Below are 55,502 nucleotides of genomic sequence, written 5' to 3'. Positions count from 1 at the left end.
CGCCGGGACGGTGAACATGCGCCATATCAAGGAGCACTATTACCGCTCCCACACGACGATCAACCCGACGGGCATCGTGCCGGTCGGCCAGGAGATCGACCTCGACGCGCCACATGGGCGGGAGCAACTCAAGGCCGCCTGACGCTACCAGAAATCCGCAAACGGCGCCCGGCCGGCGAGTTCCTCCAGCCGCCGGCTCGTGGCGAGCGTGGTGGCGACCGGCAGCGCATCGAGCGCAAAGAAGCCCGCCTCGACGATCTCGCGGTCCTTGAGGCGCGCCGCCGTCTGCGTGACGCCGTCGCAGCGGTAGAGCAGCACATGGTCGCGCCGGCTGGTCTGCCGGTTGAAATAGACGTGCACGAGCGCCGGCGGCGCGCCGAGGGCGAGGTTGCCCTCCTCGCGCATTTCCTTCTCCAGCGCCTCCAGCGCCGTCTCGCCGCGCTCGATGCCGCCACCCGGCAGGTGCCAGCCCGGCACGTAGCTGTGGCGCACCAGGAAGACGCGGCCGGCCTCGTCGAAACAGGCGGCGCGCACGCCCATCGTCATGCCGCGGGCAAGCGCGAAGTAACCATGCGCCATGCGCGTCACCAGCCGCGCCAGCAGGCGGCGGGTCGGCGGCGTGGTGCTCGTCGGCGTGTCGTGTTCCATTCTGGCACTTCGCCGGAACCTTTGGGCCAAATCAAGTCTTGCAGCGTCAAAGCGTCGCGAATATCCACGCCTTGCGTTTCCCTTAACGGCCTTATGCTCTAAGGAAAGGTATGTTCAGACTTGCCCATATATCGGACGTCCATCTTGGGCCTCTGCCCGCCCTGACGTTCCTGGAGCTGTTTTCCAAGCGCATCACCGGCTTCGTCAACTGGCACCGCAACCGCCGCCGGCACCTGTTCACCAACACGCTCGACCTGGTGCTTGACGATATCGAGCGGCGCGATCCGGACCATCTGGCAATCACCGGCGACCTGGTGAACCTTGCCTCTTCGCTGGAAATCGCGGCCGTGAAGAAATGGCTGCCGGAAGCGGGCACGCCGGAGCACGTCTCGGTCGTGCCGGGCAACCACGACGCCTATGTGCGCGGCGCCTACGAGAAATCGACGCGCGCCTGGTATCCCTACATGCGCGGCGACGCGGCCCCGGCCGAATGGGAAGAGGACGTGCACGTCTTCCCCTATCTGCGCGTGCGCGGCCAGGTGGCGATCATCGGCTGCTCGACGGCGGTGGCGACGCCGCCCTTTTCCGCATCGGGCTATTTCGGCAGCCGGCAGGCGCGCGAGGCGGTCAACATGCTGCGCGCGGCGGGTGAAGCGGGCCTCTTCCGCGTCGTGATGATCCACCATCCGCCGATCCGCGGCGCCACCTCCTTCCACAAGCGCATGATCGGCATCCGCCGCTTCGCCGCCACCATCTCCACCGGCGGCGCGGAGCTCGTGCTGCACGGCCATACCCATCTCAACACCGTGCACTGGCTGCCCGGCCAGACGAAGCAGGTGCCGGTCGTTGGCATCGCATCCGCCTCGCAGGGACCGGGCGGCCACAAGCCGCCGGCCGGCTACAATCTCTTCTCGATTTCCGGCGCACCGGGGAACTGGAACGTCATGCGCGAGCGCTACGCGCTGACCCAGGACGGCCTTGCGCTGACGCTCGCCGAGACGACGCGTTTCTAAAGCGAGGCCGAATAAATCCCTCCCGCCATCCGTAACAACTCCTCAGAGAGACCTGCCTGCGATATGCTGCAAGGCAGGTCAAAACGAGACGGCCAGCGCCCGGCAGACGATCCGATAGAGAGGGGAACCCATGACAATGCTTCGCCACACCATGCTGCTTTCATTCTGCGCCGCCGTCTCGCTGACGGCGCTTGCCGCCGCCCGCGCGGCGGATTCCGACACCACGACGCCGCCGGTCGCCACCGAAACGACGACCACCTGCACGGACGGCAAGATCTGGAACGAGGAAAAGAAGGAATGCGTCGCGCCCGAGGACCTGAAGCCGGCGGAAGTGACGCCGACCGAAGGCACGCCGGCCGAGGAAAAGCCGCCGGAAGGCGAAGAGAAGAAGAGCCAGATCGATATCGACAACAAGCTCTATGAGGCGGCCCGCGAATTCGCCTATGCCGGCCAGTACGAGAACGCGCTTCGCGCGCTGCGCGCCGCTTCCAACCAGGAAGACCCGCGCATTCTCAACTACATGGGCTACAACACCCGCAAGCTCGGCGACATGCAGCTCGGCATGACCTATTACAAGCGGGCGCTGCAGAAGGACGAGAACTACATTCTCGCCCGCTCCTATATGGGCCAGGCCCTGATCGAGCAGGGTGATATCGAGGGTGCCCGCGTCCAGCTCGTCGAAATCCGCGATCGCGGCGGCGAGAACACCTGGGCTTACCGCGCCCTGCTCCAGTCGCTCGGTGGCGAGCGCACCACTTACTGACATCGCTGGCCGCGCCGTCCGAAAACGGGACGGCGCCGGCCAACAAAAGATCAATCGTTGAGGGAACGCAGGAAACTGCGCTCCGGGTTGCCGTTCATGCTTGCAGAGCTTAGGAAGAATGTTTCATATCAGACACTCGCTGCCCACCCGGGGGCGAATAGAGTTTTGATCCCGAACGTTTCCTTGGAAAAGCAATGCGTCCGACGGCAGAATCGAATGAGTTCCGACGAGAATTGGTCAATTTGCTGCCGAAGCTGCGTCGTTTCGCCATGACACTGACGCGAAACGGCAGCGATGCCGACGACCTCGTACAGGAGGCATGCGAGCGAGCCATCACGCGAAGCCATCTCTGGAACGGGGAAGGCCGGCTGGAAAGCTGGGTTTATGCCATGACGCGCAATCTCTGGGTGGACGAAATCCGCAAGCGAAAGGTCCGCACAGGGTCCGGCACGGTAGATGTTGCCGAGCAGGATAACCTGCATGTCGAGGCATCAGCGGACAAGGCGGTCTATGCCAAGCAGTTGCACAAGTTGATCATGACCATGCCGGAAGGCCTTTCGAGCGTCTTCCTCCTGGTGAATGTGGAAGGCCATAGCTACCGGGAGGCGGCGGATATCCTGGGGATACCGATCGGCACCGTGATGAGCCGGCTTTCGGCGGCCCGCATCAGGCTTGCGGCCATGATCTCCGAACAGATGGAAAGGAGGGCCTGATCGTGGAAAGCACACAGGGTCTCCCGCTCGAAGTACGCTTGTCGGCCTATCTCGATGGCCAGCTTCCGGATTCGGAAGTGGACGAAATCAACGCCATCCTCGCCGAGGACGACGACGCGCGCGGCGTCTACGAGAAATTGAAGCTCGGCAGCGAATTCGGTGCGCGCGCCTTCGACAGGCTGTTGCAGGAACCGATCCCGCTCGATCTGGTGCGCAACATCAAGGACGCCGGCAAGACCGAGGACGAACCGCCGAAATCGGGTTTCGCCGCCATTCCGGTCGCCACCGCCGCCCCGCGCAGAAAATCGCCGTTCTGGCCGAAGGCGCTTGCCGCCTCGATGGCGCTGTTCATTGCAGGCGGTGCCGCCGGCTACCTCGTCTCCGAGCAGCGGGATGCCGCGCAGGAACTCGCCTCCACCCAGTTCGCCCCTGCCCGCACCTGGCTCGACGACATCGCCGACTATCACCGCATCTATTCGCGCCAGACGCGCCATCTCGTGGAAGTGCCGGCGAGCGAGCAGGACCATATCGTCGAATGGCTTTCGGCCAGCACCGGCGTGAATTTTGCCCTGCCCGACCTGTCCGGCCAGAACCTCACGTTCGAAGGCGCACGCCTGCTGGTCGCCGGCGGCAAGCCGACAGCGCAGCTTCTCTACCGCAACGCCGAAAACGAAATCTTCGCCATCTGCTTCCTGCAGAGCGACCCGGTCGGAAGCGCAACTGCTCTCTCAGAGAGCATGCGCAACGATATCGGCCTCGTCTCCTGGCAGAAGGGCAACGCCTCCTATGTGGTGGTCGGCCCCTCGGCAGATCCGGGGCTGGAGCGGCTCGCGGAAACCGTGTCCGCGTCTATCTGACGGCAAAACGAAACCGGCCGGATTCGTTGGAATCTGGCCGGCTTGATCAGATTGCTGCAACGATCAGAAGTCTTCCCATTCGCTCGTCTTGAGGGCCGCATTGCCATGCGACGCCGGTGCGGGACGTCGTGCCGGGGCGGACCGCGCCTGCGACGACGCGACCGCCGCCGGGCGGCGCTGCCCGCCGTCGCGGAACTGCGCAAGCAAGCCCGAAAGCGAGACCGATTCGCTTGCAAGCGTCTGGCTGGCGGCGGACGTCTCTTCCACCATCGCCGCGTTCTGCTGGATCGACTGGTCCATGCTGTTGACGGCGGCGTTGATCTCCTTCAGCGCGGTCGCCTGCTCACGGGCGGCCTCCACGATCGAGACGACGTGACGGTTGATCTCCTGCACGCCGGAGACGATGCCCGTCAGCGCCGTGCCGGTCTGCCCGACGAGGGACACGCCGGCGCGCACCTGCTCGCCGGAACTGTTGATCAATTGCTTGATCTCCTTTGCCGCCGTGGCGGAGCGCTGGGCCAGTTCGCGGACCTCCTGTGCGACGACGGCAAAACCCTTGCCCGCCTCGCCGGCGCGCGCCGCCTCGACACCTGCATTGAGCGCCAGCAGGTTGGTCTGGAAGGCGATGTCGTCGATCACGCTGATGATGTTGTTGATCTCGGTGGACGAGCGCTCGATCTCGCCCATTGCGGCAACGGCCTGGGCGACGACGTCGCCGGATTTTTCCGCGTTGCGGCGGGTTTCGGCAACGAGCGAGCCCGCCTCTTCCGCCCGCTTGGTCGAGTCGGCGACCGTCGTCGAGATTTCGTCCAGCGCCGCCGCCGTCTCCTCGACGGACGCCGCCTGCTGCTCCGTGCGGCGGGCGAGGTCGTTGGTGGCGCCGCTGATCTCGCGGGCGCCGGCATCGATGGAGCCGGCAATGCGGCCGATCGCCTCGACGGTCTCCTGCAACTTGCCGATCGAGGCGTTGAAGTTGACGCGCAGCGTATCGAGTTCGGCGTCGAAGCCCTGCGTGATGCGGTAGTCGAGGCGGCCGTTTGCCATCTCTTCGAGGGCGAGCCCGATCTCGCCGACGGCGGTCGCCGTGCGCGAGGCCTGGATAGAGCGGGCATCCGCGTCGGCGCTCATGCGGGCATGTTCGGCGGCGGCGCGATCCGCATCGACACGCGAGCGTTCGTCAGCCCGGGCGCGGGTCGCATCGCGAACCTCGGCAACGGCGCGCGCCAGGTCGCCGATCTCGTCCTTGCGGCCGTCGGTCACCGACTGGCTGTCGAGTTCGCCGCGGGCCATGGCGCCAAGCGTGGTACGCAGCTGGCCGACCGGGCGCGTGATCGAGCGGCTCGCGAGGAAGGCGGCGGCGAGCGCCAGCACGACGGCGACCGAAAGCTCGATCATCGCCAGGTTCCCGAAGCCGCTCGCCGACATGCGAACGTCGCCGCCGATCGTCTTGTTCAGGTTCTCCTGGTAGTCGATGAACTTGTTGATGGCGCCGAGCCACGAAACGAAGAGCGGACGGGCCTTTTCAAGCAGCACAGTGTGGGCGTTTGCCGCGTCGCCCTTTGCGGTCAGATCGATGATCTCGGCCACGAGCGGATTGGTCTTCGCCTGGATGTCGGCGATTTCCGCGAGGATCGTGCGTTCCTCGGCGGTCGCGCCATCGGGCGGCGTCACCATGTCCGCCATCTTCTTCTCGTTTTCGGCATAGGTGGCGGCGAGCTTGTCGATCAGCGCGATCGCCTCCTTGCGCTCGTCGTCCGAACTGACGAGAACCACGTCACGAATGGCGATGGCGCGGTCGTGCACGCTGCCGCGATAGTTGATCGCGAAGCGCTGCTTGACGCTGTTAACATCGTTGATGCGGCCAAGGTCGTGGTTGATGCTGTTGACCTGCGAAACCGATGTCCACGTCAATACCATCATCAAAACGACGAGAAAGCCGAAGCCTAGCCCGAGACGGGCGGATATTCCGAAGCGCATGCCCATAGTCACATCTCCCCCGATGAGTAGCCACGCGACAATGGCCAGCCATAAGCCGGGTCGCGACTGGCATTCCGTAATGTCATGAAAAGCAGAAATTTGCGGCTTTTCGCGCCGCGTACGCAATGGGTATCGGCCGCCAAAGGCGGCTGCACGATCAAGCAATCATTGCCGCCACCTCATCGATCGAGGCAGCCTTTCGCTATGAACTATAATATTTCACAGGATAGTTAAGAATGTACTGATACAAAAACCCCGGCCGCGAGGCGACCGGGGCGCATTCGATTGTGGCGCGCAAACGGCTCAGCCGCGGATCGCGAGCACGCGGTTGGCGGCCGAAACGATGGCTTCGAGCGAGGCCGTCACGATGTTGGTGTTGATTCCGACGCCGAACAGTTTTCCGCCCGGATGCTCGACTTCCACATAGGCGATGGCGGCTGCGTTCGAGCCGTGCTGGAGCGAGTGCTCGGAATAATCCGCCACCGACATCGGGATGCCGAGATAGATCGACAGCGCGTTGATGAAGCCGTCGATCGGGCCGGTGCCCTTGCCTTCAATGCGCTTCGTCTCGCCGCCGTCGGTGACCTCGGCCGCAACGATGCGCGTGCCCTTCTGGCCGGCATCGTCCGGATAGGTGTGGTGATCGACGAAGCGCAGGCGCGTGCCGGGCTGCGTGACGTAACGGTCCATGAAGCTCTGGTGGATGCGCTTCGAGGGGAGCTCGACGCCCTCCTCGTCGGTGATGCGCTGGATCTCCTCGCGGAACTCCACCTGCAGGTTGCGCGGCAGGTTGATGCCGTAGTCTTCCTGCAGGATATAGGCGATGCCGCCCTTGCCGGACTGCGAGTTGATGCGGATGATCGCCTCGTAGGAGCGGCCGACATCCTGCGGGTCGATCGGCAGATACGGCACTTCCCACAAGGGCTTGTTGGCCTTCTTGATGGCCTTCATGCCCTTGTTGATGGCGTCCTGGTGCGAGCCGGAGAAAGCGGTATAGACCAGTTCGCCGACATAGGGGTGGCGCTCCGGAATGGCCATTTCGTTGGAATATTCGTAGACGGCCTTGATGCGCTCGATGTCGGAGCAATCCAGCTTGGGATCGACGCCCTGCGTGTACATGTTGAGCGCCAGCGTGACGACGTCGACATTGCCGGTGCGCTCGCCATTGCCGAACAGGGTGCCCTCGACGCGGTCCGCGCCGGCCATCAAGGCGAGTTCGGTGGCGGCGATGCCGGTGCCGCGGTCGTTGTGCGGGTGCAGCGAGATGATGACGTTCTCGCGGTTGTCTATGTTGCGGCACATCCATTCGATCTGGTCGGCATAGATGTTCGGCGTCGCCATCTCGACGGTGGAGGGCAGGTTGAGGATCAGCTTGTTGTCGGCCGTCGGCTTGACGATCTCGACGACCGCGTTGCAGATCTCCAGCGCCACTTCCAGCTCGGTGCCGGTGAAGCTTTCCGGGGAATATTCGAAGCGGTAGCCGCCGCCGGCCTTGGCGGCCATGTCGGTGATCATCTTGGCCGCATCGGTGGCGATCTGCTTGATGCCGGAAACATCCTTGGCGAACACCACGCGGCGCTGCAATTCGCTGGTGGAGTTGTAGAAATGGATGATCGGGTTATGCGCGCCTTCCAGCGCCTCGAAGGTGCGAGTGATCAGCTCCGGCCGGCACTGCACCAGCACCTGCAAGGAAACATCTTTCGGCACATTGCCCTGCTCGACGCACCAGCGGGCGAAGTCGAAATCGGTCTGCGAGGCGGAGGGGAAACCGATCTCGATTTCCTTGAAACCCATGTCGAGCAGGAGCTGGAACATGCGGGCCTTGCGGTCGTGGCCCATCGGGTTGATCAGCGACTGGTTGCCGTCGCGCAGGTCCACCGAACACCAGATCGGCGCCTCGGTGATCACCTTGCCGGGCCAGGTGCGGTCCGGGATGTTGATGGTCGGGTAGGCCTGGTACTTGGCGGCGGCCTCGGGCATGCCCTGCTTGGGCGTATGGGTCTTCAAAATCATCGTCTTCGTCTCTTCGTCGTCCCGGCATTCGCGAAAGCGTCTTAGCGCAAGCGTGCGCATTTTGCGACGGCGAATGCTGGCCGTGGGCGGCCAAACCGGAATTAATACGTAGGGTGAAACGAGGAGCTATGGCCTGGGCGGGCTTTTCGGCCGCCGGGCGCTCCTCAACGAACCCGGCAACCGCGCGTAAGGCCGAGAAGAAGAAGCGAGGAGAAGCCGCGCGAACGCTCACGAACAGCTGCGCTGCCGCGGGAAACTCGTTCGATGATCTGTGCGCTGGTCTTCAACATGAGGCCGTCTATACCGGCGGGAGGCGCAAAGCGCAAGCGCCCAAAAGAAAAAGCCCTCCACGACGGGAGGGCTTCGTCAATTCGGAAAGGCAAAAAAGCCTCAGATGTCGCCCTGCGAGGTGACGATGCGCGAGACCAGGCCGTAGCCCTTGGCCTCTTCAGCCGAAAGCCAATAGTCGCGGTCCGTGTCCTTGGCGATCTTCTCGATCGGCTGGCCGGTGGCCTCGGCGAAGATCCGGTTCAGGCGCTCGTTCATCTTGATGATCTCGCGGGCCTGGATCTCGATGTCAGACGCCATGCCGCGGGTGCCGCCCGACGGTTGATGAAGCAGGAAGCGGGTATTCGGCAGGCAAAGCCGGCGTTCCTTCGGCGTCGCGACATAGATCAGCGCACCGGCGGAGGCGACCCAGCCCGTGCCGATCATCCAGACCTTCGGCTTGATGAACTTGATCATGTCGTGGATCGAATCGCCCGATTCGACATGGCCGCCCGGCGAATTCACGTAAATGCGGATGTCCTCGTCGCTGGCTGCGGCGAGCGCCACGAGCTGCGAGCAGACCTTCTGCGCCAGTTCCTGGTTGATCGGCCCATAGATGAAGATCGAACGCGACTTGAAAAGGTTCGCCTCCGTTTCCTTGCCCAGGGGCAGTTCCGTCTTCTTGTCGTCCTCGTCGCTCATGCAAAATCTCCGATTGCTCGTCAGAATAGTCCTGTCGCTGTCAGATAATGCGACTCACCGGCCAAGACAATGCAACAAAACCGATAGCGCGCGATAGAGCACGTCCGCGCCACTCGAAAAGACGGTAAATGCCGCGGCCACTTGTCGTACAACCTGGGGAATTGCGCATTTTGCGTATGGACGGGCCCAAACGCCCTTCATAGGATACAAAAATTCGTGACGAAACGCCGGGGCTCCCACCGGCGCAACAGGGGACATCATGATCAGACGCATTACGCTGGCGCTTGCAGCGCTCGCCGCCACGACGGCACCGGCCTTTGCCCATCTCAACCCGCAAGAGCACGGCTCCTTCATGGCCGGCTTCTCGCATCCGCTGTTCGGCCTCGACCATATCCTCGTCATGGTCGCCGTCGGCCTGTGGGCGGCGCAGATCGGCGGCAAGGCGCTGTGGGCCGTGCCGGCCGCCTTCGTTGCGACCATGGCGCTTGGCTTCGGCCTCGCGCTCGCCGGCATCGCCCTGCCCTTCGTCGAACCCGCGATCCTCGCCTCGGTCGTGGCACTCGGCCTGCTGGTCGCCATGGCGGTGAAGCTCGACACGGTCGTGTCGGCCGCCATCGTCGCCGTCTTCGCGCTCTTCCATGGCCATGCCCATGGCGGCGAACTCGGCTCGGCCGGCGCGCTGCCCTTCGGCATCGGCTTCGTCATCGCGACCGCGCTGCTGCATGGCGCCGGCATCGGGCTTGGTCTCGGCATCGCGCGGCTTTCCGGCGGCGCGATCGCGGCCCGCATCATCGGCGGCGCAACGGCGCTTGCCGGCCTCGCCCTCGCCTTCGGCTGATCTTTAAGGGGCGGCGGGCGACCGCCGCCGCCTTATCCGCGTCCGCGATAGGGCTGCACGCCCTGGTCGGGCAGCCAGACGCCCTTCGGCGCCTCCCCCGTCTGCCAGAACACATCGATCGGAATGCCGCCGCGCGGATACCAGTAGGCGCCGATCCTCAGCCATTTCGGCTGCAAGAGATCGACGAGCCGCTTGGCGATGTCGATCGTGCAATCCTCGTGGAAGGCGCCGTGGTTGCGGAAGGAATGAAGGTAGAGCTTCAGCGACTTCGATTCGACCAGCCAGCCATCCGGAATGTAGTCGATGACGATATGCGCGAAATCCGGCTGGCCGGTCATCGGGCAGAGCGAGGTGAATTCCGGCGCCGTGAAGCGCACGACGAAATCCGTGCCGGCGTGGTTGCTCGGCACCTTTTCCAGCACCGCGGTTTCCGGATTGATGGGAAGCTCCACGGCCTGCCCCAGCTGCGACAGTCCCGATACGTCCGTCTTGCTCATCGTCATGCCTCCTCGATCTTGACCCTGATACCATGCGCCTTTTCCGTCTCGGGCTCGACATGGATGGCGATCTGCGCGCCGGGCTGCACGGTGCGGATGGCATCCTCCATCCGGTCGCAGATGTCATGCGCCTGCCCGACCGGCATGGATGCCGGCACGACCAGGTGGAAGTCGACGAAGGTCGCCGAGCCGGCCCGCCGCGTCTTCAGATCATGCACGCCGAGCGAGCCCGCGCCATGGGCGGCGATGGCCGCCTGGATGGCATCGGCCTCCTCCGGCTCCACCGCATGGTCCATCAGCCCGTCGACCGAATGCGCGATGACCTTCCAGCCCTGATACAGAATGTTGAGCGCGACCAGCACCGCCAGCAGCGGATCGAGGACCGCGTATCCCGTCGCGATCGCCAGCACGAGGCCGACGAGCACGCCGATCGAGGTGACGACGTCGGACAGGATATGCTGGCCATCCGCCGAGAGCGCCGGCGAGCGATAGCGCCGGCCGGCGCGGATGAGCACGAAGGCCCAGATCGCATTGATGACGCCGGCCAGGAAGTTGATGGCGAGGCCGAGCGCCGGTGCTTCGATGGGCGTCGGCGCCATGACCGCGGGCAGTGCTTCCGCCACGATGAGCAGCGCCGCGACGACGATCAGCACGCCCTCCAGAACCGCCGAAAGATATTCCGCCTTGTGGTGGCCGAAGGGATGCGTCTTGTCGGCGGGCTTTGCCGCATAGGTGATGGCCGCGAAGGCGACGATGGCGGCGACCACGTTGACGCTCGATTCCATGCCATCCGACAGCAGCGCCACCGAACCCGTCACCCACCAGGCGACGAGCTTCAGCCCCATCACGCCGAGCGACAGCGGAATGCCCCAGAGCGCCAGCCGCTTGACCGTCTTGCTATCCGTGTTTTCCATGGCCGTTCTTTCCATGCAGATGCAACCGAGTTGCAAAAGCCGTGCCCATCAACGCAAAACCGCGCGCACGGGGACGTGCACGCGGTTTTCTCTTGGGCCTGCTATCGGCCAGTTCGGCCGTTTTGTCAAAGCCTCAGGCGGCTTTTACCTTGGCTTTTTTGGAGAGGTGCGCCACCACGTTCTCGATCATGCGCATGCCGGCATCCTGGCCGAGCGTCATGATCGATTCCGGATGGAACTGCACCGCGGCGACGGGTTCGCTGGCATGTTCGATGCCCATGATCGTGCCGTCCTCGCTCTCCGCCGTGATGATGAAATCACGCGGCAGGGTCGAGGGATCGGCGAAGATCGAGTGGTAGCGGCCGACCGTCACCTCGCGGCCAAGGCCGGAGAAAACGATGCCGGGCTCCAGCACGCGGATGCGCGAGGGCTTGCCGTGCATGGGAATGGCGAGCTGGCGCAGATCCCCGCCATAGGCTTCGGCGAGCGCCTGGAGGCCGAGGCAGACGCCGAAGATCGGCAGGTTGCGGGCGCGCGCCTTCTTGATCGTCGCCTTGCAGTCGAAATCCTTCGGCGAGCCCGGACCCGGCGACAAAACGACGAGATCGGGCTTCAGTCGGTCGAACACCTCTTCCGGCACCGGGGTGCGCACTGTCGTCACGTTCGCGCCGGTCTGGCGGAAGTAGTTGGCGAGCGTGTGCACGAAACTGTCCTCGTGGTCGACGAGCAGGATATTCACCCCTGCCCCGACGGAGGCAACGTCGCGCTGGACCTTTGCGGCATTGCCGGCCTTGGCGTCACGAATGGCTGCAATCATGGCGGATGCCTTCAGTTCGGTTTCGGCTTCTTCTTCTTCCGGGTTCGAATCGTAGAGCAGCGTCGCGCCGGCGCGCACTTCCGCAATGCCGTCCTTGATGCGGATGGTGCGCAGCGTCAGCCCCGTGTTCATGTCGCCGTTGAAGCCGACCATGCCGATCGCCCCACCATACCACGCGCGCGGGCTCTTCTCATGCGCCTCGATGAAGCGCATTGCCCAGAGCTTCGGCGCGCCGGTGACGGTGACCGCCCAGGCATGGGACAGGAAGCCGTCGAAGGCGTCCATGTCGTCGCGAAGCCGCCCCTCGATATGGTCCACCGTGTGGATGAGGCGCGAATACATCTCGATCTGCCGGCGGCCGATGACCTTGACCGAACCCGGCTCGCAGACGCGGCTCTTGTCGTTGCGGTCGACGTCCGAGCACATGGTGAGTTCGGACTCGTCCTTCTTCGAATTGAGCAGCTTCAGGATCTGTTCCGAATCGGCGATCGGGTCTTCACCGCGCTTGATCGTGCCGGAAATCGGGCAGGTCTCGATGCGCCGGCCGGACACGCGCACGAACATTTCCGGCGAGGCGCCGACGAGATATTCCTGGTTGCCGAGATTGATGAAGAACGAATAGGGCGACGGATTGATCGCCTTGAGCCGCTTGGAGATTTCCGAAGGCTTGCTCTCGCAGCGCTCGAAGAATTTCTGGCCGGGCACCACCTCGAACAGGTCGCCGCGGCGAAAACTCTCCTTCGCCTTGACGACGAGCTCGGCATATTCGCCGGGGCGATGGTCGCCGTGCGGCGGGATGACGTCGACCGTCTGGAACGGCTCGGGCTCGATCGCCTCCCCCTTGCCTTCCGTGGAAAGCCCGTCCTTGGCGAAATCATAGCGGTCGATCCAGGCCTTGGCGGCATAGTGGTCGACGACGAGGATCTCGTCCGGCAGGAAAAGCACCATGTCGCGCTGGTCGTCCGGGCGCTTCAGCTTCAGCTCGATCGCATCGAACTGGAAGGCGAGGTCGTAGCCGAAGGCGCCGTAGAGGCCGAGGCTCGCGTCCTGGTCCGAATGGAAGAGGTCGGTGACGGCGCGCAGCACCGTGAACACCGTCGGCATCTTGGAGCGCTCTTCCTCGGTGAAGACCCGGTCGGGCAGCTTCACGTCGAGATCGAGACGGGTCGCCGTACGGGCGCCGAGAGCGAGTTCCGGCACCGCAGCCAGGCGATCGGCGATCAGAGAGAGCAGCACCTCGCCGCGCGCATTGTAGGCCTCGATCCAGACGGCACGGCCGAAGGAGGAGATGCCGAGCGGCGGATCGACGACGGCGGTGTCCCAGCGGGTGTAGCGACCCGGATATTCGTAGTTCGACGAGAAGACCGCACCGCGCCGCTCATCGAGCTTGCCGACATAGGCGGAAATCGAGTTCGCATAATCTGTCGCGCGCCGGCGACGCGTGACGGTCACGCCGCCCTTCGTCTCGTAGGCTTCCGCGCCGTCTTCCAGAATTTTCGTGGCCATTCCCCAACTCCGTTTCAGGCCCGCTCCCTTGAAGGCGGCTTAAAAAAGCAAAAGCCGCCTCGAAGGTTTCGGGCGGCTTGTCGTCTCAATCACGCATGACTGGTCAAGGCCGCCTCAGCGAGCCCACCACCAACCAGCAATGATGATCATCTTTTCCATGGCGACGAGTGTTAGCCTGAAGTTTTGCGGCGCGCAAGACCGATTGCGGCCGTTTACCGCTGGCTTTCCGGATGTTGCGCCGGCGCACCACCGGCCGTTACACACCGTGCGCGGCGGCTTAGTGCGGCGAAACAATCTGTCAATATGGCGAATTTTCACCATGCCGCGGCATTTGCTCCTTTCTTGAGCATGTGCTAATGGCGGCCATAGAAGAGTATTGATATCAAGGCAAATACCCATGGTTTCCGTCATGGTGGAACAGTTCCGCGAAATGCAGCTCCTGCTGGCGGATACGATCGAGCAATACGAGTCCCCCGAATTCAAGGCGCTGGACGGCCGCATCGCCAGCGTCTTCGATGCGATCTATCGCCATGAGCCGCGCACGGTCGACGAGGCGCACGCCATGGTGCGCCTGTTCCTCGAACTGATCGAGAGCAACGACGCCGGCGACAGCATCCACCTCATCGAGCGCGTGCGCACGATCATCGACGACTGTGCCGGCTCCTGCCCGCCCTCCATGGAAATCGTGTACGGCGCCGGCATCTAACGAAAATCCGGCAACCAAATCCATTCCCCGGCGTTTCCCCGCTGATACGATCAGCCTGTCGGCTGATATAATCAGCCGGGGGACGGACCCATCGCAACGCTCCATCGCATAGTTCTGCTTGCCGCCACGCTGGTGCTCACTGGCGCCGCCGACCTGCCGAAGGAAGGCCCGCTTCCCGCTGCCCGGCCGGAACAGCAGGCCAAGGAGGACGCCAAGGAGACGCCCGATCAGGCCGTACCCGATCCGGCCGTGAAGGACGACGCCGCGAAGACCGAGGCCGCGCGCAAGGCGAAGGAAGAGGAAGACAAGGCCAAGGAGCGCCCGCAGGAAGACGGCCAGGAACAGGCGGCCTGCCGGGCGGAGCTCAAAAGCATCGGCGCGACCTTCGAGGAGGCGCCCGCCGTCGAGGACGGCAAGGCCTGCGGCATCGACAAGCCGGTGCTGCTCAAGGGCCTGCCGGGCGGCATCAAGGTCGAGCCCGAGGCAACGGTGCGCTGCGACACCGCGCTCCAGCTTTCGCGCTGGATGGAGGGATCGGTCAAACCCTCGCTCGAAGCCGCCATGCCGGGCGAGACGATCACGGTCCTCGCCCAGGCCTCCGCCTATGTCTGCAAGAACCGCAACGGCGCCGAAGAAGGCAGGATTTCCGAGCACGCCTTCGGCAATGCGGTGGATGTCGCGGGCTTCACGCTGAAGAGCGGCAAGACCCTCACCATCCGCCCGGCCGACAAGGATTCCACCATGGAAGGCGCCTTCCAGCGCGCGATCACCGAGGCCGCCTGCCTCTATTTCACGACCGTGCTCGACCCCGGCAGCGACGCCGCCCACCAGAACCACCTGCATCTCGACGTAAAGGAACGGCGCGGCGGCTACCGCTATTGCTGGTAGGCACCGTTTATTTCCTGGTAATTCCAGCAAAAGTGCGCAGCGGTTTTGCGTCCGGAATTGCGTTAAAACAAAGAGATAGAGCGTTTTCGCGATTCGAAGAAAAGCGGAAATGTTCTAGCACTCCTCAAAAGGCGGCACGGCGGCACCTATCTGTAGGGCGGCCGGCTCCGGCCCAATCATTCCACCTCAAAGGTCCCCCACCATGTCGATCTCCCCTTACGAAATCTCGATCCCCACCTTCCAGCGCGGCTTCACCGTGCTGACGAAACTGCTGGACAAGGCCGAGGCCTTTGCGGAAGAAAAGAAGATCAAGACGGACGTGCTGGTGAATGCCCGCCTCTCGCCCGACATGCTCTCGCTCGCCGGCCAGATCCAGCGCCTGAGCGACACGGCAAAGGGCGCCGCCTCGCGCCTCACCGGCACGGACGCCCCGAGCTTCCCCGATGACGAGACGACGCTGGCCGACCTGCGCACCCGCATCGCAAAGACCGTCTCCTACCTCGCCACCGTGCCGGAATCGGGCTTCGAGGGTGCCGCGGAACGCACCGTGGTCATAAAGTCGCGCGGCCAGGATGTGACCTACACCGGCAAGGATTACCTGCTGACCTTCGCGCTGCCGAACTTCTACTTCCACCTCACGACCGCCTACGCGATCCTGCGCCACAACGGCGTACCCGTCGGCAAGCTCGACTTCCTCGGCCGCACGTAAGCCGAAAGCGGGAGGGGCGCCGAAGCGCCCCTCTTTTGTCAGAACAGGCCCTCGATAAAGCCTTCTTCATTCAAGAAGATCTTCTCCGAGGACGGCACCTTGGGCAGGCCGGGCATGGTCATGATCTCGCCGGTGATGACGACGACGAAGCCCGCGCCGGCCGATAGCCGCACCTCGCGCACCGGCACCGTATGGCCGGAGGGCGCGCCGCGCAGGTTCGGGTCGGTCGAGAAGGAATATTGCGTCTTGGCCATGCAGACCGGCAGGTGGCCGTAGCCCTGGTCCTCCCAGACGCGCAGCTGGTCGCGCACCGATTTGTCGGCGATCACCTCGCCGGCATGATAGATGTCCTTGGCGATCGTCTCGATCTTCTGGAACAGCGGCATCTCATCCGGATAGAGCGGCGAGAACTGCGACAGGCCGGATTCCGCAAGCTCAACGATCCGGTGCGCCAGCGCCTCTATGCCGGCGGAGCCCTGCGCCCAGTGCTTGCAGAGGATGGCCTCCGCGCCGAGCGTCGCCACATAATCCTTCACGGCCTGGATTTCGGCATCCGTATCGGAAATGAAGTGGTTGATCGCAACGACGACGGGCACGCCGAACTTCTTGACGTTCTGCACATGCCGGCCAAGGTTCGCGCAGCCCTTCTTGACGGCCTCGATATTCTCCTTGCCGAGCTCGTCCTTCTTGATGCCGCCGTTCATCTTCATGGCGCGCACGGTCGCCACGATAACCGCCGCATCCGGCTTCAGCCCGGCCTTGCGGCACTTGATGTCGAAAAACTTTTCCGCCCCGAGATCGGCCCCGAAACCGGCTTCCGTCACCACATAATCGGCAAGCTTCAGTGCCGTCGTCGTCGCGATCACCGAGTTGCAGCCATGCGCAATATTGGCGAAGGGGCCGCCATGCACGAAGGCCGGGTTGTTCTCCAGCGTCTGCACCAGGTTCGGCTGCATGGCGTCCTTGAGCAGCACCGTCATCGCCCCATCCGCCTTGATATCGCGGGCGAAGACCGGCGACTTGTCGCGGCGATAGCCGATGATGATGTTGCCGAGGCGCTTTTCGAGATCCTTGAGGTCCATGGAAAGACACAGGATCGCCATGACTTCGGAGGCCACCGTGATGTCGAAACCCGTCTCGCGCGGATAGCCGTTGGCAACGCCGCCGAGCGAGCCAACGATGTGGCGCAGCGCCCGGTCGTTCATGTCCATCACGCGCCGCCAGGCGATGCGGCGGATGTCGATGTTCTGCTCGTTGCCCCAGTAGATGTGGTTGTCGATCAGCGCGGAAAGCAGGTTGTGCGCCGAGGTGATGGCGTGGAAATCACCGGTGAAGTGGAGGTTCATGTCTTCCATGGGCACGACCTGCGCATAGCCGCCGCCGGCAGCCCCGCCCTTCACGCCGAAGCACGGGCCGAGCGAGGCCTCGCGGATGCAGGTGATGGCCTTCTTGCCGATGCGGTTGAGGCCGTCGCCAAGCCCGACCGTCGTCGTCGTCTTGCCCTCGCCCGCCGGCGTCGGGTTGATGGCGGTGACGAGGATCAGCTTGCCGTTCTTCTTGCCCTTCTGCGCGGCGATGAACTCGGCGCTGATCTTCGCCTTGTCATGGCCATAGGGCAGCAGGTGCTCGGGCGGAATGCCGAGCTTGCCGCCGATCTCGATGATCGGTTTCTTGCTTGCGGCGCGGGCAATTTCGATGTCGGATTTCACGTCGGCCATGCAGTGTCGCTCCCTCTTGGCAAAACGTCCGCCGCCGGGTCTCCTCTCCCGAAGGCGGCGTTTTCCCTTGTTATTTGCCCCGCCATTTCAGCGTGAAGCCGCCCGCCGCGCCACGCCGGAATTTGCCGCTTGCTGGGTTAAAAACGACACGGAGCGATAAATTTGCGGCGGAAGCGAATAGCGAATAGCGAATAGCGAATAGAATTTAGCCCTGCTCGCTATTCGCAACTCCCTATTCGATCACCGTGCCAGCACGTCGCGCATTTCGACGAGGTTGGAGCGCACGCGCAGGATATAGAAGCCCATCGTCGCCAGATGGGTCGGCATGATCCAGCCGTCCTCGCGGCCGTTCGAGATGATGGCCGGCTGGATGCTGAGTGCGGAGCGCAGCTGCTTGATGCTTTCCGCCCAGATCGGCTCGATGCCGCGCGCCTTGATGACCGCGTCGAAATCCGCGCCGGCCGCAGACAGGATGCCGTAATAGCCATAGAGCTGGCCATAGGCGAACCAGAAGCGGTCGTCGGCGCGCGTATCGAACCAGCCGCCATTGTGGAATTCCGAGCGCTCGCGGATGATCGCGGAGGTCGAGCCGATATCGTTGGCGATGCGGTCGAGGAACTCGATCAGGTTGTCCGATCGGCCATCGAAGATCGCCTCGCAGGATTCGAGCGAGGTGTTGAACTTGCGCAGGTCCGCCATCGCCGTGCGGTAATAGTTCGGCGTCGGCGTCTTCGGCAGCAGCGAATCCGAGCCGAAATACCAGGTCTCCTCATCGAACTGGATATTGCCGCGGGCGCGCTGGAGATCGGCATTGATGCCCGACGTGCCGCGCACGCGGCCGAGCGAATCGACCAGCTCGACGGAGGTGCGGCGCACCGCCTGGTTGATGCCGCGCTGGAACGATGCCTTGTTGTCGAACCACGGCGTCTTGTCCCAGTCGAGCCCGAACAGCCCGAGCTTGTAGAGCAGCATCGAGGAGATCCAGGCATTCTGGTTGACATTGTAGTCGATCAGGTCCGCCGTGACGTCGACGATCGCCGAACGCACGCAGGTTTTCGGTTCTGGCTCCGCCACCTCGCCCGCTGCCGGCGTGGTTGCGGCCGCGCCCGTCGAGGCGACACCGGCATCCTGCTTGCGCTGGGCGAGATTGTAATTGTTCACATAATCCGGGTTGAAGCCGCTCCACACCTGGGCCTGCCAGACGAAATAGGCATAGAGCCCGAACAGGACCAGAAGGCCGATGCCGATCGGCCCCTTGATGATCCAGCCGCGCGCCCGATACCAGTTCGCCGCCGCCATGAACGGCCAGAGGATCCAGGCGATCACCAGGCCGATGCCCCGGCCGATGGCCGCGAAGATGCGCTGGAAAAACGCCACGATCGGGTCAAGCATTGGTATCGTCCTCTCTGATGCCGTACAGCTTTCGGCGGAAGCCAGCCTTGTCTTGCAGATAGGTCCGCGTCAACGTCGCAACAACGTACTCGCGGAACTTTTCGCTATATTGCTCGTAGGCCGCGTAGAAACCCTGCTTGTCGAAGACGAAGCGAGACACAAAGTCATAGGGAACCATCTGTGAAATCAGGCGGTTGACCAGCCATTGGTCGGGATGTTCGGGGGCTGCGCGCACCACGAGGAAACGCCGTTCCGGCGGCACCTCGTTGATCTTGATCTCGCCCGTCGCCGCCACGGTGCGGATCGCCTCCTGCAGGAACGGATAGGTGCCGTCACGCGCCACAAGCTCGGAATTGCGGTGCATCCAGGTCTGCAGCCAGATCCTGTCGGCCTTTTCAAGATCGCTCGTCGGATCGCCCTGGTTGACGAGATTGACGACCGTCATATCCGCCCGGTGCTGGAAGAGGCCGGATTGCTCGACCCAGGAGGCGCGCGGCAGCTCCAGCCGCTTGGTCGAGGAGAGGAACTCGAAGATGCGCTTGTGGTCGTTCAGCGCGATGTAGCTCACCTGCCAGGGCCGCGAACGGCGGAAACCCGGCACGGTCGGATCGCAGATCACCGTCGTCGTCTTGTCGTCGAGGAAGACATAAACGCCGCCGAAATGGTTCGCCCAATAGGCCTCGTGGCGGAAGACGAGCTGGTCGGGCACCAGCGCGTTCTGGCGGATGTCACCGGTCTGCTTGGCAAGCTCCACCATGCGGTTGAGCATGGCATCGTCCGACCAGGCATTCGGCACCGTCTTCAGCCGGTCGACCAGCCCACGCAATTCCCCCGCCTTGCCGAGCATGTCCTCGGCCGAAAGCACCTTGAAGCGCACCTCGTTGATCGACAGCAGGTCGTCGATGTCGTTGACGACGGACACGGAGTCCTCGATCTCGCCATAGAGCGCATCGCGGATGGTGATCGCGTTGATCGCCCGCGCATTGGCCGAAAAGAATTCGTGCATCAGGGCTGCGGTGTTCGAAAAACTCGTATGCACCACCGGCAGGTTCACCTGCTCCGGCGTCATGATGACGAAGCGCCGGTTGACCCGGTTCGGATCGAGATAGTCCCGGTCGCCGAGTTCATCGGCGATCTCCGGCGAAAACCCCGTCATGTCGATGCGGAAACTGGTAAGCGCCGTGCGCCGCATGCCAAACCCGTCCAGCGCCTTGTTATAGCGCTCGACCAGATGCGGCTCATCGACTGGCAAAAGCCGCCCATAGATCAATTCGGCTTCGAGGAGGCGTTTCATGCGTCTTGGATCACTCGCTTACCGGCCGTTTGCTGTCCTCGCCCCAGAAGAGGTCGTCGAGGTCGACGCGAAGCGCCTTGGCGATGCTCCTGAAAACCGAAAGGCTGCCTTCCTTCTTGCCGGTCTCGATCTCGGAAAGATAGCCCGCACTTATTCCGATCGCCTTTGCCAGGTCCTTGCTCGTCATGCCACGGAAATCGCGCCAGACACGGATCGGGTTTTCTCCATCGATCAGCCGGTCGACGAATTCGGAGGGGACCCGTAGATCGTCGCCTTCCGCGATGCGCCGTTTCGCTTCGTCGTATGCGGCAACGTCCTCAAGCATTTCCGCCATTTCGACGAGCGCATCATATTCGGCGCGCGCAAGCACGACCATCTCATCACCGCTCGGCGTGGTAAACTTGGTTACCTTGTTCATCACACGCTCCCTTCAGTAAATGCTTCCGCGACTATCAACTTCAAGTACGTCAAGAACGTCGCCATTCTCGTCGAAAATCACACGCCAGTTTCCAACCCGCAATCTGAAGCCCGTCCGTCCCTGGAGCTTCTTCACATTCGCCTTCAGCGCGTCCGGATCAGCAGCATACTGATAAATCTTCGCTCTGATCCTGTCGGCCTCGTTTCGCGGTATCCGCGCGAGCGTCCGCAAGGCAGGGGCATGGAAAACAACCTGTTTCATAGACACTAAGCCCCGCCATCGGAACAGGCAATAGAATTCGCTGTCAGCTAATCCCCACCTCTACCACCGCCCCTCCGCCTTCATCGTCTCCATCTCGCGGATCGCCTTTTCGCGCTGGCGCTCGCGGCGGATGATGTCGGTGACGGCGGCGTCGTCGGATTTGTCGGTGTAGCGGAATTCGGAATCGGCGTAGCGGTTGATCTCCTGGAGCACCATCTCCATCGAGATGGGGCCGCGCAGCTCCTCGATCATCGCCTTCTTCTCGTCGTAGCCCTTGTGCATGAAGGCATCCGCCGTTGTGAACCAGTCGTCCGGCAGTTCTACGTCCATGGCGCGCATCTTGATCGCGTCGGTGATGTTCTTAATGGCACGGCCGGTGAAGCGCGGTTCGGCGATCTTGATGCGGTGCAGGTAGGCGCCGACATCGGCGAGCGACTTGACCGCGCCGTGCTCCTTCTCATGCGCCTCCCAGACGGCGAGCAGGCCGTCTTCCTGGGGCTTGGCATGCTGCTCGTAGGAGGTCGAGACGGCGCGCTTGATCTCCTGGCCTTCGAAGAGCTTGTGCTCGCCGAGCGGGATCGAATGGTTCTTGCCGACTAGCATGGCGAAGATATCGATATAGTCGTCCTCTGTCTGCGGCCCGTCGACCAGCCAGCGGGCGCCAGCGCGCTGGCGCAGAGCGTCGTCGACGTTTTCGGGATAGTTGGAGAACATGCCGAAGGTGCAGTTGCCGCGAATGACCGTCGAGGCGCCGGCGAAACTTTCCATCAGCACCGCCGTCACCTCGTGCTGGCCGGCCGACGCCCGGTCGTCGGAGCGCTTGGCCGCGACCTGGTCGACGTCGTCGATCGTGCCGAAGCCGATCGCCTTGGGGTTAATGACGTTGTTGACGAATTCCTTGCAGTTCTGGCCGGATTTGCCCTGGTAGGAAGAAATCTGGTCGACGCCGAAATTCTCGTAATGGAAGGCGTAGCCCGCGGTCTGGCAATAGTCGTTGACGAGGCCGGCGAGCATCTGGATGAGGATCGTCTTGCCGGTGCCCGGCATGCCGTCACCGATGAAGGTGAAGAGGAAGCCGCCGAGTTCGACGAACGGGTTCAACTGCCGCTCGAAATCATAGGCGACCAGCATCTTGGCGAGTTTCATCGCCTGGTATTTGGCGATGTGGTTGCCGATGATCTCCTCGGGCTTCTTGAAAGTCATCGTCAGCGGCTTGCGCTTCTGGCCGGGCGCCACGTCGAAGCCGGAGAGCGTGAAATCGTCCTGCTCGATGCGGATATGCGCATTCTCAAAGCCGGCAAGGCCGGTGAAGCGCGCACGGCGGCCAATCAGGCCCTCGATGGCGACGCGCGAAAAGGCGCGCGCGCGGCTGACGAGTGCTGCATCGTCGGGCGCACCGGCGATGGTGTGCTCAAGGCCGGCGATCATGCTTTTCAGTGCATCCTGCGGCGTGTCGAAGAGATAGTCGGGCTCGCCGCCGTCCTCCACCGGCTCCCCCTCGCCCGGCAGCGTCGAGCCGAGATAAGCGGCGAAGGTGAAGGCGGCGATATAGGCGGAGGCGGCGAGCAGTGCCTTGAACTGGTTCGCCTCGTCGCCAGCCAGGGGCGACGCGAGATTGCGCGATTGCAGGCCTTCGAGATTGGTCTGGCGGGAGAAGGCATCGGTGACGGCGAGCGCCACCTGCAGGCCGCGCCGTGAGCGGAACAGCACGGCATGCTGCTGGGGCGAGAGCAGCGGATCGGCGGCGCGCACGGACTGGATGGTCTTGGCCAGCTCCACCTCGCGCGTGCGCCGCGTGCCCGCCGTCGAAACGGTGGAGACGAAACGCCGGCCGGTGCCGGCGAGCGTCGTGCCGCTCTTGCCGTCCTCGCTTTCGAGGATGACGAGCTTGGTGACGAGGCTCTGCGCCGCCGCCTGATGTTTGGCGATGTCGTCTTCGTGGATCGTCGTCAGTCCGGCATTGAGGCTCATGGCGGAGTCCTTTTGAAAATTCGGCGGGAAGGGTTTCTACCCCTCGCTGATCACCTGGTTTCCGGAAATCACATGCACCTTATAGGCGCCGAAGATGCCGGCGGTCTCGCCTGCGGCATAGAGCGCCTGGTAGGCATCGTGCGGCACAAGCGCATGTTTCTCGTATGTGCTGACGCCCATGCGGGCGGCTTCGAGATCGTTGGTCTCGATGTGGAATTCTTCCTGCGCCGGCGTGGAACTCCAGAAACCCTTCTGCGCCGGGCGCTCGGCCTTGGAAAACACCTCCTGCACCGTCCAGGTGAGCAGCCAGGCGTTTTCCGGCTTGCGCACCTTGGAGAGGATCTCGTTGACCCGCGCATTGTTCTCGGTGATGCCAGCCGAATAGAACGGCCCGAGCACGATGCGGCGAAGCTGCTTGGGGTGCAGCGTCGGGAAATCCTTGTCGAGATTGGTGGCGATCGTCGCGGGCGTCAGCGAATAGGCGCTGTTCTTCAGCGTGAAATCGTCGAAACGGCTGGCAAGCTCCGGATTGAGCAGGCCGCCGACGGGCAGCGGGATGTCCACGTCCGGGTTGAGCTTGCCGTCCTGCCCGACCAGCATCTTCACGACGTTCTCGCTCGAATCCTCGATCGTCGCCATGTAGACCATCGGCAGCGTCGCCGTGCCATCGAAGGCGCCCCAGCAGACGATGTAATAGGGCCGCATGGTCTTGGGGTTGACCGCGACGCGGATCGTTTCCGGCAGCACGAAGGGCGAAAAGATGTCGCCCTTGCCGATCTGCTCCAGATAGAGCCGCTCGGCCATGCGCCCCTGAAGATCGGTCGGGAAGGCCTTCTGGCGCAGGATGAAATCCGCCATCTCGCCGCGAAGCTGATCGGCATTCGGAATGGCGGCGAGCCGCTTTTCCGCCGTCTGCCGGTCGTTTTCCAGTTCCAGCACGTTCTGGAACACCGGAAAGCCGCTTTCGGCGCGCGAGACGCGGAACTGGTCGATGAAGCCGATGCGGTTCTCCCAGCAGGCGAAGGAGGCCTTCAGCCGGGCGAGATAGGGCACGACGATCTCGCCGACTACGGAGTTGCGGTAGAGCGGCGAATTGCGGTCGGCCAGGAAGATTTCGAGGCCGCCGAGGGCGGAGCGGATGGTGGAGAAATATTGCGCGACGGCGCTGTCGGCGGGGGCGTTCATTGGACAGCATCCTCACGGGCAGGTCCGGGCTGCCCCTCATCCGGCCTGCCGGCCACCTTCTCCCCGTAAACGGGGCGAAGGAGATATGCCGCGCCGGTTTCCCAAAACAATGACCGTTCGTGGGGCACGTCCCCTCTCCCCGCTTGCGGGGAGAGGGTTAGGGTGAGGGGCAATGGCATGCCTGCAACCATCACTGCTTCACGTAATTCGCAGTGTTGTGCTTGTCCATCACAGCCTGGAACCGCCGCGCAAACGCATCGTCGGCGAGCTTCTTGCGGCGCTGGATATCCTGGGTCGACAGCATGTTCTTCTCGTGCATTTCGAGAAGGTCGCCGATATGGCGCTGGGCGGCCGAGCCGATGCCAGCCATGGTCTCTTCCGCCGCGGTATCGACCTGCGAACCGAGCGTGTTGATCTTGTGCGCCACGTCCTGCTGGGCGGCCGTCTTCAACGAATCTTCCAGCGCCTTGTAGAGCACGATGCGCTGCTCGGTATCGATGGTCAGCTTGTTGATCAGCGTGTTCTGCGCGGCGATCTGGTTGTTGAGCGAATCGACGAAGGTCTGGAACATCGAGGTGTAGCGTTCCAGCGTCTGGCTTTCGGCCAGCAGCTCCTGCTCCTTCGCCTGCATCATGTTGTATTCGGTCGCCAGCGCCGAGCGCTCGCCTTCCAGTTCCGTACGGCTCTTCTGGTCGGTCGAGGCGGCGATGCGGTTTTCGAGGTCCATGAGCAGCGGGTTCAGCTCCTCGATGCGCTTCTGGGTCGCTTCGAGATTGACCATCGTGCCCTTGCGGCGCTCGATCACCTGCACGAGGCTCGCTTCCGAGGTCTTGTAGCGCTGGTCGAGGATCGACTTCTGCTCCTTCAAAATGCCGACGATCGTGTCGGACTTGGAGAGCAGTTCCTGGAGGTTGCCGGCGAGCGACATATTGCGCACGCGGTCGGTGCGCATGCGCTGCATCTTCTGCTTGGAGAAGATGCCGATGAACTTTTCATAGCCCGTATAGCTCTTCATGCTCTCGAATTCGGTGCCGAAGATGTTGGTCGCATCCTCCAGCCCGATGATGAGATCGGCAATATTGCCCTCCATCACCTTCTGCTGGTTGATGACGTCCGAGATACGGGCGTTCTCGATGTCGAAATTGACGTCGCCGAGCTTGGTGTCCGCCTTGGCGAACTGGTCGAGCACGACGCCCGACTGTTCCATCTTGCTGCGCATCTGGCTGACGACGCTGCGGGTCTTCTCGATTTCCGCATCGAAATTCTGAAGTGTGGCCATGCCTTGTCCCCTTGAAACTCTCCACGGCAGACGTCTTCGCCGCCCGATTTATTCCGTTGCGGCAACACTATACGATTTCAGACGGATAGGAACCTGCCCGACGGCGTTACCGGAACAAGATGTGGGACAGTACGGGACGCCCGCAAGGCCGGCGGGCAAAAATTCTTGGGCACGCCTACTCTTGCGCCGGGCTCTTCAAGTAGGCAATGAGATTGGCGATGTCCTCGATCTTCTTGAGCCCGGCAAAGGTCATGCGCGTGCCCGGCACCATCGCCTTGGGCGCCATCAGATATTCGGCAATCAGCCCCTCGTTCCATTGCTTGCCGCCCTCGGCAAAGGCCGTCATGGCCGGGGAATAGCTGTAATCCGCAATGGAGGCGACCGGCCTGCCGATAATACCGGACAAGGTCGGCCCGACCTTGTTGACCGGCTCCGTCGAGTGGCAGGCCATGCATTTCTTGAACACCGCCTTGCCGGCGATTGGATCGCCCTCCGCCAGCGCGGAGGTGGTCAGACAGAGGAAAGCGGCTGCACCTGCAAGAAGATGTTTCATCGTCCGTCCTTCGCCGCTCGATGCCGTCAATCGGCGTTCATGATGTCGTCCCAGTGGCGGCGGCAGTAGGAAACGTACTTGTCGTTGCCGCCGATTTCCACCTGTGCGCCCTCGCGCGCCACCTTGCCGTCTGCGCCCAGCCGCACGACCATCGTCGCCTTGCGGCCGCAATGGCAGATGGTGCGCACTTCGCGCAGCTCGTCGGCGATGGCGAGCAGCGCCTGCGAACCCGGAAAGAGCTTGCCCTGGAAATCGGTGCGCAGGCCATAGGCCATGATGGGGATGTGCAGGCGGTCGGCGGCGCGGGCGAGTTGCCAGACCTGTTCTTCCGACAGGAACTGCGCCTCGTCGACGAAGACGCAAGCGATCTCGCCATCGCCATCGCCATTCAGCTGTTCGATATGGCGGTAGAGATCGTCGGTATGGTCGAAGGCGATGGCATCCGAGGTCAGCCCGATGCGCGACGAGATGCGGCCCTGGCCGGCGCGGTCGTCGAAGGAGGCGATGAAGATCGCGGTGCGCATGCCGCGTTCACGGTAGTTGTAGGACGCCTGCAGGAGCAGCGTCGACTTGCCCGCGTTCATCGTCGCGTAACTGAAATAGAGCTTGGCCATGATTTTCTCCGTCCCCGCGTCATGGCGCGGGAGCACGCGATTTTCCAGCCGCCAAGGGCGGAAAACCACAGAAAACAGCACGGCCCATCCGTTGCGACATTCATGGGCGCAATTGCGAACAGGCGCGAAATTTATTGGACGTTTCAGTGGCTTCGGGCTACGCCAAGGTGCTTGAAAGCATGTCGTTTTGATGATTGGCTATACCACCAATTATAAGGGGAGCAAAAAATGAAGACTGCATCACCATTCAAAACCATTCTTGCCGCAGCCGTATCCGTCCTCGCCCTCGGCGTCGCCCATGTTTCGGCCGCCGAAGCCGAAAGCTGTGGCAAGGTTCGGTTCTCGGATGTGGGCTGGACGGACATTACCGCCACGACCGCGACGGCCGCCACCATCCTGAAGGGTCTCGGTTACGAGACGGAAACCACCGTTCTCTCCGTGCCGGTTACCTATACCTCGCTGAAGAACAAGGACATCGACGTATTCCTCGGCAACTGGATGCCGACCATGGAAGCCGATATCAAGCCGTTCCGCGAGGACGGCTCGGTCGAGACCGTGCGCGAGAACCTCGAGGGCGCGAAGTATACGCTCGCGACCAACGCCAAGGGCGCCGAACTCGGCATCAAGGATTTCAAGGACATCGCCGCGCAGAAGGATGCGCTCGGCGCCAAGATCTACGGCATCGAGCCGGGCAATGACGGCAACCGCTTGATCATCGACATGGTCTCCGGCGACAAGTTCGGCCTCACCGGCTTCGAAGTGGTCGAATCCTCCGAGCAGGGCATGCTGGCGGAAGTCGCCCGCGCCGAGCAGGATGGCACCCCGGTCGTCTTCCTCGGCTGGGAACCGCACCCGATGAACGCCAACTTCAAGCTGACGTACCTGACCGGCGGCGACGACGTCTTCGGCCCGAACCTCGGCGGCGCGACCATCTACACCAACGTGCGCCAGGGCTATGTCGCCGAATGCCCGAATGTCGGCAAGTTCCTGCAGAACCTCAAGTTCTCGCTGGAAATGGAAAACCAGATCATGGGCAAGATCCTGAACGACGGCAAGGACCCGGAAGCGGCCGCGACCGAATGGATCAAGGCCAACCCGGCGGCCATCGAGCCGTGGCTTGCCGGCGTCACGACCAAGGACGGCAGCGGCGAGGCCCTGCCGGCCGTAAAAACGGCACTCGGTCTCTAACAGGCCAGAATAGGGCGGGAAGGAAACTTTCCCGCCCTTCTTGCCTCTGGATACTGCAATTCCAGCAAAAGTGTGCGACGGTTTTGCACCCGGAATTGCGCGGGCATTTCTGCTCATCCTCAACCTCCAGAACGGGGCTTGCTGCCGTGGATTGGCTTACCGTTTCTAAAATTCCGATCGGCCCGATTGCCAAGGAAGCCGTCAACTGGCTGACGACGAATGGCAAAGGCCTGTTCGATTTCCTGAAGGTCTTCCTGCAGGCCGGCATCGATGCCGTGCTCTTCCTGCTGCAAGGGCCGTTCATCACCAGCGCCGGCGGCAAACTCGCCTATGCGTTCTTCTTCATCGCGCTGGTGACGGGGTTGAGCTGGTATTTCCGCCGCTCGCTCGGCGTGGCGATCTTCACCTTCCTCGGCCTGCTGCTCATCGTGAACCAGGGCTACTGGAAGGAGACGACGGAAACGCTGGCGCTCGTGCTGGCTGCGACCGGCGTCAGCATGGTTGTCGGCGTACCGCTCGGCATCGCCGCCGCGCGCCGGCCCTGGTTCTACTCGATCCTGCGGCCGATCCTCGATCTCATGCAGACGATCCCGACCTTCGTCTACCTGATCCCGGCGCTCATCCTGTTCGGCCTCGGCATGGTGCCGGGCCTCATCGCCACGGTGATCTTCGCCATTCCCGCGCCGATCCGCCTCACCCGCCTCGGCATCATCTCCACGCCGCCCTCGCTGGTCGAAGCCGCCCAGGCTTTTGGCGCGACGCCGAGCCAGGTCTTGCGCAAGGTGGAACTGCCCTATGCCACGCCGCAGATCATGGCGGGCCTCACGCAGACCATCATGCTGTCACTGTCGATGGTGGTCATCGCGGCCCTCGTCGGCGCCAAGGGGCTTGGCGTTCCGGTGGTACGCGCGCTCAACACCGTGAATATCTCCATGGGCTTCGAGGCCGGCCTCTGTATCGTCATCCTGGCGATCATCCTCGACCGCCTCTTCCGCTCCTCCGATGACGGAGACGCCCAATGACCGACACCGTCATCTTCCAGAACGTCTCGATCATCTTCGGCGACAGTCCGCAAAAGGCGCTCGCCATGGTCGATGCGGGCAAGACCCGCGACGAGATCGGCGCGGAAACCGGGCTGGTGCTCGGCGTCGCCGATGCGACCCTGTCGATCACCGAAGGCGAGATCCTCGTGCTGATGGGCCTTTCCGGCTCGGGCAAGTCGACGCTGCTGCGCGCGGTCAACGGGCTTGCCCCGGTGGTGCGCGGCGATGTGCAGGTGAAGGCCGGCAACGGTTCGGTGAACCCGTACAAATCGACGCCCAAGGCGTTGCGCGATTTCCGCATGCACACCGTCTCGATGGTGTTCCAGCAGTTCGCGCTCCTGCCTTGGCGCACCGTCGCCGACAATGTCGGCTTCGGCCTCGAACTCGCCAACGTGCCGGACAACGAGCGCAAGGCGCGCGTCGCCGAACAACTCGAACTCGTCAACCTCACCAAATGGGCGAGCCGCAAGGTGAACGAACTGTCGGGCGGCATGCAGCAGCGCGTGGGCCTCGCCCGGGCGTTTGCCACCGGCGCACCGATCCTGCTGATGGACGAGCCGTTTTCCGCGCTCGACCCGCTGATCCGCACGCGTTTGCAGGACGAGCTTCTGGAGTTCCAGCGCCGGCTGAAGAAGACCATCCTCTTCGTCAGCCACGATCTCGACGAAGCCTTCCGCATCGGCAACCGCATCGCCATCATGGAAGGCGGGCGGATCATCCAGTGCGGCACGCCGCAGGATATCGTCAAGAACCCGGCCAACCAGTATGTCGCGGATTTCGTGCAGAACATGAACCCGATCAACATGCTGACGGCGCAGGACGTCATGCAGCACGGCGCCTCCAGCAATGGCGGCGTCACCGCGACGGCAACCCCGCAGACGCCTCTCGTCGACATTCTCGATGCCATGTCGCGCACGCCCGGCAATGTCGGCGTGGTCGACAACGGCACGGTGATCGGCACGATCAGCGCGCAGGATGTCGTCAACGGTTTGACGCGGCATCGTCGCCGCGGCTGACAGCCGCGCCCAATCGGACTAGAAAAGGCAGCGCTCCGCAAGGGCGCTGCCTTTTGCATTCGCGATACGGGGAGCAAGCACCATGGCCGAGAAGGACAAACCCAGCGTTCTGCGCGAAACGGACGACGACGCCCGCCGCCTCGCGCGCACGCTGCTGCGCTCGGCGCGAAGCTGCGCGCTCGCGGTCATCGAGCCGGAAAGCGGCGCGCCCTTCGCCAGCCGAACGCTGACCGGCACCGATACGGACGGCACGCCGGTCATCCTCGTCTCGGCGCTGTCCGTGCACACCCAGGCGTTGCGGCGCGATCCGCGCGCCTCGCTGCTCGCCGGCGAGCCCGGCAAGGGCGATCCGCTCGCCCATCCGCGCCTCACCATCATCTGCGAGGCCGAGGAAGTGGTGCGCGAAAGCGATTTGCATGCGGCGCTGCGGGAACGCTTCATCCGCCGCCATCCGAAGGCGAAACTCTATGTCGATTTCCCGGATTTCGCCTTCTTCCGCCTCGTGCCGCTGCGCGCCCACCTGAACGGCGGCTTCGGCAAGGCCTTCGTGCTCACTGCAGACGACCTGCTGATTCGCTCACCCGCCCGCGGCGCGCTCGCCGAGATGGAAACCGGCGCCGTCGAGCACATGAACAGCGATCATGCGGAGGCAGCTGGCATTTACGCCCGCCATTATTGCGGCGCAAAGGACGGCGAATGGGTCATCGTCGGCCTCGATGCGGCCGGCGTAGACCTTGCGAGCGGCGATAAATTGAAGCGATTGGAATTTTCACGCGAACTTGATCAGGCCTCGGAACTCAGGGGCGAGCTTGCGCGTTTGCTTCGCGAAGCACGGGCGGCTGGCTGAAAAGCGGCGTTTCCGCGTCCGTCCGCTTTGGCGTGTTCCGGGTTTTCGGCCTGCGCCTATCGCTATGCGTGCAGCATACCCCCATTTCTGGCTCTTGATGAGGGGTATTTTGTTTATATGCTAACAAGCGGATTCACATAAAATCATATGATTTGAAGCGGAAACGCCCAAAGGAGTTTCAGATGGACAAGATTTCAGACGCAGAACACGCGCAGGCCGAAGTTGCATCGGACTTTCTTTCCGCCATGGCGAACCCCAAACGCCTGCTCATCCTGAAAGTGCTGGTCGAAGGCGAGATCGCGGTCGGCGCCCTGGCAAACCAGGTCGGCCTCAGCCAGTCGGCGCTGTCCCAGCACCTTTCGAAGCTGCGCGCACAGAACCTGGTGACCACGCGCCGCGATGCCCAGACCATCTATTATTCGAGCAAGTCGGATGCCGTGCTGACCATTCTCGACGCGCTCGAGCGCATCTACCGGGCTTCCGGCAGCGGCGCCGCCGAAAAGAAGCTGCGCATCGCCTGAACAGAATGAAATCACCCGGCATAGGCCGCCCCGGATGCCCGTCCGGGGCGTTTTGCATGGCTGCGCGCCCAAGGCTGCTTGACGCCCCGGGGCGCCTTGATACTTTGACCGCCGGGTAAAATTTGCCATCCGCATGGACCCGCATTCAAAAGCCCCCGCATTCAGAAGCACCGGAGAGACCGCATGTCCAACCGCCTCAACACCCCCAACGATCTGCGCGCCTTCTGGATGCCGTTCACGGCGAACCGGCAGTTCAAGAAGGAACCGCGCCTCTTCGTCGGCGCCAAGGACATGCACTACACGACCCATGACGGCCGGCAGGTGCTCGACGGCACGGCGGGCCTCTGGTGCGTCAATGCCGGCCACTGCCGCCCGAAGATCACCGAGGCGATCCGCGAACAGGCCGGCGAACTCGATTATGCCCCCGCCTTCCAGCTCGGCCACCCCAAGGCCTTCGAGCTCGCCAATCGCCTGGTGGACATCGCGCCTGAGGGCATGAACCACGTTCTCTACACGAATTCCGGCTCCGAATCGGTCGAGACCGCGCTGAAGGTGGCGCTCGCCTATCACCGCGCCAAGGGCGACGGTTCGCGCTTCCGCCTGGTCGGCCGCGAGCGCGGCTATCACGGCGTCAATTTCGGCGGCATCTCCGTCGGCGGCATCGTCTCGAACCGCAAGATGTTTGGCACGCTGCTCACCGGCGTCGACCACATGCCGCACACCCATTTCCCGGACAAAAACGCGTTTTCGCGCGGCGAGCCCGAGCATGGCGGCGATATCGCCAGCGAACTCCAGCGCATCATCACCCTGCACGACGCCTCCACCATCGCCGCCGTCATCGTCGAGCCGGTCGCCGGCTCCACCGGCGTGCTCATCCCGCCGAAGGGATACCTCCAGAAGCTGCGCGAGATCTGCACGCAGCACGGCATCCTGCTGATCTTCGACGAGGTCATCACCGGCTTCGGCCGCCTCGGCGCGCCGTTTGCCGCGCAATATTTCGACGTGAAGCCCGACATCATCACGACAGCCAAGGGCCTCACCAACGGCGTGATCCCGATGGGCGCCGTCTTCGTGACCTCCGAGATCCATGATGCCTTCATGAACGGCCCGGAGCACATGATCGAGTTCTTCCACGGCTACACCTATTCCGGCAATCCGCTCGCCTGCGCCGCCGCCCTCGGCACCCTCGACACCTATAAGGAAGAGGGCCTGCTGACCCGCGCCGCGGAACTCGCCTCCTACTGGGAGGACGGCCTGCACTCGCTGAAGGATTGCCCGAACGTCATCGACATCAGAAATGTCGGCCTGATCGGCGCCGTCGAACTCGCCCCCATCGCCGGCGAGCCGACCAAACGCGCCTTCAACGCCTTCCTCAAGGCCTATGAAAAGGGCCTGCTCATTCGCACGACGGGCGACATCATCGCACTCTCCCCGCCGCTGATCATCGAAAAGCACCATATCGACGACCTGTTCGGCAAGCTGCGCGAGGTCTTGCAGAACAACATCTGATCGCCCCCCTCCTCCTCCGTCATGGTCGGGCTTGACCCGACCATCCATCGCCCGAATACGCCAGCGGATCCTCGGCTCAAGGCCGAGGATGACGTTGTGGGTGGGGTGAGGTTGTCACTGATCGAATTGGCGGCTTCGTCCGCCATTTTCGTTTGTGCGGGTCAGATCCGCCTCAGGCGGCCGGAATAGTGCACGATGGTGCCGATGCCCGGCAGCGCGATCGGCACGTCGAAGCAGAAGTCCTCGCCCTCCGCCCATTCCCGCGCCTCGCTGCGCGGCGCCAGCCATAGCGGCATGGGGATGCCAAGGACGGACCATCCGCGCATCACCATCGTGAGGCCGGTGGCGTCCGAAGGCAGGTCGAAGGAGAAGCGCATCGGGCCGAAACGTTCGGTGAGACGGTCGCCCTTCTGGCTGAGTTCGCTCATGAAAGCATGGCCAGCAAAATCGCGCGTCCAGCGCTCGGCGCCGTCACGCTCCTCAAAGGAGACATGCAGGTCGTGTTCGCCTTCCGGCGGAAAGCGCATGACGGCGCAGACGATACGCGCGGGCAGCGAGGTTCCACGCCGCACCCTTGCCCGCCCGGCGGCGCCGGCATCGCCGATCAGGTCGTGCATGGCGCGAACAGGTTGCGGCAGGGTCGCATAAGCCGGGCCGATGACGCGGCGGTAGAGAGGCTGGTAGGGCCGGCTTTCGATTTCCCGAAAAATGGCGAGCTTGTCGAAATGCGGGGTAAAATCGTCAAGCACCACCTCGCCCGCCGCATGGCGCGCAGCCGGCTCCAACCGCCCCGCCGCCATGGCATTCGCCAGCACATGCGCGGCAATCGTCGGAATCTCCGGCCCGTCGCCGTTCTCGGCAATCAGCGTCCAGCGGCGCACCTCCGCTTCGCCACCGGCAAATCCCTTGAGCTCGACCGCCATGGCGGAACGATCCGTGCCGAAACGTGCGCTCAGCTTCTGCAGCGGCAGCAGCCATCCGGCGAAGGGTGAAAGCGAGCGAACACAGCCCCATTTCACCGGCCAGCTCAGGAGCCAGAGCGTCAGGAGCTGGAAGGCGAATTCCGGCCCCGCGCGAAAAACCGTCGCCGGCTTTCCGGGGACGGCGACCGGCACGATATCGTGGTCCGGCACATCCGCGAGCGCCACCAGCCGGCGGATCGGCGCCCGGCCGGCAATGCGGTAGCGCGCGACATGCAGCCGGTGCCAGCCGGTCTCCTGCCGAGAGCGCCGTCCGCGCCACAGCCGCACCGGCTTTCCGACATAACTCAGGATCGCCGCCGCAACCGACGCGCCCGCCGTCGCCCGGTTGGAGGCACTGATCGAGGTTTCGACCGAACACACATCCTCCATGTCCCGCGACAATTCAGCAATGACGGCGCCGGAAAGCGCTGGCACGCTGGAGCCGCCGGAGATGACCGCGACACCGGCCGCCCGTGCCGCATCATCAAGCCGCCCGATGCCGCAGACGAAATCCCGCGCATCCGCAAGGTCGAGATAGTGCACGCCGCTGGCGATGCAGGCTTCCGCGACCTGGTAGCCGCTCCCCTGGAACGGCCCGGCCGCATCGACCAGCAGGAAGGGGCGATGAGTTTCGAGGAGCGGGCGGAGGTCGGCATTGCGATCCGCCACCAACGCGCGGGCATTGGGCAGGTCCGCGGCAAGGCGCTCGGCCGCGGCACCGTTGCGGCCGGCAACCAGCACCGCCCAGCCATCCGCTGCCAACCGTCTCGAAAGCCGGGCACCAAAACCGCCATAGCCGCCGAGCACGATAACGCTTTTCACAGCACCCTGTCCGCATCGTCCGGCGACGGCACCCAGCAGGCGTCACGTCGCCCGAAAATGCGATAGCGGTTGCGCGCAAGCCAGCGATAGGCCGGGTCGCGCAGGACACGAGGAATGAAGCGCAGCGCGGCAAAAGCCTTCCACGGCCAGCCGAGGCCGGCATAGATCGCCAGAACCGCATCGCTGTCCTTGAACAGCCGGTCGCCCTCGACGACGATCATCGATTCGGGATCGGCGGGATCGATGCCAAAGCGGCGGTAGAGGCTCGCACCCACCGCATTCTGCATGGAGGCGAGGCGGAAACGGCGGGCGTGATCGTTCCGGAGCACGAATTGCGCATTGGCCGAGCAGAGAATGCACTCCGCATCGAAGACGATGATCGGGCCTGCCGCGTCGTTCCGGTTCATGACTTGAACATATGGCGCCGGCCTGCCGCCATCAACCACTATGCGGCCGGGACAAGCGTCTTTTCATAGCGCCAGACATCGAGATCGAACGGACCTTCGATTGTGTCCGTCCTGATGGTGACCGTGCCTGTGAGCGTCCAGCCGCATTTTTCATAAAAGCGCGCGGCCCTGTCGTTGCCGATCGCACAGGCAAGCCAGGCCGTTGTCACGCCATGAGCGGCAAGCCGCGCTTCGGCATCGGCCACGAGGGCTGCGGCGATGCCCGCACCGCGCCCCTCCGGCGCCACGAAAAGCTGGTCCAATTCGTCATGCTTGATGTAGCAGAAGCCGAGCAGCGCGCCGGGCTCGCCGATGACGCGCACATCGTCCAGCATGGCCGGCAGGCGGTTTTCAAAACTTTCCAGTGTGCGCAGGCGGATCAGTTCGGCTGGGAGCACCGCCGCATGTCCATCCTGCCAACCGGCATGCCAGAGCCGCGCGAGGGCCGCGATCTCCGACGTCTCGGCCGGGCGAATGGTATGTGCCATCTGCATCTGCTCCTCCATGCGGGGCCGAAGGTTAGCCACGGCCTGTTAGCGCTTGCAAGCCCGCCCGGTTTCGGGGCTATTGTGCCCACGACAAAACCTGGGGAGAGCCTCATGCCGACCATCACCCGCATAGAGAACGACCACCTCTCGATCGATGTCTCCTCGCTCGGCGCCGAAATGCAGGCGATCACCGCGCGCGACGGGACGAACTGGCTGTGGAACGGCGACGCCGCCTTCTGGACCGGGCGCTCGCCGGTGCTCTTCCCGATCGTCGGCAAGGCGCCGGACGACACGCTGCTGATCGACGGCAAGCCCTACCCGATGGCGCAGCACGGCCTTGCCCGGCGGCGGGAATTTTCGCCCGCCGGCGCCAGCGCGACGGCCTGCCGCTTCACGCTCGAAGCCTCCGACGACACCCGCGCCATCTACCCGTTCGATTTCCGGCTTTCCGTCGAACACAGCCTCGACGGCGCCACCCTCACTGTCGCCGCCGAAGTGGAGAACCGCGGGCGAGAGCCCATGCCCTTCGGCTTCGGCTTCCACCCCGCCTTCGCCTGGCCCCTGCCCGGCGCGGAAGGCAAGCCGCATCGTGTCATCCTCGATAACGGCGCCGAGCCGGAACGCCAGCCGCTGGAAAACGGCTTGCTCTCCGCGGAGCGCCAGGCCTCGCCCTTCGATAAGGGCCGGCTCGTGCTTGTCCACGGCCTGTTCGAGAACGACGCGCTGGTCTTCCCCGAAGGCGCGGGCGATGGCCTGACCTACGAGGCCGACGGCGGGCCGGCGCTGAAATTCCGCTTCGAAAACCTGCCGAACCTCGCGCTCTGGACAAAACCCGGCGCACCTTTCCTCTGCGTCGAGCCCTGGCACGGTACGGCGGCGGAATTGGGCGGATCGCGCGAGTTGAGAGACCGGCCCTCCACCACCGTGCTTTCCGGCGGCGAAACGAAGCGCTTTGCTTTTTCCGTCACCTTCCCTGTCTAGCAATTCGGCGCGCCGGCCCTTCCCTCTCGCCGCCGGGCCGCTAGAGTCTCCGCAAAAGGATTCGGAGACTTTGCCATGACCGACTTGGAACGCTTCATCGACCAGGGAACCGGCCGCGAACCAGCCGACATCGTGCTGAAGGGCGGGCAGTTCTTCGATCTCGTGACGGGCGAGCTCGTCGCCTCCGACATCGCGATTTCCGGCGACCGCATCGTCGGCACCTGCGGCGATTATACCGGCCGCACCGAGATCGACATTTCCGGCCGCATCGTCGTGCCGGGCTTCATCGATACCCATCTGCACATCGAATCCTCGCTGGTCACGCCGCATGAATTCGACCGCTGCGTGCTGCCCTATGGCGTGACGACGGTGATTTGCGATCCGCACGAAATCGCCAATGTACTGGGCACGGAGGGTATCCAGTTTTTCCTCGACAGCGCGCTGGAAACCATCATGGACATCCGCGTGCAGCTTTCAAGCTGCGTGCCGGCGACGCATCTGGAGACCTCCGGCGCCGACCTGCCGATCGAGCGCCTGCTGCCCTTCCGCGACCACCCGAAGGTCATCGGCCTTGCCGAATTCATGAATTTCCCCGGCGTCATCCACAAGGATCCTATCTGTCTCGCCAAGCTCGAAGCCTTCCGGGGCGGCCATATCGACGGCCATGCGCCGCTCTTGCGCGGCAACGACCTCAACGGCTACCTTTCCGCCGGCATCCGCACCGAGCATGAATGCACGACCGCCGAGGAGGCACTGGAAAAGATCCGCAAGGGCATGCACATCCTCGTGCGCGAGGGCTCTGTCTCCAAGGACCTGCTGGCGCTGCTACCAATCATCACCGAGCGGCTGTCACCCTTCATCGCGCTCTGCACGGACGACCGCAACCCGCTCGACATCGCCGAACAGGGCCATCTCGACTATATGATCCGCACCGCGATCGGCCACGGTCGCGCGCCGCTCGCCGTCTACCGCGCGGCCTCGATTTCCGCCGCCAAGGCCTTCGGGCTCGGCGATCGCGGCCTGGTCGCGCCCGGCTGGCGCGCCGACCTCGCCGTCATCGACACGCTGGAGAACTGCAAGACGGAGATCGTTTTCTCCGCCGGCCGCAGGGTCGACGACGCGCTGTTTGCGACACGTCAATCCGTCGCCCCGGTCGGCCTCGACAGCGTCAAGGCGCGGCCGGTCAATGCCGCGCATTTTGCCGTGCCGGTCACGGATGGCGAGACGCCGGTCATCGGCGTGCTGCCGGGAAAGATCATCACCGAGCACCGGCGCTACCGGCTGCCCGCGAAAGGCAACCAGACGACCGTCGATCTCGCGCAGGACATCATCAAGGTCGCCGTCATCGAGCGCCACGGCAAGAACGGCAACCACGCCAACGGCTTCGTGCAGGGTTTCGGCTTGAAGAAGGGCGCGATCGCTTCGACCGTCGGCCATGACAGCCACAATATCTGCGTCGTCGGCGTCGACGAGGACGACATGGCGCTCGCCGCCAATCGTCTGGGCGAAATCAAGGGCGGCTTCGTCGTGGTCGAGGACGGCAAGGTGACCGGCGAGATCGCGCTTCCCGTCGCCGGCCTGATGAGCCTCGAACCATACGAGACGGTGCGCGACACGCTGCATCACTTGCGCCAGGCCGCCTTCGCGCTTGGCGCGACGCTGCAGGAACCCTTCCTGCAACTCGCCTTCCTGCCCCTGCCGGTGATCCCGCATTTGAAGATCTCGGACAGGGGGATGGTGGATGTGGACCGGTTTGCGCTGATCGGGTGAGGTTTGCCGATGCCTGTGGTCTTCCGCCACCAGAATCTCACCTTCTTCTTCTATTCGAACGAAGGCGATCCACGCGAGCCAGTTCACATTCACGTCCGCAGCGGCGGAGCAATTGCAAAAATCTGGTTGCAGCCGGCGATCGGCATTGGCGAAAGCCGCGACTTCAACAGCAAGGAGCTCTCTGTTATCCTACGCCTCGTCATCGACAACAGGCGTCTCATCGAGAAAACGTGGCATGACTATTTCGGCAACTGATATTCGCTTCGACGACCATACCATGTGGGTGTCGCTCGACGACGGTCGAACGCTGGGCGTACCGCTGGCCTGGTTTCCCCGCCTTTTGACCGCAGGCAACGCAGCACGCCTGCGCTACGAACTCAGTCCCGGTGGCATCCACTGGGATAGCCTCGATGAAGATATTTCAATCGCCGGCCTTCTGGCCGGCCGCGGCGACCAGACGGTGAACCGTCCGGCCGCCTGACCGTCAAATCCGCACGCAAGCCATATCCAGCCCATCCAGCTCGATCGTCCCATCCTTCAGCTTCGCCCCAAAGCCGGGCACGGGCAGCGGCTCGCCGAGCTTCAGTGATTTCGCGGGCACGAACTCGGCCTTTTCGCGCGTCAGGTTGAAGACGAAGAGCAGTTTTTCGCCGCCCTTTTCGCGGGTGAAGGCGAGGATATCCTGGTTGGAGTGCAGGAAGGACATGTCGCCGTCGTGCAGCGTCTCGTGCTCCTTCCGGAACGCGAGCGTGGCGCGGTAGTGGTTGAGCACGGAGCCGGAGACCCTTTCCTGCGCGTCGACGGCCAGGCGCGAATGTTCCTCCGGCACCGGCAGCCAGGGTTTTCCCGTGCTGAAGCCGGAATGGGCCTCGCTGCGCTGCCAGGGCATCGGCGTGCGGCATCCGTCGCGGCCTTTGAAGGCCGGCCAGAAGCGGATGCCGTAGGGGTCGCGCAGGTCCTCGAGGGCGAGGTCCGCTTCCGTGAGCCCGAGTTCTTCGCCCTGGTAGAGGCAGATCGAGCCGCGCAACGTCGAAAGCAGGGTGACCGCGAGCTTGGCGACGCGCTCGCGTTCCTCCGACGTTTTGATGAAGCGGCTGACATGCCGGTTGACGTCGTGGTTGGAAAAGGCCCAGCAGACCCAGCCGTCCGTCACCGCGCGCTGGAAACTCTGCACGCATTTGCGCACATGTTCTGCCGTGAAATCCGGCCCCAGCAGGTCGAACGTGTAGCACATGTTGAGCTTGTCGCCGCCGCTCGTATACTCGGCAACCGTCTTCAGCGAACGTGCGCCATCGCCCACCTCGCCAACCGTCATACGGCCCTCATATTCATCGAGCAGAGCGCGAAACCGTCGGAGGAACTCGACATTCTCCGGCTGCGTCTTGTCGTAGCGGTGCGTCTGCATGCCATAGGGGTTGACGTCCGGCGCATCGAGGCCGACCCCGTCGGGATCGGGTTCATGGGGCGGGTTGTCGCGCAGCTTCCTGTCGTGGAAGTAGAAATTCACCGTATCAAGCCGGAAACCGTCCACGCCACGGTCGAGCCAGAAGCGCACGGTTTTCAGCAAGGCCTCCTGCACATCCGGGTTGTGGAAGTTGAGATCCGGCTGCGACATGAGGAAATTGTGCATGTAATATTGCTTGCGCACGCCGTCCCATTCCCAGCCCGGCCCGCCGAAGATCGACAGCCAGTTGTTGGGCGCCGTACCGTCCGGTTTCGGATCGGCCCAGACATACCAGTCGGCCTTGGCATTCGTGCGGCTGGAGCGGCTTTCGACGAACCAGGGATGCTGGTCGGAAGTGTGCGAGATCACCTGGTCGATGACGACCTTGAGGCCGAGGCGGTGGGCTTCGGAAAGCATCGCATCGAAATCGGCAAGCGTGCCGAACATCGGGTCGACGTCGCAGTAATCCGAGACGTCATAACCCATGTCGGCCATCGGCGACTTGAAGAAGGGCGAGAGCCAGATCGCATCCACCCCCAGCGAGGCAATGTGCCCGAGCCGTTTGGTGACGCCCCGAAGGTCCCCCATGCCGTCACCGGTCGTGTCCTGGAACGAGCGGGGATAGACCTGGTAGATGACCGCGCCGCGCCACCAGTCGTCGGCCTTCTTGCGGGGCTTTGCCATGCGTTCTCGCTCCGGTTTCCAATTGCGTTCAACAAGATGTAACGCGCGCACCTTGGGGCGTAAACGGCACAACCCGCGATTTTTCGAAGGTTGACGAAGGGCGGATCGGTCGGGATGATGCCGGCGATTTCCAGAGAGAAGGCTGACCGCATGACCGATGACGTCACCCTTTCCCCCGCCGAAGCCATCGAGCTTGCCAAAACGGCGCTGATGCGCGTCGGCATGGTCGAGGCGGGGGCCGCAGCCCTTGCCGGCGCCACGGTGGATGCAGAAATGGCCGGCAAGCGGGCGGTCGGCTTCGCCCACCTGACGGACTATCTCAGGAGCCTTGTCGACGGGCGGATCGTCGCGCGCGCCGAGCCCCTCCTCACCTCGCCGGTGCCGGCAATCCTGAAATGCGATGCGATGGGCGGCGTGGCACAGCACGGGTTTTCCGTCGCGCATGAGGAACTGGTGACGAAGGCGAAGGCGCTCGGCATCGCTATCTTCACCGCACACAACAGCTACACGACGGGCGAACTCGGCTGGTATGTCGCCCGGCTGGCGCAGGAAGGCCTCGTTGCCGTGGCCGCGACCAACGGGCCGGCGCTGCTTGCCGGGTCGGGCAGCCGCCTGCCGGTCTATTGCACCAATCCGCTCGCCTTCGCCGCCCCCCTTCACGACGGCCGCTTCCTGCTGATCGACCAGGCTTCCAGCGCCACCGCCTTCGTGAAAATCCGCGAGGCGGCGGCGCGCGGCGAGACTATCCCCGAGGGTTGGGCGCTCGACCAGGACGGCGAGCCGACCACCGATCCCTTCGCGGCCATGCAAGGCGCGTTGCTGGCCTTCGGCGGAGAGCGCGGGGCCAATATCGCGCTGATGGTGGAAGTGCTCGCCGCCGGCCTCACCGGAGCGAACTGGTCGGTCGACGCACCGGATTTCCAGGCGGGCGAGACCTCGCCCGGCGCCGGCCTCTTCGTGCTGGCGCTGGCGCCGCAGCTTCTCGCCGATGGTTTTTCCGCCCGCCTCGCCGCGCATGTGGAGCGGCTTTCGGGCGAATACGGCGTGCATATTCCCGGCATCGGCCGCGTGGAGCGGCAACGGCAGGCGGAAAGCGCCGGCATCGTCTTGCCCCGCCAACTCTTTGACAGTATTTCCTCTTTCCGGCGGAATTAGCCGGGAGGATTTCGACATGGCGGGACGGCTGCTCTCGATCGGCGAGTGCATGGTGGAACTGATGCAGGCGGACGGCGGCCTGATGCGCAAGAGTTTCGCCGGCGACACCTTCAACACCGCCTATTATGCCCGCCAATACCTGCCGGCCGACTGGAGCGTCGATTATTTCTCCGCCGTCGGCACCGACATGATTTCAGACGAAATGCTCGCCTTCATGGCAGGCCACGGCATCGGCACCGGCCATGTCGCGCGCATCGAGGGCCGCTCGCCGGGCCTCTACATGATCCACCTGAAGGACGGCGAGCGCAGCTTCTCCTACTGGCGCTCCGTCTCCGCGGCAAAGCTGCTTGCCCGCGACGGCGACCGGCTGCGCGCCGCAATCGAGGCCTCCGACGTGGTCGTCTTTTCCGGCATCACGCTGGCGATCCTGCCCGCCGAGGATATCGAAACCCTGCTCGCCGAGCTTCGCCGCGGCAAGGCCGCCGGCAAGCGCATCGTCTTCGACCCCAACATCCGCCCGCGCCTGTGGGACGATGCCGAACGCATGCGCACGACGATCACCGAAGGCGCACGCGCCGCGACGCTGGTCATGCCGAGCCTCGACGACGAAACCACCCATTTCGGCGATGCCGGGCTGGAAGAGACGATCGCCCGCTACCGCGCGCTCGGCGTCGGCGAGATCGTCGTGAAGGACGGCAGCGAGGGCGCAACGCTGGTCTTCGACGGCGCGCGCAGCCACGCGCCCTCCGCAAAAGTCGAAAAAATCGTCGACACGACAAGCGCCGGTGACAGCTTCAACGGCGCCTTCCTCGCCCGCCTGGCAACGGGCGCAAGCCCGGACGACGCAGCCCGATTCGCCGCCGATGTCGCAGCCAGCGTCATCCAGCACCACGGCGCGCTGGTGGCGAAGGACAAGCTGCCGGGCTGCTGATTGATCGGATCGGTGCCAAAATCGATCGATCTCGCGCCGACCGTTGCCCTGAATCGTCCTAGTTTCTCCCCGTTGCCCCCGAAAACGGAAAGAAACCATGACGACATCACGCTTCATGGCGGCCTTCGCCGCCGCGCTCTCCCTTTGCCCGCAGGCCGGCTTGTCGGCCGATTTCAACGTTACCAGCGCCGCCTTCTCCTCCGGCGCCGTGCAGCCGGAACAGTTTGCCGACAGCATGGGCTGCACTGGCGGCAACATCTCGCCGGATATCCGCTGGTCGAACGCACCGGCAGGGACCAAAAGCTTCGTCGTAACGATCTACGACAAGGATGCGCCGACCGGCTCCGGCTGGTGGCACTGGGTTGTCATCGACCTGCCTGCCGACGCAAACTCGCTTGCTGCGGGTGCCGGCAACGGCAAGGCTGCGCTGCCGCACAGCACGCGCATGACGCCAACGGACATGGGCACACCCGGCTTTCTCGGAGCCTGCCCGCCGGAGGGGCCGGAGCATGACTACACGATCACAGTAAAGGCGCTCGGCATCGAGAGGCTGCCGGTGCCGGACGACGCCACGCCCGCCATGGTCGGCTTTGTCAGCAACATGAACACGCTTGCCACCGCAACAATCTCCGCCAAGGGCAAGCGCTGATAGGCCAGCCTTTTGTCTTCGTTTGTCTTTTCGGGAAAACCGGTTCCCATTTTTCCCTGACAAACTCCATGTCCTTGCCCGGGCCTAGCCAACGGGGGTAGGCTCGGGCGGGACGACAGGATGGAACCGGATGAACATCGCCATACGCCCGGAAATCGGCGCTTCTGCCCGCATCGTGCAGTATAATCGGCTGCGTTATGCCAACATCCTGATCACCCGCCCTCTTCTCATCCTCGTCGAACACGGCACCAAGATCCTGCGCGCCGGCGAAGAGGAATGGGGCGTTCCGGCCGGCGGCTGCATCGCGCTCGCCCAAGGCGAGACGTTCGACGTGATCAATGCCGCGGATGGTGCGAGCGCCTATGTCGCGCGCTGGATCGCCTTCGAACCGGAAACCGTGGCCGCCTTTGCCGCAACACCGGGCAAAGGCCGCCCTTTCGAGCGCGCCTTCACGATCGACCACCCGCATCGCGGCTTTCAGGACGCCTTTGCGGATTGCGCGCAGGCAATCACGGAACCCGCCAGCATCCCCGTCGAAATTGCCCGCCACCGGCTTTCAGAACTGCTGCTTTGGCTCGATCTCGCGGGAGGGCGTTTCGTTGCGCCGAAGCCCGCGGGCGTCAGCGACCGTGTGCGCGCTATCCTCTCCGCAGAACCGCACGCGAATTGGACAAGCGTCGATCTGTGCCGGGCGCTGAATGTCAGCGAGGCGACGCTGCGGCGAAAGCTTGCTGCCGAAAGATGGTCTTTTCAGTCGCTGCTGATCGATGTGCGCATGTCGCTTGCCATGCAGCTCCTGCAATCGACGGAGCTTTCCGTCCTCAGCATTGCGCAAACCGTCGGCTACGAATCGCAATCGCGGTTTGCCACGCGCTTCCGAGCCCGCTTCGGCTTCCCGCCGAGCGCGATCCGCGGGCACATGAGGCCCGACCCGAAAATCAGCGCCGCTTCTTCGCCTTGCTGGCGAACGGATTGTCCGACGCCTTGAAGTGGATGCGGATCGGCACGCCGGGCAGGTTGAAGTCGTTGCGCAGGCCGTTCGTCAGGTAGCGGATATAGGATTCCGGCAGCGCATCGGGGCGCGTGCAGGAGATCATGAAGCCCGGCGGGCGGGCTTTCACCTGCGTCATGTATTTCAGCTTCAGGCGGCGGCCGGAGACGGCCGGTGGCGGATGCTGGATCTGTTGCGCATCGAGCCAGCGGTTGAGCTTGGCGGTTGAGATGCGGCGGTTCCAGGTACGGTCCGTATCGATGACAGCCTGCATCAGCTTATCGAGGCCGCGGCCGGTCTGACCGGAGACCGGCACGGCGCGGATGCCGCGTGCCTGCGGCAGCAGCCGGTCGGTTTTTTCGCGAAGCTCCGCGAGCACGGCCTGCGGATCGTCGATCAGGTCCCACTTGTTGAAGGCGAGCACGGCGGCGCGGCCCTCGCGCAGCACGAAATCGACGATCTGCAAATCCTGCTTTTCGAAGGGGATCGTCGCATCGAACATGATGACCACGGTCTCGGCAAAGCGGATGGCGCGCAGGCCATCGGCGACGGAGAGCTTTTCCAGCTTCTCCTGCACGCGCGCCTTGCGCCGCATGCCGGCCGTGTCGAACATTTTTATCGTGCGGCCTTTCCAGTCCCATTCGACGGAGATCGAATCGCGCGTGATGCCAGCCTCCGGGCCGGTCAAGAGCCGGTCCTCACCAAGGAAGCGATTGATCAGCGTCGATTTTCCGGCGTTCGGGCGGCCGACGATGGCGACGCGCAGCGGCTTCGTCTCGTCATATTCCGGTTCGAAATCCTCGTCCTGCTCCGCGCCTTCGGCAGCGGCTTCCGCGCGCACGTCGACATCGGTTTCGGCCTCGTCGTCCTCGGGATAGGCGCGCTCCTCACCGATCGCGGCAACGATCGCGTCGCGCAGGTCCAGCATGCCCTGGCCGTGTTCGGCAGAGATCGGCGTCGGCTCGCCGAGGCCGAGCGTGTAGGAATCGTAGAAGCCGCCGTCGGAACCGCGGGCTTCCGACTTGTTGGCGACGAGCACGACCGGCTTGCCCTTGCGGCGCAGCATGTCGGCAAGCGCCGTATCGACGGGCGTCAGACCCGTCTTGGCATCGACGACGAAGAGCGAAAGGTCCGCCTCGTCGATCGCCGCTTCCGTTTGCGCCCGCATGCGGCCCTGCAACGTCTCGGGCGCGGCTTCTTCGAGGCCGGCGGTGTCGATGATGCGGAACTTCAGGTCGATGAGGCGCGCATCGCCGGGGCGGCGGTCACGGGTGACGCCGGGCGTGTCGTCGACGAGCGCGAGCTTCTTGCCGACGAGCCTGTTGAACAGGGTGGACTTGCCGACATTGGGGCGTCCGACAATGGCGACGGTAAAGCTCATGATGTGTTCCGTTTCGGTGACCGGCGAAGGCCGGTTTAGGAGGACAGCTTGCCGCTTGCAGCAATCAGGTCAAGCAGCATCTGCGCGCGGTTGGCGACGTTGCGCGGGCTTTCGCTGTCGGCGAGGATCGCGTCGAACCATTCCTTGGCGCGGGCGTAGTCCTCGTGTTTGTAGGCGGAGAGGCCGAGAACCTCGCGGGCCGAGTGGCGCAGCGCGCTCTGCGGCGTGGCGAGCTGTTCGGCCTCGGCGGAAACCTGGTCATAGGTGCCGGTATCGACGAGCAGGTAGGCGGCGCGGAGGCGCGCTGCGTCGCGCAGCGCCTGCGGCACCGAGGTGTCCTTGGAAATCGCGGTGAAGGCGCTGACGGCGCCTGCGGCATCCGTCGTCGCCAGGAGCGAGGCGGAGCGCATGCGGGCGAGCACCGGATAGGAGCCGAAACCATCCTTTTCCAGCGCGGTCAGCGCGGCAAGCGCTTCCTCGTTCTTGCCTTCGCGGGCAAGCGTGAGGGCGGCAAGGAAGCTGTCGCCGGCGGCGGATGCCTCGCTGTCGCGCCAGTAATCGTAGCTCACCTTGCCGATCGTGCCGAGAACGACCAGCACGGCGATGCCGATGAGGATACGACCAAAACGCCTCCAGACCAGACGCATCTGGTCGGAGCGGAGTTCATCGTTGACCTCGCGGATAAAGCTGTCGTCCTGATTTACCATTCCCTGCCCGGCTCTTGCTGACGATTGGAGTTTGCGCCTTCTACTCCATTTTGGCCGCAAAGTAAGGGGGCAGGCGCGAAAAGCCCGGGATCAGCGCGCCGATCACGCCATCGGCGCGACGCCGATCACCCACTCGTGAAGCCAGAAGACGATGACGACATAGAGCGCGAGGCCGACGACGACGGCAATCAGGTCGTTTTTCGCCGAGACGAAGACCGGCAGTTTCGTCTCGCCGGCGGCAATGCGCTTCTTCAGCGATATGCGCAGAATGACCGCCCATGCGAGGATCGTCACGAAGAGCAGCACCGAATAGCTTTCGCCGTTCGCCAAGAGATGGGCGAGCGCCCAGATCTTGATGGCGACGAGGATCGGGAACTTCAGCTTCGTGCGGATATGGCCGGCCGGCAGGAAGCCGGCGACGAGACAGATCGTGGCGATCAGCATCAGCGTCAGCGCGATATGCGCCATGAAGGTCGGCGGATAATAAAGCATCGCGCCGCCATTCGCCCGCGCCTCGACAAAGCCGTAGGCGATGAGGACGAGGCTTGCGAGCGACAGGATGCCGTGCAGCGCCATCCAGACGGGCTTGCCGAGCGCTGCGATGCCGGCATTGCGCAGGCCGGGCGCGAAGGGCCGGATGAGATGGGTGACGATGAAGAGAACGAGACCGGCGATGAGCAACGTCATGGAAATGTCCCTGGAAAAAAGGCGGCGCGTGGCCGATCCCGTCTGGAATAGCCGTCAAGGCCGGACAATTCCAGCCCGATCAAAGGATTGCCGCATTCGGAAACCATGACAGACCCTTTGCAAATTGCCGCAGGTGCCCATGTCTTTCGCAATATCGTCCCGAATCCTCCCTTCCCTTCTCGCCGCCGGCTTCATCGCAGGCCCGGCGCTTGCCAAGGACGACACGATCGGGACGCCGAAGCGCAAGCAGCTCGTCATCGTCTCCTTCGACGGCGCGCATGACAATCTTCTGTGGGAGAAGAGCCGCGCCATGGCGAAACGCACCGGCGCGCATTTCACCTATTTCCTCTCCTGCACCTTCCTCTTCCCGAAAGACGAGCGCGCCAAATACCAGGCGCCACATGAAAAACGCGGCCGCTCCAATGTCGGCTTTGCGCCGGACCGGGAGGACACGATCCTGCGGCTCGGCGAAATCTGGCTGGCGAAACTGGAAGGCCACGATATCGGCAGCCACGGCTGCGGCCATTTCGACGGCGGCAAGTGGAGCGCGGACGACTGGAAGGCCGAATTCGCCTTCTTCCACGAGGCGCTGAAGAACGGCTGGCAGAATGCCGGCGTCGGCGAGCGCGAGCCCGCGGACTGGCAGCGCTTCGTGAAGGAAGACATCAAGGGCTTTCGCGCGCCCTATCTTTCCGCCGGCAATGGGCTGGTCAAGGCGCTGGAGGCCAACGGCTTCACCTACGACGCCAGCCTCGTCTCGAAAGGGCCGGCCATGCCGGTGGCAAGCGGCACGCTCGCCCGCTTCGCCCTGCCCCTTGTCCCGGAAGGCGACGCACAGCGCCCCGTCATCGCCATGGACTACAATCTCTACGTCCGCCATTCCAAGGGCAAGGAGAAGCCGGAGAAGAGCGCCGCCTTCGAGGAAAGCACGCTAAAGGCCTATCGCGACGCCTTTGCCAAACAATATGACGGCGAGCGCATCCCCCTCCAGCTCGGCTTCCACTTCGTCGAGATGAACGCCGGCGCCTATTGGCGCGCACTCGACCGCTTCCTGACGGAGACCTGCGGAGAAAAGGACGTCGCCTGCGTCAGCTATGTCGAGGCGATGGACATTCTCGCAAAAGAAAAAAGGGCGACTGGCGCCGCCCTCTAGGTCTTGATTATCCGGGCAGACGCCGATCAGGCGGGCTCGGCGTCTTCCTCCGTCTGGCGTGCCAGGTAACGCTGGTCGATCTCCGGCAGCGGCTTGTCGTCGATCGCTGCCTCGAAGGCCTTCAGACGTTTGTGGATCGACAGCAACTCGACGATCGTCGACCAGTAGTTCACGAGATACTGGAAGGAATTGCTGACCTCGCCAAAGGCGGTGGCGATCTGCTGCCAGGTGCCCATGGTGATGCGGCCGGCCACGATGGTCGGGATCAGGATGAAGTTCAGGAAGATTGCGTCGAGCTGGCCATAGCCGAAGCGCGCCACGTTGAAGTAGCAATAGTGCCAGTACATGCGGAAATAGTTGCGCCGCACGTTGGAGAAGAGCTCGCGCACGCTGACGGGATCGGCGCGGTCCGCATGGTCCTCGCCATAGACGAGCTCCTTACGATAGGCCGCCTCGACGCGCTGGTTGCGGAATTGCAGGCCCGGCAGCTTGATGCCGGCGACGGCCAGCAGCACCGTACCGAACAGCGACCAGCCGATCGCCAGCCAGAATAGCGAATGCGGCACGGCGCCGAGTATCGGCAGGTCGCCGACGAATTCCGACATGCGGAACAGCAGCGGCAGGAACACCACCAGCGTCATGATCGAGTTGATGAAGGTGACGCCCAGCCCTTCGAGGATATTGGCAAAGCGCATCGTGTCTTCCTGCACACGCTGCGAGGCGCCTTCGATGTGGCGCAGCTTCGGCCACATGGACATGTAGTAGTCGTTCATGGCGGTGCGCCAGCGGAAGACATAGTGGTTGGTGAAGAACGCCGTGATCACGTTGAGCGCCACGCCGACCATGCCGATTTCCAGGAAGCGCAGCTGTAACGAGAAGAGCTGCTCGGCCGTGACGTTGCCCTGTTTCGAGAGCGCGCCCTGGAACAGGTCGAAGAACGGCCCGCGCCAGTTGTTGAGCGCCACCGATACCTGGACGGAGAAATAGGCGATAAAGATGATGAAGGCGGAGCCCCAGATCGACCAGTTCGTCCAGGGATGATCGCGCGCGATCACCTTCCAGGCGAGGCCGAAGATCAGCACGAAGATCGTGAAGTAGAGGTAGAACCAGAGGTTATCCGGCGAAACGAAATAGGCGAGGCCGATCGCGGCCTTCTCGTTCGGGCCGAGCGGCGGCAGGCCGATCGCGGCGCCGATTTGCGGCCCCACCGTATACCAGACGGCGATACACACGGCGGCCCAGAGGATGCCGGAGGTAAAGAACAACTTCGGCTGCGGGAAGAAGGAGTGGAACAAGGTGCGAAACTCTCGTTTGCATAGGGCGGCAGCGCCGCCGGTTCGCGCAGAACCTAGAGGAGTTTGCGCATCGCAACAATCGTTCGCGGCTTGTATTACCGAGATTTAATGGAAAGCGCCCCACCCGCGACGGTGATGGCGGCGGCCAGAAGCAGCGTGCCGGCGGCAGCAAGGCTCGGCAGCACGTAGCTTCCCGTGCGTGCCGCTAGAAAGCCCGCGCCGAGCGGCCCGAGGATTTGCCCGACGCCGAACGCGGCCGTCATCAGCGCCAGCACACGGCGCGGGCTTTCGCTGGCGAGTACCCGGCCGAGCTGCAAGCCATAGGCCGTGATGACGATGAAGGTGAGGCCGAGCAGCGCGCCGCCGATGAGCGCCGAGGCCGGAAAGGGCAGCGTGACCGTGACCGCGACGCCGACCATCTCCACGAGGAGCGCCGCAAGATAGGCCCTCGCCACGCCGTAGCGCCGCTCCATCGGCTTCCAGACCATGAGGGAGATTGCCGCGCAAGCGCCGGTGACGAGCCAGGTGAGGCATTCGAGCAGCGGGCTTTGCGCGCCCTCCCGCGCAATGGCGACGATGAAGGTGGCCGTCACGACATAGCCGATGCCGAACAGTCCATAGCTTACCGTCAGCGCCACCATGGGCCGGGTCCAGACGATCGGCGGCTCGCGCACCGCCGCTGCACCGCCCACCGAGCGCGGCAGCAGCACTATGACGACGGCAAGGCCGATGGCACCGAGCACGGCGCCGGCAAGCCAGTCGACGCGCCAGGGGGCAATCGTCGAGACGTGAATGAGCGACAGCAGGTAGACGAGCACGGCCGACACCGCGATGCCGATGCCGACGCCGGAAAAATGCGCCATCTGCACGCGCGGATCCCGATGCGCGAGGCCGACGGAAAGCACGATGCCGGTGGTGAAGATCAAGGCAAAGGCGCTGGCGAGCCCCGCAAGGAAGCGCACGACGGAAAGCGCGGCCACCCCGGACAGCAGGCCCATGGCGAGGAGCAGCAGAACCGTCGCGACAAGCGAGCCGAGCGCCAGGCGCCGCTCGATACCAGCCGCCCAGCCATAGGCGGCGAGCACCGCGCCGAGCAGGTAACCCGCAAAATTCGCCGCCGCGATGATGCCGGCATCGGCGGCGTTGAGCCCGAGGCCGGCCATCATGCCGGGCAGCACGGGCGTATAGAAGAAGCGGCCGAGCCCCATGGCGACGGCCATGGCGAGCGCGCCGGCAATGGCCGCCCGGACGGGTTCGCGCGACAGGACGTGCGTACTTTGTGTCATCGTCATGCCGCGACCATTGCACTGCAACATGAGACCGGCAAACGACAATTATTGATCGACGGATCAGCGCCGCTGAAGGCTTAACCTGGCAGCGTCACGACAATTGGCCCGCTGCGGGTGGCGACGACCGTGTGCTCGAACTGCACCGTCGGCGCGCTCGGCTCGCTGTAGAGCGTCCACTCGTCCTTCGTGCCGCTTTCCGCCCAGTTGGCGCCGAGCGACAGGAATGGCTCGACGGTGAAGACGAGGCCGTCCGTCATGCGGCGCTTTTCCTGCGGATCGGGCCAGGTGGCGATTTCCGTCGGCTCCTCGTGCAGCGAGCGGCCGACGCCATGGCTCGCGAGGTTCGCGATCAGCGTATAGCGGTTCTTGCGCGCGAATTCGCCGATGGCCTTGCCGACCTCGGCAAGCGGCTTGCCGGCCTTCACTTCCTTGAGGCCGACCCAGAGCGCCCGCTTGCCATCGCGGCAGAGACGCTCCACGGCCGGCGTCGAGCGCCCGACGGTGAAGGAGGCACCGGTATCGGCGAAATAGCCGTCGAGCTCGGCGGAAACGTCGATGTTGATGAGGTCGCCCTGCTTGATCACCCGGTCGCCCGGAATGCCGTGCGCCACCTCTTCATTGATGCTGATGCAGGTGGCGCCCGGGAACTTGTAGCAGCTCTCCGGTGCCGAAACTGCGCCCGCCGCCTCCAGCATGCGCCGGCCGATCAGGTCCAGTTCGGCGGTGGTCATGCCCGGCTGGATGGAGGTCGACATGTGCTGGAGCACATTGGCGCAAATCCGCCCGATCGCCTTCAGGCCGTTGAGGTCTTCATCGTTTTCCAGGGTCATCGCATCTCTCTTTCGCGGGCGGTCTTATCACGCCCGCGGGTGCTTGTCAGGCCGAAGCGGCCGCCGGCGCCTCCGCCAGCATCTCGCGCACCAGCGGCGCGACCTTCGTGCCGTAAAGCTCGATGCCACGCATGATCTTGTCATGCGGCATCTGGCCGATCGCCATCTGGAGCAGGAAGCGGTCGTTCTGGAAAATCCGCTGATGGGCAGCGATCTTCGTCGCCACCGTCTCCGGATCGCCGAGGAAGAGATGCCCCGTCGGGCCGGTCGACTGGTCGAACTGCGCCCGGCTCGTCGGCCCCCAGCCACGCTCGCGGCCGATGCGGTTCATCACCTCCGCCTGCGGGCCGTAGAAGGCATCGGCCGCAGCCTCCGTCGTGTCGGCGATGAAGCCGTGCACGTTGATGCTGGTCTTCAGCTTCGCCTCGTCCTGCCCGGCGCGGCGCGCGGCCTCGCGGTAGAGATCGAAAAGCGGCGCATACCGCGACGGCGTGCCACCGATGATGGCAAGCGCCAAAGGCAGGCCATAGGCGCCCGCGCGGGCAACCGATTGCGGCGTGCCGCCGACGGCGATCCAGATCGGCAACCTGCCATGCGCCGGGCGCGGATAGACACCAAGCCCCGGCAGTGGCGGCCGCATCGTGCCGTTCCACGAGACCTTTTCGCTCTCGTTCAGCGCCAGCAGCAGGTCCAGCTTCTCCTCGAAGAGTTGGTCGTAATCATCGAGCGCATAGCCGAAGAGCGGGAAGGATTCGATGAAGGAGCCGCGCCCCGCCATGATCTCCGCCCGGCCGCCCGAAATGAGGTCGACGGTCGAATATTGCTGGAACACCCGCACCGGATCGTCCGACGACAGCACCGTCACGGCGCTCGTCAGCCGGATGTTCTTCGTCCGCGCGGCAGCCGCCGCCAGCACGACGGCGGGCGCGGACGCCGCATAATCCGGCCGGTGATGTTCGCCCAGCCCGAAGACATCGAGCCCCACCTGGTCGGCAAGCTCGATCTCTTCCAGCAGGTTCTTCAGCCGCCGCTCCCCTTCCCGCCCCTTGTCGGCGGCATTGGGATCGACGTCGGCGAATGTGTAGAGGCCAAGTTCCATGGGAGTTTCCGGACGAGAGGGATTTGACCCGAGATATGTCCCGCGGCGGCGGTTTGAAAGGGCGCATCGGGAAACAGTGTGTTTACCGATAGGGAACGGGGCGGTTACCCGCCCCGTTCGTCCGTTCAGAGCTTCGAGGCAACCTCTTCGAGCTGCGTGGCAACCTGCCCCCAGCCTTCATGGAAGCCCATCTTTTCATGCGCCTCGGCGTCCTCGACATTCCAGTGGCGCGCGATGGCCGTGTAGCGGGTCTGGCCGTTGCCGAGGTCGTCAAACAGGATTTCCGCGCTGAAGAAGGCCTTTTCCGTCGGCTTCCAGTCCGGGCCGAAGGCATCCGTGGTGATGATGCGCTTGTCCTTCTCCACCTTCAGGAACACGCCGGTGCTGTCCATGTGGAAGCCGTCCGGGCCGGTCATGACGGTGCGGAACTTGCCGCCATCACGCGGCTCCATGTCCACCAGCGCCAGCGCATAGGGCTTCGGCATGAACCACTCCTTCAGGATCTCCGGCGTCGTCCAGGCCTTGAAGAGCTGGGCGGGCGTGGCATTCAGCACGCGGGTCAGCACCAGTTCGCGGTTGTTGGCGGGCTTGATTTCGTTGGTCTCGGTCATGGTCCGTTTCCTCTTTGGGTGTGATCGGTTGGTTCGTATCAAGGACGGCCGGCGGGCGGCAGAACCGACATCGACGCCGGATTATTTTTCCGCATTCGCCATCTCGCGCTGCACGCTGTCGAGGTGCTGGCGGATATGGGCCGCCTCGGCCGGCGTGGTGGCGAGCGCAATCGCCCGGTCGAAGGCCTCATGTGCCTCGCGGTAGCGGCCGAGTTGCTTCAGAAGGCCGCCGCGCAGGCCATGGAAATAGAAATAGCCATTGAGCTTTTCGGCCAGCGGCTCGACCAGCGCCAGCGCCGCCTCCGGCCCCTCGCGCTTGGAGACGGCGACCGCCCGGTTGAGCCGCACCACCGGCGAGGGCTGCAGGCGTTCGAGCGTCTGGTAGAGCAGGTCGATCTGCAACCAGTCCGTCTCCGCCGCCGTTTTGGCGCGGGCGTGAAGGGCCGCGATCGCCGCCTGGATCTGGAAGGCGCCCGGCGTGCGATGGCGGATCGCCTTGTCGATCAGCACCAGCGCCTCGTCGATCAGCCCGCGATCCCAGAGCGAACGGTCCTGGTCTTCGAGCAGCACGATCTGACCCTGCTTGTCGAAGCGCGCATCGAGCCGCGAATGCTGGATGAGGATCAGCGCCGTCAGCCCCATGATCTCCGGCTCGGAGGGGAAAAGCGTGAGCAGCAGCCGGCAAAGCCGGATCGCCTCCGCACAGAACGGCGCATCCGCCCGCTCCGGCACGCCGGCCGAATAACCCTCGTTGAAGACGAGATAGATCATCGCCGCGACGATGCCGAGCCGTTCGGCCCGCGCCACCGCATCGGGCGTCTCGAAGGGAATGCCGGCTGCCCCCACCTTCGCCTTTGCCCGGGTGATGCGCTGCTCCATCGCCGCTTCCGAAACGAGGAAGGCCCGCGCGATCTGCTTCACCGAAAGGCCGGAGACGATGCGCAGTGCCAGCGCGATCTGCTGCGTCGCCGGCAGATCCGGATGACAGCAGACGAAGAGCAGGCGCAGGATATCGTCGCGGTAATGCGCGCCGTCCAGCCTATCCGCGAGGTCGCTTTCGGTATCCTCCAGATCGGACAGAACCTCTTCGGGCGGAAGCGGCTGGTGCTTGGCGCGTTTGCGCACCTGGTCGATGCCGCTGTTGCGGCCGACGAAGATCAGCCATGCTGCCGGATCGCGCGGCGGGCCTTTTTCGGGCCAGTTTTTCAGCGCGCGAAGGCAGGCCTCCTGAAAAGCCTCCTCCGCAAGGTCGAGGTTGCGGAAGTAGCGCAGAAGCGCCCCCATGGCCTGCGGCCGTGCCGATGTCAGCGCCAGGTCGATCCAGGCAAGCTCTGTCATTTTATGGGACCTCCCGGATTGAAGAACTGCAACGGCCGGATTTCATAGGTGCCGTTTGCCGGATTGGCGGCGGAAAGCTCGCGCGCAAAGGTGATCGCCTCCTCCAGCGTTTCCACCTGGATGACGAAGAAGCCGAGGAACTGTTCCTTGGTTTCGGCAAAAGGCCCGTCCATGACGATATCGTCCGTCGCGCCCTTGCGCACCGTGACCGCCGCCGTGGTCGGCATCAGCCGCGCGACCGGACCGAGCTTCCCGGCCTCCGCATAGCGGTGGTTGACGGCACCGAGATCCGCCATGACCTTGTCGTCCAGCTCCTTGCTCCAGGCGCTGACTTCACTTTCGCTATCATAACAAAGAACGGCATACAGCATGGTGAACTCCCGTTGGTTGGAAGACGTAGAAGTAGCGTCTCAACCGACAGGGCGGAACGGAATATTTTTGATTTTTGGACGGAATGGTGCCGCGCAACGCGCGACCGCGGCGAAGAACCTCAGTTCAACCGCGACCCGAGAGCGACCGGCCGCTGGGTTTTCTTCATGAGTGCCTTGAAGACATGGTAGCGGCGCCGGCCCGCCTCCTTGGCCTGGTAGAGCGCAAGATCCGACTGCTCCAGCAACTGCTCGAACGGCGCCTTGCCGTAAGCGACGCCCACGGAAGCACCGATGTTGATGCCGCCGATATTCACATCCTGCTTGGTCGCCTCCGCCGCCTCCACGACCACTTCGGCGAAATCCTGCGCATGGCCGAGCGACGTGTTGTCGAGGATGACGATGAATTCATCGCCGCCGGTACGCGCCGCAAAACCGCTGACGGAAACGACGGCCGTCATCAGCCGGGCGGAAAACGCCCGCAGCACCTGATCGCCCACCTCGTGGCCGAGGCGATCGTTGACGTCCTTGAAGTGGTCGAGGTCGATATGCAGCACGGCAATGGGCACCGTCCGGGGCGATCCGCGCGCGGCCAGGAACCGCTCCAGGCCGCGCCGGTTCGGCAGGCCGGAAAGGAAATCGTGCAGGGCAGAATGCTCCAGCAGCCGGTGGCTCTCCTCCAGCTGCTCGGCGCGGCGCATCAGCTCTTCCTGCATCATCACATCGGCGGTGACATCCCATTCCGCGCCGATGAAGAAGGGCGTTCCGTCCTGGTTTTCGTAAT

General features: G+C 63.9%; 57 protein-coding genes (2 of these 57 only partly in view). 24 read left to right on the top strand and 33 right to left on the bottom strand.

What is annotated here, in order from left to right:
* Positions 1-142 carry the final stretch of a glutathione S-transferase family protein gene (locus AC1RWL_RS26655; RefSeq protein WP_493096457.1) on the top strand. The gene continues 845 nt to the left of window position 1, outside the view, so the window shows 142 of its 987 coding nt (coding positions 846-987); its start codon lies off the left edge, out of view; it ends in the stop codon at positions 140-142.
* Between the two features lie 2 nt (positions 143-144).
* Here the strand turns inward: AC1RWL_RS26655 and AC1RWL_RS26650 are convergent, their stop codons facing one another.
* Entirely contained in the window at positions 145-648 is a 504-nt protein-coding gene (locus tag AC1RWL_RS26650) for an NUDIX domain-containing protein (RefSeq protein ID WP_493096458.1), read from the bottom strand.
* Positions 649-758: 110 nt separating this feature from the next.
* On the opposite strand from AC1RWL_RS26650, the gene AC1RWL_RS26645 reads away from it, so the two are divergent.
* From AC1RWL_RS26645 to AC1RWL_RS26630, 4 genes are all read left to right on the top strand, one after another.
* Entirely contained in the window at positions 759-1,661 is a 903-nt protein-coding gene (locus tag AC1RWL_RS26645; RefSeq protein ID WP_439616120.1) for a metallophosphoesterase family protein, read from the top strand.
* A gap of 130 nt (positions 1,662-1,791) precedes the next feature.
* Entirely contained in the window at positions 1,792-2,424 is a 633-nt protein-coding gene (locus AC1RWL_RS26640; RefSeq protein ID WP_493096459.1) for a tetratricopeptide repeat protein, read from the top strand.
* 194 nt (positions 2,425-2,618) lie between these two features.
* Positions 2,619-3,137 (top strand): RNA polymerase sigma factor, encoded by a 519-nt coding sequence (locus AC1RWL_RS26635; protein ID WP_256117553.1) that lies wholly within the window; start codon positions 2,619-2,621, stop codon positions 3,135-3,137.
* 2 nt (positions 3,138-3,139) lie between these two features.
* Positions 3,140-3,994, top strand: a complete 855-nt coding sequence (locus tag AC1RWL_RS26630) for an anti-sigma factor family protein (RefSeq protein ID WP_492646798.1) — start codon at positions 3,140-3,142, stop codon at positions 3,992-3,994.
* Positions 3,995-4,057: 63 nt separating this feature from the next.
* Here the strand turns inward: AC1RWL_RS26630 and AC1RWL_RS26625 are convergent, their stop codons facing one another.
* The 3 genes from AC1RWL_RS26625 to AC1RWL_RS26615 all read right to left on the bottom strand — a co-directional run bounded on the left by AC1RWL_RS26625 (position 4,058) and on the right by AC1RWL_RS26615 (position 8,953).
* Positions 4,058-5,977, bottom strand: a complete 1,920-nt coding sequence (locus AC1RWL_RS26625; protein ID WP_493096460.1) for a methyl-accepting chemotaxis protein — start codon at positions 5,975-5,977, stop codon at positions 4,058-4,060.
* A 297-nt stretch (positions 5,978-6,274) separates the two neighbouring features.
* Positions 6,275-7,984, bottom strand: coding sequence for a 2-isopropylmalate synthase (gene leuA / locus AC1RWL_RS26620; protein ID WP_493096461.1), 1,710 nt, complete (start codon positions 7,982-7,984; stop codon positions 6,275-6,277).
* 390 nt (positions 7,985-8,374) lie between these two features.
* Positions 8,375-8,953 (bottom strand): ATP-dependent Clp protease proteolytic subunit, encoded by a 579-nt coding sequence (locus tag AC1RWL_RS26615; RefSeq protein WP_256117556.1) that lies wholly within the window; start codon positions 8,951-8,953, stop codon positions 8,375-8,377.
* Between the two features lie 259 nt (positions 8,954-9,212).
* On the opposite strand from AC1RWL_RS26615, the gene AC1RWL_RS26610 reads away from it, so the two are divergent.
* Positions 9,213-9,791: a HupE/UreJ family protein gene (locus AC1RWL_RS26610; RefSeq protein WP_493096462.1), complete on the top strand. Its 579-nt coding sequence runs from the start codon at positions 9,213-9,215 to the stop codon at positions 9,789-9,791.
* Positions 9,792-9,823: 32 nt separating this feature from the next.
* Here the strand turns inward: AC1RWL_RS26610 and queF are convergent, their stop codons facing one another.
* The 4 genes from queF to AC1RWL_RS26590 all read right to left on the bottom strand — a co-directional run bounded on the left by queF (position 9,824) and on the right by AC1RWL_RS26590 (position 13,936).
* A complete protein-coding gene (gene queF / locus AC1RWL_RS26605; RefSeq protein WP_493096463.1) occupies positions 9,824-10,288 on the bottom strand; it encodes a preQ(1) synthase in 465 nt (154 codons plus the stop codon).
* 2 nt (positions 10,289-10,290) lie between these two features.
* Entirely contained in the window at positions 10,291-11,202 is a 912-nt protein-coding gene (locus tag AC1RWL_RS26600; RefSeq protein ID WP_435267780.1) for a cation diffusion facilitator family transporter, read from the bottom strand.
* Between the two features lie 133 nt (positions 11,203-11,335).
* Complete coding sequence (locus AC1RWL_RS26595) at positions 11,336-13,525, bottom strand: anthranilate synthase (protein ID WP_493096464.1); 2,190 nt, start codon at positions 13,523-13,525, stop codon at positions 11,336-11,338.
* 114 nt (positions 13,526-13,639) lie between these two features.
* Positions 13,640-13,936, bottom strand: a complete 297-nt coding sequence (locus tag AC1RWL_RS26590; protein ID WP_493158529.1) for a hypothetical protein — start codon at positions 13,934-13,936, stop codon at positions 13,640-13,642.
* Between AC1RWL_RS26590 and AC1RWL_RS26585 the strand changes: the two genes are divergently transcribed.
* The 3 genes from AC1RWL_RS26585 to AC1RWL_RS26575 all read left to right on the top strand — a co-directional run bounded on the left by AC1RWL_RS26585 (position 13,923) and on the right by AC1RWL_RS26575 (position 15,828).
* The gene (locus AC1RWL_RS26585) at positions 13,923-14,231 is read left to right on the top strand and encodes a hypothetical protein (protein WP_493096465.1); all 309 of its coding nucleotides are present in this window, start codon (positions 13,923-13,925) and stop codon (positions 14,229-14,231) included. The two genes, AC1RWL_RS26590 and AC1RWL_RS26585, sit on opposite strands and share 14 nt — an antisense overlap.
* A gap of 132 nt (positions 14,232-14,363) precedes the next feature.
* Positions 14,364-15,119, top strand: a complete 756-nt coding sequence (locus tag AC1RWL_RS26580) for an extensin-like domain-containing protein (RefSeq protein ID WP_493096466.1) — start codon at positions 14,364-14,366, stop codon at positions 15,117-15,119.
* 202 nt (positions 15,120-15,321) lie between these two features.
* Positions 15,322-15,828 (top strand): DUF1993 domain-containing protein, encoded by a 507-nt coding sequence (locus AC1RWL_RS26575; RefSeq protein ID WP_256117566.1) that lies wholly within the window; start codon positions 15,322-15,324, stop codon positions 15,826-15,828.
* A gap of 38 nt (positions 15,829-15,866) precedes the next feature.
* Here the strand turns inward: AC1RWL_RS26575 and AC1RWL_RS26570 are convergent, their stop codons facing one another.
* The 10 genes from AC1RWL_RS26570 to AC1RWL_RS26525 all read right to left on the bottom strand — a co-directional run bounded on the left by AC1RWL_RS26570 (position 15,867) and on the right by AC1RWL_RS26525 (position 26,513).
* A complete protein-coding gene (locus tag AC1RWL_RS26570) occupies positions 15,867-17,546 on the bottom strand; it encodes a formate--tetrahydrofolate ligase (protein WP_493096467.1) in 1,680 nt (559 codons plus the stop codon).
* A 240-nt stretch (positions 17,547-17,786) separates the two neighbouring features.
* On the bottom strand, positions 17,787-18,938 hold the full coding sequence (locus tag AC1RWL_RS26565) for a DUF2333 family protein (RefSeq protein ID WP_493096468.1): 1,152 nt from the start codon (positions 18,936-18,938) through the stop codon (positions 17,787-17,789).
* Positions 18,931-20,232, bottom strand: a complete 1,302-nt coding sequence (locus tag AC1RWL_RS26560; protein WP_439616109.1) for a DUF6638 family protein — start codon at positions 20,230-20,232, stop codon at positions 18,931-18,933. The genes AC1RWL_RS26565 and AC1RWL_RS26560 overlap by 8 nt, the downstream gene beginning before the upstream one ends.
* Positions 20,233-20,242: 10 nt before the next feature.
* Complete coding sequence (locus tag AC1RWL_RS26555; protein ID WP_493096469.1) at positions 20,243-20,650, bottom strand: helix-turn-helix transcriptional regulator; 408 nt, start codon at positions 20,648-20,650, stop codon at positions 20,243-20,245.
* A gap of 12 nt (positions 20,651-20,662) precedes the next feature.
* On the bottom strand, positions 20,663-20,911 hold the full coding sequence (locus AC1RWL_RS26550; protein ID WP_439624419.1) for a type II toxin-antitoxin system RelE family toxin: 249 nt from the start codon (positions 20,909-20,911) through the stop codon (positions 20,663-20,665).
* 60 nt (positions 20,912-20,971) lie between these two features.
* Entirely contained in the window at positions 20,972-22,882 is a 1,911-nt protein-coding gene (locus AC1RWL_RS26545) for an AAA family ATPase (protein WP_493096470.1), read from the bottom strand.
* A gap of 36 nt (positions 22,883-22,918) precedes the next feature.
* Positions 22,919-24,067, bottom strand: a complete 1,149-nt coding sequence (locus tag AC1RWL_RS26540; RefSeq protein WP_256117575.1) for a hypothetical protein — start codon at positions 24,065-24,067, stop codon at positions 22,919-22,921.
* A 190-nt stretch (positions 24,068-24,257) separates the two neighbouring features.
* A complete protein-coding gene (locus AC1RWL_RS26535; RefSeq protein ID WP_256117576.1) occupies positions 24,258-25,346 on the bottom strand; it encodes a hypothetical protein in 1,089 nt (362 codons plus the stop codon).
* A 175-nt stretch (positions 25,347-25,521) separates the two neighbouring features.
* A complete protein-coding gene (locus AC1RWL_RS26530) occupies positions 25,522-25,899 on the bottom strand; it encodes a c-type cytochrome (protein WP_439624415.1) in 378 nt (125 codons plus the stop codon).
* Between the two features lie 26 nt (positions 25,900-25,925).
* Positions 25,926-26,513: a thymidine kinase gene (locus AC1RWL_RS26525; protein ID WP_493096471.1), complete on the bottom strand. Its 588-nt coding sequence runs from the start codon at positions 26,511-26,513 to the stop codon at positions 25,926-25,928.
* 228 nt (positions 26,514-26,741) lie between these two features.
* On the opposite strand from AC1RWL_RS26525, the gene AC1RWL_RS26520 reads away from it, so the two are divergent.
* The 6 genes from AC1RWL_RS26520 to aptA all read left to right on the top strand — a co-directional run bounded on the left by AC1RWL_RS26520 (position 26,742) and on the right by aptA (position 32,637).
* The gene (locus AC1RWL_RS26520; RefSeq protein ID WP_256117580.1) at positions 26,742-27,701 is read left to right on the top strand and encodes a choline ABC transporter substrate-binding protein; all 960 of its coding nucleotides are present in this window, start codon (positions 26,742-26,744) and stop codon (positions 27,699-27,701) included.
* Between the two features lie 146 nt (positions 27,702-27,847).
* Positions 27,848-28,723: a choline ABC transporter permease subunit gene (gene choW, locus AC1RWL_RS26515; RefSeq protein WP_435267791.1), complete on the top strand. Its 876-nt coding sequence runs from the start codon at positions 27,848-27,850 to the stop codon at positions 28,721-28,723.
* Positions 28,720-29,760: a choline ABC transporter ATP-binding protein gene (gene choV / locus AC1RWL_RS26510; protein WP_435267792.1), complete on the top strand. Its 1,041-nt coding sequence runs from the start codon at positions 28,720-28,722 to the stop codon at positions 29,758-29,760. Before choW ends, choV begins: the two co-directional genes overlap by 4 nt.
* A gap of 82 nt (positions 29,761-29,842) precedes the next feature.
* The gene (locus tag AC1RWL_RS26505) at positions 29,843-30,607 is read left to right on the top strand and encodes a HugZ family pyridoxamine 5'-phosphate oxidase (RefSeq protein WP_493096472.1); all 765 of its coding nucleotides are present in this window, start codon (positions 29,843-29,845) and stop codon (positions 30,605-30,607) included.
* 182 nt (positions 30,608-30,789) lie between these two features.
* The gene (locus AC1RWL_RS26500) at positions 30,790-31,128 is read left to right on the top strand and encodes an ArsR/SmtB family transcription factor (protein ID WP_256117585.1); all 339 of its coding nucleotides are present in this window, start codon (positions 30,790-30,792) and stop codon (positions 31,126-31,128) included.
* Positions 31,129-31,311: 183 nt separating this feature from the next.
* Positions 31,312-32,637: an omega-aminotransferase AptA gene (aptA, locus tag AC1RWL_RS26495; RefSeq protein ID WP_256117586.1), complete on the top strand. Its 1,326-nt coding sequence runs from the start codon at positions 31,312-31,314 to the stop codon at positions 32,635-32,637.
* 161 nt (positions 32,638-32,798) lie between these two features.
* Here aptA and AC1RWL_RS26490 read toward each other — a convergent pair whose 3' ends face one another.
* The 3 genes from AC1RWL_RS26490 to AC1RWL_RS26480 are packed head-to-tail and all read right to left on the bottom strand — an operon-like array spanning position 32,799 to position 35,355.
* Positions 32,799-34,421, bottom strand: a complete 1,623-nt coding sequence (locus tag AC1RWL_RS26490) for a saccharopine dehydrogenase family protein (RefSeq protein WP_493096473.1) — start codon at positions 34,419-34,421, stop codon at positions 32,799-32,801.
* A complete protein-coding gene (locus AC1RWL_RS26485; protein WP_493096474.1) occupies positions 34,418-34,828 on the bottom strand; it encodes a thiol-disulfide oxidoreductase DCC family protein in 411 nt (136 codons plus the stop codon). The genes AC1RWL_RS26490 and AC1RWL_RS26485 overlap by 4 nt, the downstream gene beginning before the upstream one ends.
* A 38-nt stretch (positions 34,829-34,866) precedes the next feature.
* The gene (locus tag AC1RWL_RS26480; protein WP_493096475.1) at positions 34,867-35,355 is read right to left on the bottom strand and encodes a GNAT family N-acetyltransferase; all 489 of its coding nucleotides are present in this window, start codon (positions 35,353-35,355) and stop codon (positions 34,867-34,869) included.
* 111 nt (positions 35,356-35,466) lie between these two features.
* Here AC1RWL_RS26480 and AC1RWL_RS26475 point away from each other — a divergent pair, with 111 nt between their 5' ends.
* From AC1RWL_RS26475 to AC1RWL_RS26460, 4 genes are all read left to right on the top strand, one after another.
* The gene (locus AC1RWL_RS26475) at positions 35,467-36,336 is read left to right on the top strand and encodes an aldose 1-epimerase family protein (RefSeq protein WP_493096476.1); all 870 of its coding nucleotides are present in this window, start codon (positions 35,467-35,469) and stop codon (positions 36,334-36,336) included.
* Between the two features lie 75 nt (positions 36,337-36,411).
* Positions 36,412-38,106: an adenine deaminase gene (gene ade / locus AC1RWL_RS26470; RefSeq protein WP_493096477.1), complete on the top strand. Its 1,695-nt coding sequence runs from the start codon at positions 36,412-36,414 to the stop codon at positions 38,104-38,106.
* 9 nt (positions 38,107-38,115) lie between these two features.
* On the top strand, positions 38,116-38,361 hold the full coding sequence (locus tag AC1RWL_RS26465; RefSeq protein WP_493096478.1) for a DUF4160 domain-containing protein: 246 nt from the start codon (positions 38,116-38,118) through the stop codon (positions 38,359-38,361).
* Positions 38,342-38,587 (top strand): DUF2442 domain-containing protein, encoded by a 246-nt coding sequence (locus AC1RWL_RS26460; protein ID WP_493096479.1) that lies wholly within the window; start codon positions 38,342-38,344, stop codon positions 38,585-38,587. Before AC1RWL_RS26465 ends, AC1RWL_RS26460 begins: the two co-directional genes overlap by 20 nt.
* Positions 38,588-38,590: 3 nt before the next feature.
* Here the strand turns inward: AC1RWL_RS26460 and bglA are convergent, their stop codons facing one another.
* The gene (bglA, locus tag AC1RWL_RS26455) at positions 38,591-40,234 is read right to left on the bottom strand and encodes a beta-galactosidase BglA (RefSeq protein WP_493096480.1); all 1,644 of its coding nucleotides are present in this window, start codon (positions 40,232-40,234) and stop codon (positions 38,591-38,593) included.
* 150 nt (positions 40,235-40,384) lie between these two features.
* On the opposite strand from bglA, the gene AC1RWL_RS26450 reads away from it, so the two are divergent.
* From AC1RWL_RS26450 to AC1RWL_RS26435, 4 genes are all read left to right on the top strand, one after another.
* Positions 40,385-41,389 carry an Ldh family oxidoreductase gene (locus AC1RWL_RS26450; RefSeq protein WP_493096481.1) on the top strand — a complete coding sequence of 335 codons (1,005 nt, stop codon included), beginning with the start codon at positions 40,385-40,387 and terminating at the stop codon, positions 41,387-41,389.
* A 16-nt stretch (positions 41,390-41,405) separates the two neighbouring features.
* The gene (locus AC1RWL_RS26445) at positions 41,406-42,320 is read left to right on the top strand and encodes a sugar kinase (protein WP_493096482.1); all 915 of its coding nucleotides are present in this window, start codon (positions 41,406-41,408) and stop codon (positions 42,318-42,320) included.
* Between the two features lie 97 nt (positions 42,321-42,417).
* Complete coding sequence (locus AC1RWL_RS26440; RefSeq protein WP_493096483.1) at positions 42,418-42,969, top strand: YbhB/YbcL family Raf kinase inhibitor-like protein; 552 nt, start codon at positions 42,418-42,420, stop codon at positions 42,967-42,969.
* A gap of 130 nt (positions 42,970-43,099) precedes the next feature.
* Positions 43,100-43,957, top strand: a complete 858-nt coding sequence (locus AC1RWL_RS26435) for an AraC family transcriptional regulator (RefSeq protein ID WP_493096484.1) — start codon at positions 43,100-43,102, stop codon at positions 43,955-43,957.
* Here AC1RWL_RS26435 and der read toward each other — a convergent pair.
* The 3 genes from der to AC1RWL_RS26420 form a co-directional block, all read right to left on the bottom strand.
* Positions 43,908-45,341 carry a ribosome biogenesis GTPase Der gene (gene der / locus AC1RWL_RS26430; protein ID WP_256117600.1) on the bottom strand — a complete coding sequence of 478 codons (1,434 nt, stop codon included), beginning with the start codon at positions 45,339-45,341 and terminating at the stop codon, positions 43,908-43,910. The genes AC1RWL_RS26435 and der overlap by 50 nt on opposite strands.
* Positions 45,342-45,376: 35 nt before the next feature.
* Positions 45,377-46,048 carry a tetratricopeptide repeat protein gene (locus AC1RWL_RS26425; protein ID WP_256117602.1) on the bottom strand — a complete coding sequence of 224 codons (672 nt, stop codon included), beginning with the start codon at positions 46,046-46,048 and terminating at the stop codon, positions 45,377-45,379.
* Between the two features lie 102 nt (positions 46,049-46,150).
* Positions 46,151-46,735, bottom strand: coding sequence for an NnrU family protein (locus tag AC1RWL_RS26420; RefSeq protein ID WP_493096485.1), 585 nt, complete (start codon positions 46,733-46,735; stop codon positions 46,151-46,153).
* Between the two features lie 139 nt (positions 46,736-46,874).
* Here AC1RWL_RS26420 and AC1RWL_RS26415 point away from each other — a divergent pair, with 139 nt between their 5' ends.
* On the top strand, positions 46,875-47,888 hold the full coding sequence (locus tag AC1RWL_RS26415) for a polysaccharide deacetylase family protein (RefSeq protein ID WP_493096486.1): 1,014 nt from the start codon (positions 46,875-46,877) through the stop codon (positions 47,886-47,888).
* A 26-nt stretch (positions 47,889-47,914) separates the two neighbouring features.
* Here the strand turns inward: AC1RWL_RS26415 and sbmA are convergent, their stop codons facing one another.
* The 8 genes from sbmA to AC1RWL_RS26375 form a co-directional block, all read right to left on the bottom strand.
* Positions 47,915-49,183 carry a peptide antibiotic transporter SbmA gene (sbmA, locus tag AC1RWL_RS26410; RefSeq protein ID WP_256117604.1) on the bottom strand — a complete coding sequence of 423 codons (1,269 nt, stop codon included), beginning with the start codon at positions 49,181-49,183 and terminating at the stop codon, positions 47,915-47,917.
* Between the two features lie 95 nt (positions 49,184-49,278).
* The gene (locus AC1RWL_RS26405; RefSeq protein WP_493096487.1) at positions 49,279-50,469 is read right to left on the bottom strand and encodes a YbfB/YjiJ family MFS transporter; all 1,191 of its coding nucleotides are present in this window, start codon (positions 50,467-50,469) and stop codon (positions 49,279-49,281) included.
* A gap of 80 nt (positions 50,470-50,549) precedes the next feature.
* Positions 50,550-51,302, bottom strand: coding sequence for a type I methionyl aminopeptidase (gene map / locus AC1RWL_RS26400; protein ID WP_256117608.1), 753 nt, complete (start codon positions 51,300-51,302; stop codon positions 50,550-50,552).
* Positions 51,303-51,348: 46 nt separating this feature from the next.
* Positions 51,349-52,401 (bottom strand): LLM class flavin-dependent oxidoreductase, encoded by a 1,053-nt coding sequence (locus AC1RWL_RS26395; RefSeq protein WP_493096488.1) that lies wholly within the window; start codon positions 52,399-52,401, stop codon positions 51,349-51,351.
* 125 nt (positions 52,402-52,526) lie between these two features.
* The gene (locus AC1RWL_RS26390; protein ID WP_435267810.1) at positions 52,527-53,012 is read right to left on the bottom strand and encodes an SRPBCC family protein; all 486 of its coding nucleotides are present in this window, start codon (positions 53,010-53,012) and stop codon (positions 52,527-52,529) included.
* Between the two features lie 81 nt (positions 53,013-53,093).
* Positions 53,094-54,350: an RNA polymerase sigma factor gene (locus AC1RWL_RS26385; protein WP_493096489.1), complete on the bottom strand. Its 1,257-nt coding sequence runs from the start codon at positions 54,348-54,350 to the stop codon at positions 53,094-53,096.
* Positions 54,347-54,721: a YciI family protein gene (locus AC1RWL_RS26380; RefSeq protein WP_493096490.1), complete on the bottom strand. Its 375-nt coding sequence runs from the start codon at positions 54,719-54,721 to the stop codon at positions 54,347-54,349. Before AC1RWL_RS26380 ends, AC1RWL_RS26385 begins: the two co-directional genes overlap by 4 nt.
* Before the next feature lie 119 nt (positions 54,722-54,840).
* Positions 54,841-55,502, bottom strand: partial view of a sensor domain-containing diguanylate cyclase gene (locus AC1RWL_RS26375; protein WP_493096491.1) — the 3' portion only. Its footprint extends 328 nt past the window's final position; 662 of the gene's 990 nt are visible here — the last part of the coding sequence; its start codon lies beyond the right edge, outside the window; it ends in the stop codon at positions 54,841-54,843.

The sequence above is a fragment of the Shinella sp. GW821-FHT10F02 genome (genome assembly GCF_058809275.1).
The sequence above is the reverse complement of the archived record's forward strand: the minus strand, read 5'-3'. Positions and strand labels throughout refer to the sequence as shown.

Bases quoted from the DNA above. Each gene is read 5' to 3' on its own strand.
- queF (WP_493096463.1), bottom strand. From the start codon at position 10,288: ATGAGCAAGACGGACGTATCGGGACTGTCGCAGCTGGGGCAGGCCGTG.
- AC1RWL_RS26465 (WP_493096478.1), top strand. From the start codon at position 38,116: ATGCCTGTGGTCTTCCGCCACCAGAATCTCACCTTCTTCTTCTATTCG.
- AC1RWL_RS26395 (WP_493096488.1), bottom strand. From the start codon at position 52,401: ATGGAACTTGGCCTCTACACATTCGCCGACGTCGATCCCAATGCCGCC.
- AC1RWL_RS26460 (WP_493096479.1), top strand. From the start codon at position 38,342: ATGACTATTTCGGCAACTGATATTCGCTTCGACGACCATACCATGTGG.
- AC1RWL_RS26585 (WP_493096465.1), top strand. From the start codon at position 13,923: ATGGTTTCCGTCATGGTGGAACAGTTCCGCGAAATGCAGCTCCTGCTG.
- AC1RWL_RS26485 (WP_493096474.1), bottom strand. From the start codon at position 34,828: ATGAACCGGAACGACGCGGCAGGCCCGATCATCGTCTTCGATGCGGAG.
- AC1RWL_RS26595 (WP_493096464.1), bottom strand. From the start codon at position 13,525: ATGGCCACGAAAATTCTGGAAGACGGCGCGGAAGCCTACGAGACGAAG.
- aptA (WP_256117586.1), top strand. From the start codon at position 31,312: ATGTCCAACCGCCTCAACACCCCCAACGATCTGCGCGCCTTCTGGATG.
- AC1RWL_RS26615 (WP_256117556.1), bottom strand. From the start codon at position 8,953: ATGAGCGACGAGGACGACAAGAAGACGGAACTGCCCCTGGGCAAGGAA.
- choV (WP_435267792.1), top strand. From the start codon at position 28,720: ATGACCGACACCGTCATCTTCCAGAACGTCTCGATCATCTTCGGCGAC.
- AC1RWL_RS26450 (WP_493096481.1), top strand. From the start codon at position 40,385: ATGACCGATGACGTCACCCTTTCCCCCGCCGAAGCCATCGAGCTTGCC.
- AC1RWL_RS26475 (WP_493096476.1), top strand. From the start codon at position 35,467: ATGCCGACCATCACCCGCATAGAGAACGACCACCTCTCGATCGATGTC.
- AC1RWL_RS26480 (WP_493096475.1), bottom strand. From the start codon at position 35,355: ATGGCACATACCATTCGCCCGGCCGAGACGTCGGAGATCGCGGCCCTC.
- der (WP_256117600.1), bottom strand. From the start codon at position 45,341: ATGAGCTTTACCGTCGCCATTGTCGGACGCCCCAATGTCGGCAAGTCC.
- AC1RWL_RS26535 (WP_256117576.1), bottom strand. From the start codon at position 25,346: ATGGCCACACTTCAGAATTTCGATGCGGAAATCGAGAAGACCCGCAGC.
- ade (WP_493096477.1), top strand. From the start codon at position 36,412: ATGACCGACTTGGAACGCTTCATCGACCAGGGAACCGGCCGCGAACCA.
- bglA (WP_493096480.1), bottom strand. From the start codon at position 40,234: ATGGCAAAGCCCCGCAAGAAGGCCGACGACTGGTGGCGCGGCGCGGTC.
- AC1RWL_RS26590 (WP_493158529.1), bottom strand. From the start codon at position 13,936: ATGACGGAAACCATGGGTATTTGCCTTGATATCAATACTCTTCTATGG.
- AC1RWL_RS26520 (WP_256117580.1), top strand. From the start codon at position 26,742: ATGAAGACTGCATCACCATTCAAAACCATTCTTGCCGCAGCCGTATCC.
- AC1RWL_RS26440 (WP_493096483.1), top strand. From the start codon at position 42,418: ATGACGACATCACGCTTCATGGCGGCCTTCGCCGCCGCGCTCTCCCTT.
- AC1RWL_RS26635 (WP_256117553.1), top strand. From the start codon at position 2,619: ATGCGTCCGACGGCAGAATCGAATGAGTTCCGACGAGAATTGGTCAAT.
- AC1RWL_RS26435 (WP_493096484.1), top strand. From the start codon at position 43,100: ATGAACATCGCCATACGCCCGGAAATCGGCGCTTCTGCCCGCATCGTG.
- AC1RWL_RS26500 (WP_256117585.1), top strand. From the start codon at position 30,790: ATGGACAAGATTTCAGACGCAGAACACGCGCAGGCCGAAGTTGCATCG.
- AC1RWL_RS26645 (WP_439616120.1), top strand. From the start codon at position 759: ATGTTCAGACTTGCCCATATATCGGACGTCCATCTTGGGCCTCTGCCC.
- AC1RWL_RS26540 (WP_256117575.1), bottom strand. From the start codon at position 24,067: ATGAACGCCCCCGCCGACAGCGCCGTCGCGCAATATTTCTCCACCATC.
- AC1RWL_RS26545 (WP_493096470.1), bottom strand. From the start codon at position 22,882: ATGAGCCTCAATGCCGGACTGACGACGATCCACGAAGACGACATCGCC.
- AC1RWL_RS26420 (WP_493096485.1), bottom strand. From the start codon at position 46,735: ATGACGTTGCTCATCGCCGGTCTCGTTCTCTTCATCGTCACCCATCTC.
- map (WP_256117608.1), bottom strand. From the start codon at position 51,302: ATGACCCTGGAAAACGATGAAGACCTCAACGGCCTGAAGGCGATCGGG.
- AC1RWL_RS26600 (WP_435267780.1), bottom strand. From the start codon at position 11,202: ATGGAAAACACGGATAGCAAGACGGTCAAGCGGCTGGCGCTCTGGGGC.
- AC1RWL_RS26560 (WP_439616109.1), bottom strand. From the start codon at position 20,232: ATGAAACGCCTCCTCGAAGCCGAATTGATCTATGGGCGGCTTTTGCCA.
- AC1RWL_RS26640 (WP_493096459.1), top strand. From the start codon at position 1,792: ATGACAATGCTTCGCCACACCATGCTGCTTTCATTCTGCGCCGCCGTC.
- AC1RWL_RS26390 (WP_435267810.1), bottom strand. From the start codon at position 53,012: ATGACCGAGACCAACGAAATCAAGCCCGCCAACAACCGCGAACTGGTG.
- AC1RWL_RS26525 (WP_493096471.1), bottom strand. From the start codon at position 26,513: ATGGCCAAGCTCTATTTCAGTTACGCGACGATGAACGCGGGCAAGTCG.
- AC1RWL_RS26530 (WP_439624415.1), bottom strand. From the start codon at position 25,899: ATGAAACATCTTCTTGCAGGTGCAGCCGCTTTCCTCTGTCTGACCACC.
- AC1RWL_RS26550 (WP_439624419.1), bottom strand. From the start codon at position 20,911: ATGAAACAGGTTGTTTTCCATGCCCCTGCCTTGCGGACGCTCGCGCGG.
- AC1RWL_RS26385 (WP_493096489.1), bottom strand. From the start codon at position 54,350: ATGACAGAGCTTGCCTGGATCGACCTGGCGCTGACATCGGCACGGCCG.
- AC1RWL_RS26505 (WP_493096472.1), top strand. From the start codon at position 29,843: ATGGCCGAGAAGGACAAACCCAGCGTTCTGCGCGAAACGGACGACGAC.
- leuA (WP_493096461.1), bottom strand. From the start codon at position 7,984: ATGATTTTGAAGACCCATACGCCCAAGCAGGGCATGCCCGAGGCCGCC.
- AC1RWL_RS26405 (WP_493096487.1), bottom strand. From the start codon at position 50,469: ATGACACAAAGTACGCACGTCCTGTCGCGCGAACCCGTCCGGGCGGCC.
- AC1RWL_RS26555 (WP_493096469.1), bottom strand. From the start codon at position 20,650: ATGAACAAGGTAACCAAGTTTACCACGCCGAGCGGTGATGAGATGGTC.
- AC1RWL_RS26415 (WP_493096486.1), top strand. From the start codon at position 46,875: ATGTCTTTCGCAATATCGTCCCGAATCCTCCCTTCCCTTCTCGCCGCC.
- AC1RWL_RS26565 (WP_493096468.1), bottom strand. From the start codon at position 18,938: ATGCTTGACCCGATCGTGGCGTTTTTCCAGCGCATCTTCGCGGCCATC.
- AC1RWL_RS26650 (WP_493096458.1), bottom strand. From the start codon at position 648: ATGGAACACGACACGCCGACGAGCACCACGCCGCCGACCCGCCGCCTG.
- AC1RWL_RS26570 (WP_493096467.1), bottom strand. From the start codon at position 17,546: ATGGCCGACGTGAAATCCGACATCGAAATTGCCCGCGCCGCAAGCAAG.
- AC1RWL_RS26445 (WP_493096482.1), top strand. From the start codon at position 41,406: ATGGCGGGACGGCTGCTCTCGATCGGCGAGTGCATGGTGGAACTGATG.
- AC1RWL_RS26625 (WP_493096460.1), bottom strand. From the start codon at position 5,977: ATGGGCATGCGCTTCGGAATATCCGCCCGTCTCGGGCTAGGCTTCGGC.
- AC1RWL_RS26575 (WP_256117566.1), top strand. From the start codon at position 15,322: ATGTCGATCTCCCCTTACGAAATCTCGATCCCCACCTTCCAGCGCGGC.
- AC1RWL_RS26425 (WP_256117602.1), bottom strand. From the start codon at position 46,048: ATGGTAAATCAGGACGACAGCTTTATCCGCGAGGTCAACGATGAACTC.
- AC1RWL_RS26380 (WP_493096490.1), bottom strand. From the start codon at position 54,721: ATGCTGTATGCCGTTCTTTGTTATGATAGCGAAAGTGAAGTCAGCGCC.
- AC1RWL_RS26610 (WP_493096462.1), top strand. From the start codon at position 9,213: ATGATCAGACGCATTACGCTGGCGCTTGCAGCGCTCGCCGCCACGACG.